Genomic DNA, 52,636 nt, shown 5'->3' with positions numbered 1-52,636 from the left:
ACAGCCTCAGAACCCGGGCCTGGATCTCCCGGTCAATGGCATCCACCACCACCTGCTTAGCGTCAAACTCTTCCATGACGGTCACCCCAGAAGCCTGACAATATGGTCCTTGCCCTGCTCACTCTCAGCCCAGCCCATCAGCAGGTCGAGAACGCTGACCGAGCTTGCATTGGCCGCAACGCCGACCTGCAGCAGACCGTGCATTAGCTGAGGGTCCTGCATTACCGCCAGGGCCCGCGCCCGATATTGCGCCCACTCGCCGGCTGCCCTCTCAGCACCAGTGATCCCCTCAAAGGCCTCATCCTCGTAAACCATCGGGCCCATACAGCCACAACTTTGGCAGGCCACCCAGGTACCCCCCTCATTGTTGACCTGCAGATCAACCCGGTCGCTTTCGCAGCCCGGCACAAAACACGGTGCAATCGTTGGCTTGGCGCTCACTGTAATTCTCCTTCTTGTTCGCCCAAGATCTGGTTCTTTAATTCCGGCGTTACGCCCAGGGCATCGGCAACATCATCCAACGTCATCCCCTGGACACCGGCTGCCACTGTCAGCAACAGCAGTTTGCGCATCTCTTCGGATGCATCCCGCAGTTCCGGGCCCATCAGCAATTGACGCGCTTGCTGAACCCAGCCCTGCTCTATGTCGATGCGATTGTTGGCTGCGATCAGATCCCCCACTGCGGCCCAGCGTTCGACCGCCAGCTGGCGGACACGCGCATTGCACAACACCTGGCTGTACTCAACCACCGGGCCTGTTGAGCCACAGCCATCGCAGACCACCCATGCATCCCCGCACAGGCTCCGCCTGATCACCACATCCACGCTTCCGCACTGCGGGATCGGACACGGCCGAATTCCCTGTTCCATCACTCACTCCCTGCGCAGCCGCAACCAGGCGGCCAACAATCAACACACCGAGACTATCCGCAAGGGACTAGTGAGGCAACAAAAGATCCCGCTTCCGGCCACCGAGAAAGGGCACCTGGTTGAGCGACGTGACGCTTTTATGTCACAATCCCACTATGTGATGTAAAAGCATCACCTGCCATCATAGGGAGATACCATGGCCATCTCAGCCGTCATCACCGGCGATGTTGTACGGTCTCAGTCCCTGAGCCCCGAAGACAGCGGCACGGTACTGAGCACACTCAAACGCGTCATTGCTCACTGCCAGGAGCGCTACAACACCTTTGGTGAGCTCAGCCGGGGCGATTCCTTCCAGCTCCACTGTCCTAACCCGAGAGACGGGCTGGTCATCAGTGTACTGTTCCGACTCGCGCTGCGTTCGCTCAAAACGCAGAACGGCCAAAGCGACGCCCGCTTGGCACTCGCTGTTGGGGAAGGCGCTGCCTTAGATGAGACCGTGGGCAGCAGCCAGGGTGCTGTGTTCGTTCTGTCCGGCAGAGCCCTGGATGCAATGGACGCCGAACGACTGGCATTTGCCTGCAGCTCACCGGATCTGGAAGAGATTTTTTCAGTGACACTGAGTCACCTGGACCTGCTGATCAGCAATTTGAAAACCAAAGCCGCCAAGGTGATGCTGGAGCGATTGATGCACCCCAACCTGACCCACGAAGAACTGGGAAAAAACCTGGACCTCAGCCGCAGCGGCGTCTCTCAAGCACTACGCAGAGCAGATGCCCACCTCATTGATGCCACCCTGGCCCTGTACCAACGGCAACTTATGAACCCCATTTTCTGGGCCGGCACGCCGGCCGGGGAGGCCACCGATGAGTGAACCGATGCTGCTGCTCTGGCTGGTGATAGGCCACATCGTTGGTGACTATTACCTGCAGCCCAAACGGTGGGTTGATGACCGCAATGAGCACAACGCACAGTCCAAATGGCTTTTGGCCCACGTGGCGGTCCACGGGGCGCTAACCGGCACCATCGTTGCCCTGTACATCGGAACGGTTCCGGCCACCGCATTTGCTGTCCTGGCAGTGGTCGTGACGCACTTTGTCATGGATGTCATCAAGTCCCATCAAATTGGCAAACCGCTGCTTTGGCTCCTGATAGACCAGGCGGTTCATCTGCTCGTGTTGTTCGTCCTTTGGGCCCTACTCACAGAGCAATCGTCGCTACAGGTCGTAAAGGCACTATTGGCCAAAGTGGACGCCAAATTCATCACCATCTTTATCGGCTACCTGCTGGTGCTCAAACCCGCCTCTGTACTGATCGCCACCATGCTCGACCGATGGTCAGCCGCCCTGGAGTCAAATAAGGCACCAGGCGAAACAGAAACCAACACGCCGCAGGTGGCGGCCGGCGCCGAACCAGCGGCGGAGCCAAACGCGGAGGCCAGCCACTCCCTGGAATCTGCCGGTGAATACATCGGCTACATGGAGCGTGGACTCATCGTCACCTTCATACTGGCCAATCAACTGGCCGGTGTCGGCTTTGTGTTGGCAGCTAAGTCGGTCTTCCGCTTTGGTGACTTAAGAGACAAGCACGATCGCCGATTTACGGAGTACGTAATGGCCGGCACCTTTGCCTCCATCAGCATCGCTTTTGTGGTGGGCCTGATAGTCGCCCTGTACCTGGGCATCAACATTCAAGGTTAGGACCCAACCCAGCAAACGAAGCCCGACAGCAGACTGAACGCGCGACAGTAACCGGGGCACGCCCCCCCCACTCTCCGCGTTCCCCCCCCACTCTCCACGTCCCCCCCCGCTATCCGTGATCACCACCCCCGTTATCCGTTATCACACCGGCGCTATCCGTGATCATCATGACCACTATCCGTTATGCAACTCCGCCACCAGTTATGATGGGTACATCACACACATCCCAACTAGGGACCCCAGGGGCCTCACGATGCGCTTGTGACCTTGTGCAACACACTTTAACTCTACAGAAAGACATTGCTATGGTGTCTTTGTGTACAGATAGGGATACACGATGACCACAACTGACAGCTGGACCCGCCTGGCCCAGTTCGATAAGCACGGCCGCCATGTCTACACCAAACGTGACCTTGGCATGGTCCTTGGCGAACACCGGCCCCGGCACCTGCAGACTAAAATTAATGCACTGGTAAAAACCGGTGTATTAACGCGTGCCGTTAAAGGTGTGTACGTGTTCACCAAATCCAAGTCCTTTGGCCTGCACACGCTGGAGTATGTTGCGCGCTCGATGCGCCGCGGGGAGTATAATTATATTAGCTTGGAGTCAGCTTTATCGGAGTACGGGGTTATCTCTCAAATCCCGATGGGCCGCATTACAGTGATGACTACCGGGCGCAGCGGAGAATACAAGACTCCCTTTGGGACCATTGAGTTTGTGCACACCAACCGCCCCTTGGCACAGCTGCTTCAAGGAGCTGTTGATACCGGGCGGCCATTGAAGATCGCAACCAAGCAAGTGGCGTGGCGGGACTTAAAGCGCGTTGGCAGGAACCTGCACATGGTAGACGAAGAAATGCTAACCACTACTGTTTTCGTCTCCCCCAGTGCATGACCGGCGCCGCGGCTTGTATTTTTTCGCCCTGGTAAACCGGATAGTTTCGTCCTTGAGCATCTCATACAGAGACTTGCGGATCTCTATCCTATCCACATCCCTCAGTGGATGACCCCGTTCCAACTCCTTAATTATCTGGTCCTCGGTCAAATCACCAGAAGCGCCAGACAGCACATAGAAAATACGCAGCTTAGTCTCAACCCTCTTCTCTTTTCTGTCCCCCTCCAACACCAATCTCCGCTGCTGCCATACAAGAGAAATAAGGGCTAGTAGCACCGCAACGAACTGCAGCATGTCACGCATTTCCATACCCAGATCCTTAAAACTCGAAACTAACCAAAGCTTAGCCATCAGCCCAATCCGAGCCGAATCCTCAGGAGTGAAATGTTGCCCCTGACTTCACCTACTTTATCCACCACCCTCACAGATCGCTTGACCCAGACAACCAGGATCCCTTTACTGAGAACCACACACCCTGACGAAAAACTAGCCGATTGCGCCCATGAAGATTTCAGAACTCCCCAACCCCCCAAGGTGGCTGCTAGAAGCAAAGACACTAAACGCTGATGTGGCCATGACCAGGCACAATGGCGCTGACACTATTCTCTGGAAATCTGGCACCTGGATAGAGGGAACCTGGGAGGGTGGCGTTTGGGTGACTGGCGAGTGGCGCTCTGGCACATGGCTCAGCGGTACCTGGCATGGCGGCACCTGGGAGACCGGTGAGTGGCACAACGGGCAATGGCTCAACGGCACATGGCGAGGGGGCACTTGGCTCTATGGGGAGTGGGTCAGCGGCGAGTGGCTCAATGGCAACTGGGAGCACGGGGTTTGGCGCTCTGGTACCTGGCACAGCGGACAGTTTGCCTCTGGCACTTGGCACCATGGCACCTGGCATAACGGATGGTTCTTTGCTGACTGGCACGATGGCCAGTGGCTCTCCGGCAACTTCTGTGGAGAGACCTGGCGAAGCGGCGACTGGGTATCCGGCGTTTGGTATGGCGGCAATTGGCTCTCCGGCACATGGTTTTCGGGCGCGATTGCCCAGGCAAACGGGTACACCAGGTCCACCACACCACCTATCAATGGCGCCGGCCAAGCCCACACGGTCTATGCCGTCGCCGTTGGCGGCCTGCTTAAAATCGGCATCACGCGCAAGGACATCGAACAGCAGCGGTTTGGCGCTATACAGCGAGATAGCGGCCATCCCGTTCGGATCATCCACACATGGACAGTGAGCAGTCGCCAAGAGGCACTGGCACTAGAGAGGCGCTTACATGCCCATCTAGGCAGGGGCACCAGCAACTCTCAGTATTGGATCCGCAGCATCGCAGAACCCTGGGGCGGGCACACCGAGTGCTTCAAACCCGAGGCCCTGTTTGCACTTAGTGAGCTTGGCCCGCTGGAAGAACTGCCACAGGTCCTGCAGCGATAAAGCCCCGCCAACAAGCAGGGCAACGTGGTCCCTCGCTTGCAAAGACTAGACTGGGAACACATAAGCACTGGTAGGGAGCGCACCGTGAGCAACGACGACACCATCGGTAACTATGCCGCCAGCAGCAACCTACGCCGCACTCAGGAACGGCGCCAGCGCTTATTCGTCTCGAGACTTCATACCATTAACGCTGTCAGGGCCCTGATCAAGCTGAGCACCACCTACCCTGCTGCTGGCCGACTACTGCTAGCCCTGGACCAACCTGGCGCCCCCCTGCCCTGCATTGAGCAGCTGGCCAACCTCGATGACGAGGGATTCCTCGCCGCGTTGGTTCTGCTCCGTGGCATGCGGATCCATAAAGAACGGCCGGGCCAGCTGCACGCCGACTTTCCCGACGCGCTGGCGGCCCTCAACCACGCCTCAAACAACCACAACCCATAAGTGGCGCCCTGGGCAAAAGCTGCACTGAGCCAAGGCCCCTGAAACGACGGCCCAATCACTGGCATCGCAATGTTTTCCTGCCCGTGTAACACGACACGACCGAAACGTCCGAGCCCACCTTTCCTCCCCCGTCAAAGAATTCCCGCCGGTGTAAACCGACTTGGTACCGACGTCCTAGCCCGCACAGCCTGACCCGGCCAATTCCCAGGTAACCGTGTAACAGCAAATGCCGCTGGCGCCCGAGGCCACAACACGCCACAGGAAGGCCGAAGCACACACGCGATCACAGCCCTCTAGCCGCCCCGCCACCGGCACCAACAGGCACCAAGACTGGGCTACAGGCCGGACGTACACGTTTAACACCTAGGGTGCCTCTGGGTAGGACGTACACGATGGATCCCATCCCCAAGGCTCGGACGTACACGTTCTCAGCTTAAGACTTCCAGGGTAGGACGTACACGCGTTTTCACCCAGGTCCAGGCACGGACGTACACGCCAGCCTTACACGACTGCTAGGGTCGGACGTACACGCCAGCCTTACACGATGACTATGGCCGGACGTACACGAGCCACGTCCAGGCATCCCAGACGCAGACCCAGGGAACCCGGTTGATTGTGATTTGCGGCAAGCGCCACACAGCCTGGCATAAAGATGCCGCGGCAAGGCGCGGCGGGATGCTGAGCGAATAGCCCGAGCAGGGAATGTCAGTCGTTACTCCTGTTTGCCCGACTCACCCTCTTCCGAGGCGCTATCTGTTTTTTGCAGGGCCTTTAGAGCCGGACCGAGCTTGTTCTCAACCCAGTCTTCGTGCTCTTTATCCAACCTGAAGTAGCGCCAGACTGCATAAAGGCCGATCAGGCCAGCCAAACCCGCCAGCAGCCAAATTGTCTCCAGTGTCATTTGCACCTCCGCCCATCAAGCGTATTAGGCCCAGCCTTACCCAGCTGCCCCCTGAACACCTTTGCAAGCCAGTACACCACCAAAGCCAGGGCGACGAACGGGGCCTTGTACACGAAGACTTTAGGGTAGACCTCAGGAAGCAACCAACCAATGAGCAACGCAAACACCGAGCCGGCCACCACCAATGCAAGCAGCAAACCGGCGACAACCGCCAATGCCCTGATGGCGCCATCCTGCGTAGCGATGATTTTCCGCCTTTCTACGAAGCTAACGAATGCGACAAAAAAGACCAGAACAACCACATTGGCGAGAAACAGTTCCATATACCCTCTTCCGCCCCATCACTTTCAGCGCTCTAAGCTCGACTCTATCAACCGTCCCTGCCCGCTGCCAGATGCTGGCCGGCCGCCCCCTTGAACCACGGCAGCAACGCCGTCGAGATCACCAGTAAGACCAGCACTACGGGCATCATAGGCAGCGTTAATTTCGTCCATTCGGACCTTGATCCGCGCGAGCATAGAGCCAGTACGACCAATCAACTCACGCTCCCCCTGTACCTCAAGGGCAGATCCAGAGTCCCCCCCTTCACACAGTTGCCTATGGCGCACTTGCATCTCCAGCTCATCCTGCGCAGTACAGGCCCGAAGAAGCGCCCTGGGGATCTGGGCATAGAACTTCATTTCCTCCAGCAGCGCCGGTAAGCGCAGCGGTTCCCACACGAAATCCTCTGCTGAGCTTTGGATGGATAAGCGCTCCGCGCCCGGCAATTGGCTTAGCCGGATCAGCGCACCCAACACGGCCTTGGGCTCTGCCCCATCCACCATCTCTACACCAACAGCAGCGGGCACTAAACCTGTGGTAAACGCAGTCACCACCATCTGATTTTCAGAGATACTCACGGCACTGTCTCAACGAACATCGGTATCTCTATTTTACCCTGTACATGGACCACCCAAGCGTAATCGAACAGCCCGCGTTACAGCGTAAAGGGGTCGGCCCAGGGCACGAATGGTATTAGCAGAATTCCACTGCCCAACCTCACACATCCACTTCGGCACTGATTGGACGGAGTGCCAATTGAAACCTGCACCAGACCTTCTCGCTGTAGTTCGCGTAGCTCGACGGATCGCAAAGCACGTCGTAATGCTCCAATGGCGACAAATCAAGACTATCAGGGTCGAACTCCTGGCGGTAAAAGAAAAACTCAGAGTCGAATCGCCTCTTGCACAGAGGTTTACCCTCGACCGCATCACTCTCAATACCGCAATAGTAGCCATTTCCAGGCCTGCCACCGTAGCTCCTTAAAAGCTCGGCACAATCCCCCATGCAACGATTCCAATCCACCAGGAACTCATTTAACTCGGGCACACTGCCCAGATACTCAAACGTATCCACCAGCGTCTGCCCCTGCTGACCGCGATAATCTGAGTAATCAAGTTGATTAGGGCTACCGCCTCGGTCCAGCATTTGTCTCAAGCAGCCATAAATGAGATCTAAGCGATGCTCCTTGCGAAAGCTGGAGTCTGATATCGCTCTGTCACCCGCAAACATCAACTCGCTCTCAGGCACCACAGAACCTGACTGGCTAGCGTAATACATAAGGTATTTAGTAAGCCCCAGCGCAAAGTGATACAAATCGCAGCGGATGCTCACATCAGGCTGATATTTCAGCAACGTCAGCACAGCGTCATATTTATGCAGCCAAACATAGTAGGTCAGCGGAGTGCCTACAACTCGACCATCCAGCAAATACCAAGGTCGCACCAAATTAACGTTCGCCCCCCGCCTCAAGCACTCTTCGACCAAATCCATCCGCCGTTCAAGCACACACTCCTCGTAGATCGTATTCCTCTCTGGGACGGAATACCCGTAAAAGGCGCGATCCACTTTCAGTTTTTTGCTGATGCCTACCGCATCAATAAGCTCCAGGCAACTTTCAGTGTTGGCTCGCGATAGCATTTCCCGAATGGCCGAATCCGTATAAAAGGCGTAAACGATCTTATTGAGCATGACTCCTTCCCTCGATAAATCACTCTCCTCCATGAGAAGTCCCAACATGCCCTAGCTGAACTACCAGGTCAAAAATCGAACAGCCGAAGCACTCAACACCACACCAAATACCGGCACAAAATTAGACTTCACCCACATCGAGCACTAGGTTAGAAACTGAACAGACGCCTGAGCGAAATCTGCACCATGGGAGCCGGCATGACCAACCGATCGAACAACGACCGGAGCAACCACTTCAACCCAACCTGGGAGCACTACCGGTCAGCGGATTACAACAATCCAGACCATGAGCTCTACTCTGACGAAGAAGAAGAGGCGACTACCGCTGCTCCGCAACCAGCATCCATAGCCGCCAGCCGGGCCGCCTACCGCCAGGCCGAACAGCAGAAAGAGCAACACCGCCGGCTCAACTTCGATCTTGAACCGGTACCGCAGTACGCGATCACCAGAGTGACGGTGTTCCAGGATGGGGAGCCTCGATTCTGCTTTGTGCTTAACGGCACGGCCGAACAAGCGGAGCGTAGCTTACTGTCTGGCTACCCTGGCGCCGGCATCACCCTGGTCTTCCCAGCCGTGCAAATCATCGGCCCCAGGAACACCGCCCTAGGCGACATGATGCGTGAACTTACCCGACAAGAAGACAGCTAAGCCATCCTCCCGAGGGGTCTTCCCTATTCAGATATAACCCTGCACAGCCTGCCCTCAAGCAAGCGCATACACATACACCCACAACCCGACAGCCGGGCCGGCAAACTGGTTATGATTTACTCACGTCACTCTCATTTGCCAAACTGTACAGCAGAGCAATAACCAAGGCATGAGACACGGCCATGAAAGAAGACAAGGCAACCGCCAAGCAGTTCATTCAAAACCACACCAGCGATGAGGTCTCCTTTAGCACTGGAGATGTCCTAGCCAAGCTGCCACAAATCGCTCATAACAACCCGCAGCTCGTCAAAGTCACGCACCATGACCTTGGTAACCTTTTTGTGGCCTCAGAGGTCGCGATGGACGCCATGATCGAAGAAGCGCTCGAACAACGACTGCGCCCGCCTTCTCTGTTTGAAGGCATGGAGTCGTTCCCTGCTGGCGATCCCATCGGATTGGACTGGCTGAAGGATCTGGAACCTGAGGCTTGCGAACACTCCGACGATGACTTAAGCGCGCTGGATAAGCTGACCAGGCACTAACACGCAACAGAAATGGACCTTGACGGCTAAACCACCCTTATTCACGACAAGAACACCGGCCCCAAACACCAGGCACAGGACAACGCGAAGTCGCAACCCAGCGTCGTGAACTACATCACCAAAGAAACCGCGATCATTGCCGCCCAAAGCTTCGCCGCCAGCAACCCTAGACGGATTGAAATCACTGCGGCCATTAACGCCATTCTGGTCAACTTCTTAGACCTTGGCATACCTGCTTTTGCCATCATGCGTAAGCCAGGCGACAACGAAAGACCAGCCCTTAAGACAAATTGCTTTGTCAGCTTTTCGCTCAATCAAGCGCATAGCCCCCTTGCACGCCACAACAACAAGACCAACTACACTTTGTCCCACCACTTAGTGCGTACTTCACACACTTTCTCCCACCACTTTGTGTACTGCAGATACACTTTGTCCCACCACTTTTTGTAGTGCAGGCACACTTTGTCCGGCCAGTTGACCCCACAAGACCCGCCCTATGCGGGCCCATGCAGTTGACACCGGCCTAACAAACCCGCTCTTATGGATGCACTCACCAACGTATCCAAGGACGGAAACCAATGGCCACACCCTCACTCTATCCCCAATACAACCGGTCCAAGAACACCCGCAAGGCCCTCATGGCGCTGCAAGGTGCCCTCCAGGGGATCCATGCCGATGGCAAACTCACCGAACAGGAAGCGACTTACCTTCAGGCCTGGCTGGCGGAGCAACCCCACCTGCCCCGTGAAGGCGATGTGCTGGACATCGAAGATCTGCTTATCGATATCCTCAGCGACGGCACTGTAACGGCGGAAGAGCTGGCGGATCTGCAGCAGATGACCGCTGACGTGCTCCAGTACGGTGACGACCGGGCCCAGACGGAGACCTGCTTTGTGAATTCGTTCCTGGGGTTTCTCCAGGGGATTGCCTGCGATGACCAACTCAACGACAAAGAGATCCAGTCACTTCAGGACCTGGTGCGCCAGAGCCGGGATCTTCGCCATCACTGGCCGGTTGAGCAGGTAGAGACACGGTTAAACCAGATCATCGCCGACGAGGTGATCACCGACGAGGAACGCCAAGGACTGCTGGATCTGGTCAAACAGGTGGGAGGCAACCAGTTCTTCGCCACCGGCTACGCGGAGGCAGCTACCACCCAACTGACCCCTTTTTTCGGTGAGCTGCCCAGTGATGGGCTGGAAGGAAAGCAGATCTGCTTCACCGGCACTTTCATGGCCGGCAACCGCAAGCACGTAGAGCACCAGGCCCGGCAGCTGGGCGCCATACCCTCCAAACGGATGAACAGAACCACGGATATTCTGGTGGTGGGCGGCACCATCACCGCAGATTGGAAGTACGCAACCTACGGACTCAAGATCAAGTCAGCCATTGAGAACCGCAAACGCGGCCTGGCCACGGTGGTGATCGACGAGCAGACCTGGGGCCAACTCCAACAGGCATAAACCAACCGAAACGGCCGCCAGCGAATGCCTGCGGCCGTACCTTACTAGCCCAACCAGAACCATACCCGAAAACCCATAACTTGGACCAATGCACGGCGCGCCCGGCGTTTTTCTAGGGCGCCTCTGCTTAAACGTCACGATGGGGTTATGATCTGCAACATCCCAGTTCAAACCCGAGGGCGCCACGTTCCAGACGATGGACCCATCCGCTTTTTCAACGTTCACACGGTGATAATCCGGCATCACCCCTACATTGACATGCCAGGCCAGCGCTTTTGCAGCGGCAGCGTTTGCCTTTCGCTGCTGGTACGCGTTCCATCGGTCCGAAAACCAAACACACGCGATCAATAGCGCGCCTAAAGGCAGCGCCAAACCTGCAAACGGCTTACCCCAGCCTATAACCATCATGGCCAGGCCACTCACATAGAACTGCATCCTCAGCACCAACGGCGCAAATGAATAGCCGATCACCTCACCCACCCCCTTATTGCTAGCTGACCTACCACTGTACCGGATACAGCGAGCGCCAGGGCTACACAACCCATCACCCTACATCCGGACGGCGGCGCTCTGCTCCAGGTGGTTCTCAACGACGACCGCAAAGCACTCAGCGCACCACTGCGGGGTTTCAGAGACTGCTGCAAAGGCCACAGCAAGCCCTTCCAACTCCACAAATCCATCGCCATCACGGGCCTGGGTGTAGATCTTACCGCCGGTGACGAAGAAAAACTGGCCATACAACTCAGAGGACTTGGGCCCGTTGTTGTACACCATCAGCTTGATCAGACCTTCACTGTTATCGATATTCGCCACGGCATACATGGTGTCCGGATTGGTGGTAAACGCGATGTCCATATTTTTTCGTCCCTTAATTTGCAAGAAGCGGGGCCCCACTAGGGCGCCCCGCAATACCGGTCTTAGCCTTCCAAGCCGCGCTGATGCAGTTCCAAGATCTCGTTGTTGAAGTGCTCGCGGAGAATGTCGTAGGCATCACCCACCATCAACATGGCTTCGTTGCCGATTTCACGCAGGTGAACGTCCAACAACTGATCAAACACCTGATTCGTCAGCTTGCTGTAGTCGGCACCACAGTCTGGCTCCGGGAAGGCCAATTCTTCGAACCTCTCCTCAAAGAGCCGCAGGATGTCGTCATTCAGCTCTTCGCGCAACTCGCCGTTAAGATCCGGCAGAGTCATCGGGTCAAACTCCTTTTCTTCCATCACCGCCAGCAGGTACTCACGCTCCTGCTCGGTTGAAAAAGTAGTGAGGGCATTGAGCTTGGCCTGCTCCGCCAGCAACTCATTGCAGATCTCTGCAAAGCGCTCCGGGCTAATCGAGGCGATCACGATCTCATTGTCCCGCGTTGACTCGAACAGATAGCGGTCTGAGACGCCTTTCGCAGCGCTAAGATCGGCCTCCATGTCGCTCAGCCAACCGTGGTTATGACTACCGGGCTTTGCAGCCTTACCAATTTCAACCTTCAGGTTTGTCAGATAGTCCTCGCGCTCTACCAGGCGGTACCCGACTTCACCGTCATCAAAGAGGTCCCGATCAATCTCAATGCCGTCAATCAGCACGGTGCCCATCAGATCATCGCGGACGTAAACTGTTGGGATTTCGTTAACCTGGGCCAAGTCATCATCCGGCTGCTCAGTAACCGCTGCCTGGGACCGCTCAACCACCGCGGCCAGGGTGGCCCAGTTGGGCTGGCCAAAAAGGTCAGCAAACCGGTTACGACACTTATTGTCGTGCTTGTACTCGGTGCTGTGCTGCTCAGCCAGGTGGCGCTTGTAGTTCTGGTAGAAGGTTTCCAGATCGGACAGGGTGTTGATAGCGAAATAAGCCATGATGCAAATCCTTATTCTTGGCTGCTCTACTCTGGTTTCTCCCGTTACCGTCTCAGAGCAACCCGATAAAGATTGCGAAGAAGGGTTAGATTGATATCCGTACTGCCTATTTCAGGGAGAGGCCGCCTCGCTCAGGCTGCGGGTTCGAATGCATCCAGTGCAACGCCCTACCGCAGTTACAAAGATACCAAACCCAGGCAATAAAGCAACCAGAAATATATAAAAGTATATCCACAACTTACCTAGTCTTAGAACAAAACGGCCTAATAACAGGCTTGCGGCCCGTACCTATTTTTAGGTACATTGGTGTTATCGGGAAGGCCAAGGGGCCACCCTAACGTCATCAAGGACGAACACCTCATGAATACCGTAAGCCTGCAAGTTTCCGACCTCACCGGCGCCGCCCTGGACTGGGCCGTAGCTACCTTGCATTGGACCCAAGAGAAGCTGGAACAGCGCCAATCGGAGATCCTCTTCGACCCGATTGGCTTTCAAAACGACGCCCCCAAGTCGAGCCAGGCAGGCTTCTGGATTTGGAGCAGCAAGCTAAACCAAACCTCGTTGTTGATCGGCTACGATTACGCCCCCTCCCGCCGCTGGGAACAAGCGGGCCCCATTCAAGAGCAGGAGCGCATCGCCCTGGCGCCCAACAGTGACGGCACCCTTTGGCAGGCCACCGCTCAAGACGGTACCGTCTCCCATGGTGACACCCCACAGATCGCCCTGATGCGAGCCTATGTAGCGAGCCAGCAGGGGGATTACATCGACGTACCGGAGTATTTCACTCGTGACCAATAAGACTGAACTTCTTCAACGGGTCGGCCTCGCCCTCTACGGTAAGCAGTGGCAGACCCGCCTTGCCGAGGGCCTGGGCTTGTCAGACGCGCGTCGAGTGCGCCAGTGGATGGCCGGTGAACGGCCCATCCCAGAGGGCGTCTGGGCTGATCTGGAGAACCTGCTGGCCGACCGCCAGCAGGAGATTGCAGAAACAACGAAGGCGCTGCGCCAGCGCTAAACCCACGAGCCCCGGCCCGCACGCAGAGCCCGACTCAGCACCCACGCCGCGCACGGCGGCTGGGACTGCTGCCGCTCTCCTTGCGCTTATGGCCCTGGTGCGCCATGTACTCAATGATCTCTTTCTTGGTCGGCTTGCCCACCGCCAGCCACAGGGTCAAGTTGACCTCCCAGCGCCCCGTTCTGACCACACGTCGGCCCACCAGGCCGATCATCAACACCAGCGCCGCCAACGTGCCTCCAGCCATCAACAGGTAACCCAACAACATCGCCAACGTATCCAGATGGCGCATCCATTCAGTCATCATCCCTCCCACCGCAAAATTCGGCCCCTGCAGCGTTACTGCCCACCATGCTCCGCTTTGCGCTGCGCTTCCATCTCTTCACGCCTGGAAGGCTTCCCCTTGGATTCACGCCAGGCGATATCCAGGTGCACATTATCAGCGGAGATTTTGAGGGCTTTAGCAGCAGCACTTTTGGTTTTGTGCTTAGCAATGGCCAGCCTGCAGATCTCCGCCTCAATGATCCGCTGCAACTCGCGCAGCGGCATCTCCAGCTCAATGGCCTTCCCCAAATCAACCTTCATCCCGCTCCCCCCATAACCTTAACCGCGGTACTGCCGCTGCCGCATCGCCTCGGTAAATCCTGGCGGCTCCTTAATCTCCAGCCACATGGTGGGCTGGTGATGGCAGGCGAACCGGCCAGTTCTGCCGCAGTAGTACGACTCCCGCACCGGCAAATCGGTACGGTCTGCCTCCAGCACCTGGGGACGAAACACCATGACCATCTTGCCCGGTGCCGGCAGAGCCTCTTTTACGCTGATCCATTCCATAATCCACCACTCCAATACAACCAACCACTCAGGCCCGCTCTAACGACGAGCGACCACCAAACCAGGCCAGCAACCCCGTTAACGCCTGGCTAGACGCTACGCCACCCGGTAGGAATAGTCGAGACCCTCAGAGCGCAACCGGGCCCTGACGGAGTCAAACAACTCACGCTCCGCATCATTGCGAACGGTTACGGTGACGTAGGAGTCGTGACGCTGGCGGCTCACCGTCATGCGGGCTTTGAGGCCCGCATCCCGGTACGCTTTAGAAGCTTTTCGCGCATTGGCCGTGGCCCAATCTTCCTTTTTACTCAGATCCACCATCAGATCACCCCCGGGTGGTCGCACTCACCCCCGACATTTTCGACCCACTCCAAGCCCACACCAAAGTAACGCGTGGCGGCGGCTTTGGCATCCTGAGCACGCTTATAGGTGCGTGGAAAGTACCCATCATGGTTCTGAGTGCCATTAAACCGATAGGCCGGCTCCACGGTCATCCGCACTTCCTTGCGGTCGCCACGAATGAACAAAGTCTCTTTTGAGCGGATCCCGTGCACGTCACTGGAAACGTCCGCTTTCAAATCAACCAGAGGCATATTGCCCTCCCTTGCCACGGCCATCGCAGATCTGCTCGTACATAATTCTGGCCTCCCAGGGTGCCAAAAAATCGTACACCATCACATCCTCGGCATCGCCAGAATCCGGCCTGCCGAACACTTCCTGGTGATAGTGATACTCAGAACCCGCTTCCTCCACCTGCGCCTCACATTCCCCCGCTGGTACCGGATGACGTTGGCCATGCCATGCTCCGCCAACGAATAACAGATCACGGTTATCGCCAGGCTTAACAACAGCACTCACAGTTTCCAGGCCCTTGCCCATAAACACCACCCTCGCTCAACAAACAGGAAAAGCGGCCCGAAGGCCGCCATTAAGCGCGCTCAGCGCACCACGATTTTCTCCGCCCGGAACCCGGGCATCTTGGTCTGGGCCCACAAACGTACCCAACCCAGGTACTGCTTCGGCGTCAAACCGCTAAGGTCCTCCACCGGCTCACCTTGACGGCCGCTGCGCTCTTGCCGATCAGCCATGAAATCCCAGATATCGTACGGCTCCACCTCAAGGCGACAACGGATCTCTGTCACGCCGTTGGTCGAGTGGCCACCATGCACCTCAATGGAGGTGACGTCGCCAAGATCCTCTACCCCCTGGATCAACCAACACCCTTTATCAAAGAACGCGGCGGGTACCGAGATCGTCTCCACCCCCAGGTAGTCCTTGTCCACGTCAACAGGACGGAAATCATCGTCTAACGCATAGTTCCGCGAGGCACCGGCTACGCGATAGATACGCAGCCGGACTTTGACCGGCGGCAGATCCGATTCTTTGAGATTGGGACAGGCCACACGGTCATACCGACCCAGCTCAATGGCCCCTTCCAGCGCCGCTCTCAACGTGGGCGCCGTATTGAAGACGTCTGCATTGCTGACAAAGAAGTGGCTGGGCCCCTCTTGCGGCACCTGCAGTCGTGCTGGCGAATGCTCAAACACGGTGGTCAGTTGGTGTTCATTGTCCAGGTCCAGCTGGCGGGTGAGAAATTGCTTGATCAGCCGGTCCTTACCGACCGGGTTGCCGGCCAGGACTTCGGAGGCGGCGGCGGTGTTTTGCTTCAGTTGCTCCAGGCTCAGCCCGGAGAGAGTCACTTTCTTCATCGCTCAATCCTTTTGCAGCGGCGTTTCGATGTTGCCCCGTTCCATCAGGCCGCCATTCAAGGTTTGGCGTCAAAATGGGGTGTTGCTGGGTCTTACACTGCCTTGGCCATAACCGGCGGTGCCGGCGGGGCGTAACGCGGCGCAGAGACCGCACAACCAACGCCAGGGCCAATGCCAAGGAGCGGGCTGCCCATTCAATATATGAAAATATACAACCCATTGCAAGAAAAATAGCGCAAATGCAGTCCCACCCTTGATATACATAAGTATATTTGTTATTCTGTATTTGTTGAGTGACACCACCGTTGAAACGAATAGTAAGGATCCACTATGTCTGCAAAATCACAACTAGACAAAACCCTGGACAGCCCCAAGGTCGTCGCTGCCTATGAGGACTACCTCAAGGCCCTAAAGGCCAAGCTGGACGCGGAGGAGCGCTACCTCAACTCCCTGCTGAACGGCAAGTAAGTCGCCAGAGGCCAGGGCCTCAAGCCCCATCCGCTAAGCTGTACCCGTTGATTGACTAAGTGCAAGGACCGCAAAATGAATTGTTATAAAAACCTGAGTGATGCCCCGGTACTGGCGGCGCTGGCGAACGTCGAGAACGCCCGGCCTTTTCAGATCTTCTACCGCAGCTGTGAACGCCTGGCCCCGCAAGGCCGCATGACAGAGATCCAACAGGACCTGGCCGAAGGCGTGAAAGTCGCCCGCAAGCGCGGTCACCTGGACGACATTCCGACGCTGCTCAAGGCTCAGTACATCGAGCTGGGCACCCTGCATGGCCGAACGCCACTGCACCAGATCTGCCACCTGATGCAAGGCGAGATGTGGTCACCGCAGGGTGAAGCCCGGGAGCTTATCCGAGCCAAGGGCCTTCAGCACACCAGCATGAGCGTTGGCGATATCATCGTCCGCCCCGTCGACGGTGGCGAGCGAGAGGTATTCATGGTCGATCGTTTTGGCTTCGAGATGATTGGCACCCTGTAACCGACCCGGGGGCCTAGCCCCCACCTGAGTACCAACGTAAGGATCGCGCTATGACCGAGCAAAACACCATCCAGAAAGCCAACGGCGACACCGTCACCACTGGCACCCTGGGCCGCAACTACTGCGAGACCATCACCCGCGTTAACGGGCAACAGGCCCGAATCGTGGTGCTGGCGACACAGCCCCGGGTGGATTCCTTTGTTCAAGCCATGGACGAAGCCGGCAATTGGCAGAACATCTTTCAACCACCAGGGCAGCGCCACGCCGCCTAGACCATGTCGGTGGATGAATTCGTTCAACACGGCCGGCACCCGAAGTTTTACCACGTCTCCCACGCAGAGCTGCTTGGCGCCTACCAGCGCGCCGGCCAGCACAATGCGCAGGCCTAACTTCTGACCGGGAGAACCGTCATGAGCCATCAAACCCCTAACCCGAGCCGCGTGACACTGCTGAAATTCCAGCTGCTGGAGCTACTGATCAACCAGTTTCGTGCAGCCAACGACGAGGGCGGCGACGCCGCCCTGGCAAAGGCCGTCGCCAGAGCTAAGCAGGAACTGCAAAACGGCAAGCTCCAGTGTTCTGAGCAGCAAGCCGACAAGTGGGTTCAAGATGCACTGGACCGCATTTAATCCCCCTGGCCATCCACCAAACAACAAGGAAGGACGATCATGAGCAAAGCCCCCTGCCAAGACGCCGCCAACGAGCTGGCCACCGCACATGGCTTGACCGGCGGTGAAACCGTCAAGGTTTCCATTCAACTGGCCGCCCAGAGCCGCCACACCTACGAAGAGGTGATTGAGGTCCCCGCTGCCCTGGCCAACAACCCCAGCGCGATGGAGGATCTGGTACGCGACTGTTACGACCAAGTCGACGGTACGGACTTTGAGATGGACAACGAATACTGGCAGAAGTCCGAACTGTGCAACTACTCAGCCCTGGAATCCGGCCAAGCCGGCGGTTAGCGGACACAATCCCCTGGTGATGTGGGTTCACAGAGCCCACACCGACAACAACCCGGCGCGGATACCTGCGCCGCACCGCCAATAAAGAGGATCTTTATCATGGACATGGACCCCCTCACTCAAGCCATCGCCGATGTGCTGGAAGGCTACCCCGAAGCGGATTTGAACGACGCTGAGAAACGGGAAGTCATCGCTGATGACATCGCCAACACCCTCCGTGAGCGCGCGTTCACCGAAGAGTAAGCCGGCAACTCCAACGACGTATTAGAGCGGCCAGCCAGGCGGAGGAAAAGAGGCAGAAACCCACCGAGTTTCTGCCTCTTTTCCTTGATATACTTTCGTATACTTGGTAAATTAATAAACACAGTCGCAGTGAACGCTGCGCACCCGTTGAGGGCCAAGTGCCCAGCAGTGTTTTTGTCGGGACGCCCGCCGGCGCCCACCCCAAGGAGGGGACCCCATGACCGCAGCCGATAAGCTCAAGAACGCCCTGGTGGCGTATTTTCAGAGCCACCTTGACGCCGTTGCCACTACCCTGGCCGCCACGGAAAACGAAGTGCAGCAATCCCGCAGCGGCGAGGACGTTGAGGAACCGGTGATGCTCACGAGGGAAACCGCCCAGCTTGAAAACAAGATCCGCGCCTTCGAGGCGCAAATCCCGATTATCAAAAAATCGGGGGCCCTGACCTGGTGTCGCCGCTTCGTCGACGGCAACCTGCCCGGCAATCCGGCCGGCGAGCAAACCTCCATCCTGCTACCCAAGGGCATTGGCCAGCAGATCTGGCGCCAGTTTGGCACCGACATCATCCAGGTGATCAACAACGGCCGGGCTGCCGATGCCGTCACCAACATGATCCACCGCATCGACGCCTTACACGCAAAAAGCGCTGAGAAACTGGCTCGTGGCGACTGCCCTCTGAGCAAGATTGTGTACAAGCAGACTCAGGACTGCGTCCCCGAGCTGATTGAGGTGCGCCACCAGGTGCTCGCTGCCAGCCACGGCCTACCCCAACAGTTCCAGCGCCTCAACGTCATGCAGCACTTCCTGGGCCGTGCGGCCGCCAGCATTGACAAGGGTGTTGAGCAACTGGCCCTGTTGCCCAACAACCTCATTGAGACCGAGTTGCTCAAGGGATGCAGTGCCGAGATCCGCGGACTGCTCGACAACATCGCGGTTTAACCACATTCACCGAAGCGGAGATCCCCATGGACTTAATCAACCAGATTTGGCATCAGGTGATGCACACCCGCGCCCTACCCGAGGCGCTTTGGAACCAACTCGCCGGCTTGCCCCAGGGCCATCGTGCCGACACTAATGGCAGATACGCAAAGAACGCACGCCTGTTAGCTGCCGGCGTCGAGGTGCTGTTTGAGTTCACCCCCCACCAAACCAGTGAGGATGACGAGCACAGCCCACTCTTTACCTTCTCGCTGTTCCCAGAACGCAACGCCATCTGGTTTGCCTATGGAGACGCTTATTACGGCGGCTATGCGAACCCAACCGTAGACGGCTTCATTGAGGCGAGTGGCATCTCCATCAGTGGCACCGCCTACAAAGAGCTGCAGCCCAAAACCCTGCTCGAGACCCTCGACCTCGTTACCGAGCACGATCCTGAGATTGCCAACCTGTTCCGCCAGGACCCCAGCAAGGCTGACGCACTGCGCAAAAGGGTCGCTGACGTGTCGGCGGCCCTCCACCAAGCCGCTTAACCCGGACGCACCAGGGGGCAGCCGCCCCCTGGCCCTCAAGGCACCCAACCAGGGCAACTCAGCACAAGGAGACCCGAACATGGACGCAACCCAACACCCCGGAGCCAAACGGCCTGCCCCTAAAATCCGCCGATGGACCTACATCGGCAAGCAGTACCGACTGCAGATCGTCGCCAATGACCTGCGCCATCTGGATCCCCAGGTAATCAACGCCCCCGGGGCAGGCCAGCTCAACCTGACGGTAAACAAGCTGCCGGCCGATGCCGCGCCGCGCACCGCCTTTACCAAGGGAGAGCAGTTGTACCGCGGTACCGATCCGCAAGCAGCCTGTGCCCTGGTGTTTCGCCACGCACCCAAAGGATTCAACTTGGCGTGCGCACGGCTTCAGCAAGATCCCCAGGCCGTGGTGCCCCTGTTTATCCACTGAGGTTTAGCCCCAGCACTGCTGGCGGCCGCCCGGGTGCCAAGACCTGCTGCAACCACAGACCAGCAAGCCGGTTAGCAGCGGCTATCCCTATGCTCAATGCTGGCGCTGACTGAGATGTAGGTGGGCCTACCTGATGCCCCACAGCCTTTTAGCAATCGGCACCGGTGGTATTCGCAGTGCGTCCAGGTAACGCGGGGATCATGCCCGACAGCGATCAACCGCGGCTCTCCGTCTGGCCTAAGCCCCTTGTACAGCAACCGCAGGCCCGGAACCTCGATTCGCCCAGGCAATGCCGAGCCATGCGGCGTCAGACGCCGGTCTTCTGGATGGCAATAGAAGCCATAGGCCCCAATCTCGACATCAACCCCCGCAGAACACGGGCGCTCTTGCGTCTCCCACCCACTGAAATCGGCTTTCTCAACGACGCCGAGGCCGCTTAAGGTGCTTTGTGCTGTCCTGAAGCCAACCACGTCCGGGTCAAAGACACAATTCCGCGCAACGGCATGCCGAGCCAGCCGATCAAGCCAGCCTTCGCTGACGTCGATTCCGAGCAAATCTGCAAACCACTCCGGCCGCGCAAAGAGTGAAACCTCATCTTTGCCGGGGACCCACACCGCCCGCTGCGCAAACATCGACAGCGTATACACATCCGAATCCGGCAACCGGGCCCACCCTGGAACAGGGGATGCTTTGGGCAACGGTGGCGTTTTGGGCTTTTTCTCTGCTGGCCTGTCCAAGGGGTTGCCTGCATCGTCATACCGCTGCCAACCCAGGCCATCGCCCCCTTCCCGGTTGTGAGTCCCGTTATACACAGGCCGGTTATGGGCAATCAGCAACCGCTCAATCAACCTGGCGAGTTCTTCCGCGGTTTTGCCGCCTCCCGCCTCAATCCGTGCAACCAAGATCCTGTCGTGTTTGCCCCACCAGGGCGCATCGCGGCGGTGATGCGCAAAGCGGTTCCTGAGGTCCACAGTAATCCCCGTGTAAACCTCCTCGCTCCCCCGCAGGAACCGGTAAACCCAGTGCCCAGACCCAGAACTGGGGCGCGCATGATCCCCCATCTCAACCCATCCCGACCTTTAACGAAACGCTATAACGCGCCATCAGCGCACCGCCGACCAGGCACAAAAGCCAAGCCTGGAGAAACGACAACTCCGGCAACTCTTCTGGACGCAGCCAGGCAAACAGGCCATAGGCAACGTACAGCACGCCGGCGTTGATCACCATGTTCAGCAGAGCGACCAACAGGGCCGTGGCGCCAACGATCTGAAATTCACTCACCCGCATGCCGCCACCTCAACCACCACTGCCCCAACCCGTTCCAGCTCGTTCACCGCAAGCATGGGATCGACCTCATCGCCCCAGCCACAGTCAGCGGATGCCTCCAGCAGGCAGGCCTCCACGGTCAAGGCAGTCGAGGCACTCTGCCACATACAGGGCTGGCGGCGGTGCGTAGGGACGTCGCAAATGCGAGAGGCGGGGTCGAGCAACATGTCGTTGTGTCCGGCCTGAATCAGTGCACGATTCAGAGCGGCGGTGAGGGGGGCATAATCCAGCGGCATGACAAGTCTCCTAATCGAATCAACGACTAGGAGAGTACCGCCATGCATTGCGCATGACAAGAAAAAAGGCGCAAAAACACCAATCTTCTCACTATACCACAAATGTTTATCTTGTAAAGCAGAATCTGCCTCGCCACCCCGGTGGTACGCAGGAGCCACCGCAAAAGCCCCGCAACGACTACGCTTTGCGCATGGACAAGATCTCGATCATCCGGGCCAAACTGGCCAAGCTTTCCAATGAAGTAGCTCAGATCCAGGTTGAGCTGGCGGAGTGCATCCTGCTAGTGGAAGAGCTACAGCAGCTGAGCCAGGAGCCCGACCCCAAACCGGCAGCCACCCCAACCGAAAGCCCTACCCCCCTGGAACTCCTCACGCCGAAAGAAGCCAGCGCCATGCTGGGCGTGACGCCAGGGACGCTGTCTGTGTGGCGCTCCAACGACCGATATAGCTTGCGCTACATCAAGATGGGCCGCCGGGTGATGTATGAATATAGAGAGCTAAGGCGATTCATCAATGAGCGACGGCACCAGCACACCAGTAAGCGGGACAACGATTGATAACCCGTTACCAGGCACAACACAGCACCAACCCATACATCCGTGCGGTTACGAGGCCCCAGAACGCCAAACAACCTACCACCAGATCTGACCTATCTCAGCCGACCTACTGAATCGGGCGGCCACTCTCAAGCAAACCCGGCACCGATGTCCGAATGGGCACCAGGCCAACCTCAAGATCAAAGATTTTAAACACCTGATTGAGGGTCGACACTGACATGCCGTCAACCCCACCCCCCTCCAAACTGCTCAACGTTCGCTTGGAGATCCCGACTTTACTGGCAAACTCAGCCTGGTTCATCTTGAGCACGTCCCGACGTAGATACCGTAGTGCATCCGCAACACTTAACTCACCAAGCAACAGTTGCCTTTGCACGCCTTGAATGGCCTCTTGCAGTGCCTGCCCCCGGATCATAGCAACCCCCATCGTTGCAAACGGCTGTCCAAGTGCTCAAAGCCCAATACTGGCAGCGTGAGCATTTCTGACGGAACACCAAATTCACGCAAATACCTTGGAGCCCCGCGCAAAGAGACCGCTAATTCTCTCAACACCCCAAGCAGATACTCAGGTTCCAACTCAAACCTATCGCCGACTAGGTTACAGATCCCCGCGAAGTCGAACTCGCCTCCGCGCTCCAACTGCCCCCACCGGGTTGTTCGCCGCGGCGCATCATCATCGGCCCGCATCGGCGCCAAGTCATAGACAGGCGCCAAAGCGGCCGCCTCGCCAGTCTTAATCACAGCAATGTTCCGACAATGATTGTCAGAGTTACCCAACACAATATTGAGCAGATCCCGCCTCAGGTACTCAGCAACTGCCGCACGCCGGTCATAACCTTCAAACCCGCTCAAGTAGTTGTCTATCGCTCCCAAGGCATCAACATGCAGCTGATCGGAACCAGGCTGAGCGTTGAGCAGCGAATATACGCTTTCAAGACCAGACCGATGCATCACACCATCCACGGGCTTCATATCGAACCGCGGAAGCCACAGGCTCAACTTTTGGGCATCCCCATTACTGTACCGCTCCAGCGCCATGCCCTTCGTTGGTATGGTGTCAAAGCCCAGGTGCGTAGCCAGATGGTAATAAGCAAACTCCATCTCCAAAATTTGACGGTCACGGACCAGACCCCGGCCTCTGGCAAACTTAACCAAGTATCCCCGATCCAGACAGCCGCCTTCATCCTGGTAGCTGTCAATCCAGATCTGTCCTTCAGGTGTCTCTCGCACCAAATACTTCGGCGCCTCACCACCAGCGCCGCTGGCACCACCTGATGCAGCACCGCGCTCATACGCGTGATCTACGAAGTCAATGTGCCGCTCAAGCACACGATCCTTGTCAAACATCAATGCCGGAAGACGCGGCTCAAGCAGCGATTCTTTGACTCTCAGATTACCAACAGGAGCCATTGTATGATTGCGCAACAACCGGCAATCCTGCTCCTCAGGGCCCAGCCCCCCAAGCCCAGCCTGTCTTACAAGATGTCGACGGGCATATCCCGCCGGCATAATGTCGTCCAAAAAAGCAGGCCAAACGGATTCTTGATAGCCAACAATGTCGCTAAGTGGGTAATGAGCCCCCAGAGCTGCGCTCCCTTTAGCGCCATCGTTTGCAAAGAAATAATCGATCTCGTAGTTAAGGCGCAGCCCGCCCCGCCGACCTTGCTCAAGGTCCGGCAAGGTCAAGGTAGCCGCATCGTGCCACACCCCATCCAAGTTAGTTTGAATAGTGATCTCTTCCATTAGTCCGCCCCTCTAACTATCAAACCAATTGTGCAAATATTTGCTTAATCTTATCACCAAAGCTCAAATATGTGCATAATTTTGCGCTTTCCTGAGGGTCACCAGGGAGTATGATGCAAATTTTTGCGCAGCATGTGCCAACCCAGTCTACCGAGCCACACTGGTACCATAGAAGGAGGACCCCTGAGACCGGACTATGCCCGTGAAGATCTACGAACAATTCCCCGACATCGACAAACTGGCCAAGCGCCTCAAGCGCGACGGGCACGAAGGCAAACAGGTTTACCTAGCGCTTCAACTTGAGACTACCTTCAAAGATGGACAAAGCCAGGTCAAATACGCCGTGCGTGGCATCGCCGTTGAAGCACCCTACGCCGGCAAACCCGGGCAGGCCGACTACCACTTCTACACTGGCAACCACGATCGCAGCCGGGTCTGCTGCAACACCTACGCCACCAAGCAAACCATTAGGCTTGAGCAGCGTTGGCGGATCGAGGACGGGTACCCAGAGCCTGGCGCACTAGAGATGGAACGCTGATCAATGGCCAAGGACCTACACCAGGTGCCGGTGTAGGCGGAGGGCCCCCAGGCCCATGGCCAGCTTACCGTTGAGTACAAGCAACCCACCCCAGACGCCATCGCTCGGATTTGCCAGTTGCTTGGTACCAAGGTCACCAGTGCGACAACCCTTCCCAGAGCCGATGTAGCCACAAAGCGCTACAAAGGTGTCATGTAGCCGTTTATGCCTACATCAAAGCAATGTAGGCGTTTTCGCCTACCTACCGCTAGTACCAGCCCCCAGGTGACTGGCCAAGAATCACCCAAAGCTCCCAGCTGATCAGCGCTGACGGCCCAAAAACATGATCCACAGCTCTACCAAACTATACATCCGTCGCAATATCAGGTGACTATGTTAGGATGACCTATCACACTCACTCATGCAGGCTGTAGCGCAGAAAACGGACCCACCCCATGGCATCGACTCAAATCGTAGAGCTCTATTGGCCCTCCCAGGCCACCTCCATCCTGCTGCGTGTTTCGTACAACCCAATCAACAATGCTGTCCCCGTAAACAGCCGTTTTGAGTGCTTCAATACCGACGGCAGTCCGGTAGAACTGGAGGACAACACCAACGCCATTGACGTCGACTGGGGTAAAAGCCTGGTGCTCAGCGGCATGTCCGGCATCCGCAACCTGGGCGGGTTAACCGCAGACGGCTCCAACAACAACTACTTCATGGGGGTAATACACACCTACCTACCCGGTATCCTGCGGGCCTGCGCCGCCAGCGGGTGGGACAAGACAAACGTCGTCCAATGCGATCTCAACAGTATGCGGATCAAGCTGCTGCCGATCCTGCACAGCTATGTGACCCTCAAGTACGCCGGCAAGAAAGGCCAGGGCGACAAAGCGCAGTCGGTACTGTACGAGATCCCTTGCCGGGTCTATTACTCCCTGAGCAGTTCTGACACGGTACAGATCCAGGATTTCTCCTTCGTCCGACCCAACAAGCACTCCAACCGCTACAAGATCCGCCCCCAGGAGATGTCCTACCTAAACATGGGCTTCAAGCGCGCCCTGGAACAAGGCGTTGATCTGGAGCACTTCGAGTACCTGGTTGACCAGAACGAGATCCAATCCGGCCTGGTTAAGACCGGCATCGTTGAGCGTCAAAGCCGAACTGACCTGGAATCTGTGGCGCGCAACCTGCCCAGCATCGTCAAGGCGCAGATGTTCAGCACCTTCCCGAGCGAATCCTTGGACACCAACGAACTGATGAAGGTCCGCCTGCCTTCTTTCTTCATGGTTTCCAAAAAAACGCCTAAGAAATACCTGGACGCCCGCTCCTGCACCCGCCTGTCCGGTAACCTCAATATCACCATCTACATGTCTAAGGTGGAGATCCCGATGCGCGGCCCGGACCGCAAAGAGTTGCTCGACGAAGAGGGCAACAAGAAGATGCGCACCATCCATGACGGCTATCCCGGCACCACGGAGATGCGCGTGTTCGATGCCCTACTCTATATTGCAGCCCGCCGCGGACGTCGCATGTCCGTTGAGAATGAACACGTTAAGTTGCTGTTCACCATTGGCGAGATTGAGGATTACCTCAAGATGCGTGGGATCACCTATGACCCGTCCACCATCCGCGACGCGCTGCAAGTGCTTTACCGCTCCCCAGTGACCGTAGAGGACACCACCGGTAAGCACGCAGCCTATGACGGAACGTTCATCATGTCGTTCCGTCGTGCAGAAGGCGAAGACGACCAGAGCGCCTGGGCTTACGAGGCGATGCTGCACAAATATTTCAGCTGGGGCATCCTAGATCTTCAGTACCGGCCCGTGACCCTGCTCGATGGCGCCATGCCCAAGTCTATCTTCGTGGACCAGACCTACCGCTGGCTGTGGATCAACTTCAACAATGCCACCGTTGGCCAATTGCTCACCATCGACGTCAACGCTGAGTTTGACAAGCTGCACATCAACGCCGATATCCGCTCCAAGCGCAAGCAGGCCAAGGAGCTGGCGGATCGACTCAAGACCAGTGACTGCGCCAAGGATAACCAGGTGCAAATCCACGAGCTTAAAGAAGGTCGGGCCATTAACATCTTCCTCGAGTGGCAGGCCTCAGCGTCGTTTGTTGCCAACCTCAAGGCCATTCAGCAGCAATCCCGCGAAGCGATTGAGTCCCGGGTCTAACACCCCAGCAATCAGAAGCCGCCAGCAGGCGGCTTTTTGTTGGCGATGTTCGCCGGCTTTACACCTGCGCCTTCCCAACTCTGTTGTTTTCTCTGTCCCCACTCCTTCACAACATAGAAGCGCCCTCTACCCCACTGCCTGGCGACCCCTTAGCGACAGAGAGATAAACGCAGTTACGGCATCAAGGACAGAGCCAAAAACACAGTTACCCGCGCCCTCACCTAAACCTGCCGATTCTGCACGCACAAACACACAATATCTGCCGATTTAACAATCACCCCAGCATCTTGCCGTACCGACCCCCCTAAACGCCCACTGCGCTTCCCTGACGCCATGCAAGCACTCACCACGGATCGATGAACAGAGTTAGGCCCCCAAACAGGGATCGATAAACAGAGTTACGGCATCAACCCCCCTGACAAACCGCTTTAGAGGGATCGAACAACACAGTTGAGCAGAAAACCCCTCTGTTCTAGGCCAAGGGAAGACCTACAGATGCGCCATCATCAAGCATACCGGCCGTCAGCACGGATCAATAAACAGAGTTCGTAGCAAAAGCACGGATCGAACAACACAGTTAGCCCTCTAACACCCCATCCTTGCCACCGACCACGGATCGATAAACACAGTTAGCCCATCAACCAAGCCCACAAGCAGGGATCGATAAACAGAGTTCGCCGCCCAACGATGCCGCCACCAGGGATCGATAAACAGAGTTCGCCGCCCGACGATGCCGCCAGCAGGGATCTATAAACAGATTTAGGGCCCAAACCCACCGCTCTCAAACCTAATAGGCCCGATCACAGCCACCACTTCTCACCAGGGATCGAATAACACAGCAAGGCGCCCGGGCCACTCCCCCGCACGGATCGATAAACAGAGTTAGCCGGCCAGATTCGCCAGATCCTCCACTACGGACGGACAAAACAACAGAGTAACGGCCCTAACTAGCCAGACAAAGGCCACAGAACGGCCAATATCAGCGCAAATACCCATCATTACTGCTGCTATCTGGATCGGGTCCGGCAAATCAGCCCTCCAGGGATCGATAAACAGAGTTCGCGCTGCAACCACGGAGCATCCCCGCTACAGCCCCGCTTACCCTGGCAAAACGCTACGCAAACACGGATCGATAAACAGAGTTAGCCCCTCAGACCTGGTGCTCACCCCTGCAGATCGCCCCGGCCGCTCAGCAACACCTACCCCAACCAGACAGGGATCGATGAACAGAGTTGGGCGCACAAGCCCGATAATCGACCACAAACCAACCCACCCCAGCACAATCACCCACCATCGGGGCACCCAAACAGCAGAAACAGGCCCCTGTAGCCAAGCCATGGCACGGATCGATAAACAGAGTTAGCCCCACAACGCCCCGGGGACAGCCCCAAAACGGACCAACAGCCACGGATCGAACAACACAGTTCGCCGGTTACCCAAGCCCCCAGGACCCGTCAGCCAGCACCACCAGACGGATCGATAAACAGAGTTCACCGGTTAGGCGCCTCAACCCGGTCCTCATACGGGCCTGCATAGGGATCGATAAACAGAGTTAGCCGGTCAACAAGCCCCAAACCCCCGGGCATGAGCGCCTGAGCACGGATCGATAAACACAGTTCGCCGGTTAGGACCCTCAATCTCAGCCCCCAGACGCCTCTGAGCACGGATCGATAAACAGAGTTGGGCGATTGCCCCCCCAATCCATTGCCGCCCGAACCCCAGAACGGATTGATAAACAGAGTTCGCGGGGGAGCCGGTATTCCGGACGGGAGAGGCACAGAGAGAACAACACAGTTGGCCCGGCAGGTACCGGGAGATCAACAGAGTTGCGGCCCTAGGGACGGATCGAACAACACAGTTGAGTGCATAGATCCTGGCCGACGACAACAGCTGCACCAGGGACGCATGCTAACCACCCGCCACCATGCAAACCGTGCCGACCCCCACCAGAAATCCACTCAGCACCGATAGCACAACCAAATTATTATTTGCTATCATGGAGTTAGGCTCAATATCGCCCCACCCGAGCCCAAGCAAGCACCCAAACCCACAAACCACCCCTTGGGGATAAGCTGTTCTTAACCTGTGCACAAGCTGTGCTTAAGGTGTTAGTTGAGGGCTTTTGGACAGAGAGATAAACACAGTTGGACAGGGAGATAAACGCAGTTAAAGGGATACATGAGCTGACTTTGACAGGGTTATTAACCACTTACGACAGATACAGTAACCTCATTGCACGGAGCCACGAACACAAAAGGACAGTGCCAGTAACCTTAATCCAGGGATCGAACAAAGGGATCGCAGGGATCGTTCAACCGTGGCGCAGGGATCGCAAAACCGAACTTCACGGATCGAATAACAGAGTTAGACAGAGAGAAGAACAGAGTTGATGGGTGCTAAGGCCTATCACAAGTGGCTTTAGGCAAAACCCCAGATCCGTCCGATCCCTCAGATCCGCCGATCACCCAGATCCCACAATACACCCTGATCTGCCCATTCACCCATAAACCCCAAGAGATCCTCATTATCTCTATTAAGCCCAAGAGGTAGCAGGGTTGGTTGCCTTTTTGGTACTGGAAAACAAAGCGGTCTAGCAGCATCAAGCAATGGCGTTGATAGACCCAACGTCACTGATTATAGTCAATGCAGGCAGAGCTGGTGTCCGCCAGCCTTACACCACCAGGAACCACCATGAGTGCGATCAGCAACGAAACCATCATCGACCTGGCCACTGGCCTGTTAGACGGGCACATCATCACCAGCGATATGGTGATTGAGCACAGCGGTACCAGTCTGCTGCCCCTGGTGTTCATGCCCCTGATGTTCGATGACAACCCGCCCCAGCCCAAAGACGGCAAAAGCATCGTGTTCCTGGGTGATAAGCGCAAGCACCGGACCTCACCCGCAGGGGTCGATGGCTGGCCCATGTTTATGGAGTTCCAGGTGCTGGTGGATGACGACGTGCACCGACTGAACAAAGCGCTGGCAGCCATGCGATCGGTAAGGCAGCAGGAGCAGACCGCCGCTCAAGAGGCACTGCGGTAAGATATGCAGCGGGTATGCACTTCATGAATAAAATGCCGGATATATCCCCGAGGATTTTTCAATTTTGCGCAGTTTTATGCACAGTTAGCGCCTAGCTCCTAGTTAGCAGCCCGCTATCAAGGTTTTCAGCACGCCGCGGTACCCTAATGAAAAAGACCGTGGACCCCGCAATGCGCATCAACGTCATTTCCATCGCCGGCACCATCCACCAGGTGGCCGGCCAAGCAGGCCGCTCTATCAACGAAGACCACACCGCCTTTAAGCTGGCGGCAGAACACCTATCCCACGAGATCCAGGTTTCCGTGCTGGGCAAACAGCCCGCCTCAGACATGACACTGCTGCAGCTGGCGGACCTCAAAGCCACCATAGAGCGCTGGCAGCGGGACTTTGATGCCGTGATCCTGCTAATGGGTACCGATTCCATGGAGGAGGTCGCGTTCTTTCTGGACAGCACAATGGAACTGGGCAAGCCACTGATCATCACCGGCGCCATGCGCCCACAATCCGATCCGGGTTACGACGGCCTGCGAAACTTTCACGACGCCGTTCTGGTGGCCAGCCACCCGATAGCGAAACACACCGGCGCCCTGGTGGTGATGAACGAAGAGATCCACCTCGGCCGCCAGCTGCGCAAAGCCGACTCACAGCGCCTCAGCGCCTTCGTGTCGCCTGCAGGGCCGGTTGGATACATCAGAGCCGGCAGACCCCAGTTCCCGCACGGTAACCTGCCCTGCCACAGATCCTTGCCGATCCAGCTCACCCCAGAAGATCACCAGATCCCGATCCTGACCGGCAGCATCGGTGCCCGGTTCAACCCCGCACACTTCACCGACTGTGACGGCCTGGTTGTCGCTGGCATGGGTACCGGCACCCTTCCCGCCGACATGCTCAGGGCGCTGGCGGACTGGAGACAGGAAACCCGTAAGCCTGTGGTGATCACCACCCGCTGCCTCACCGGTGACAACTACGACACCCATTACTACCCGGGCAGTCAGCGCAAGTACGAACAGCACGGCCTGACACTCCAGGGATACGAAGGCCTCACCCCGCAGCAGGCCCGCATCCGGCTTTGGCTGGCACTCAACGCTAAGCCCACCAACGAACCGCCGATCACCGGCTACCACCTCCCAACTCCGCTACTTTGGGGCCTGTAGCCAATCCTCCCCCGATCGACCCCATCCTGACGACGCAGCGCCGTGGTGTATCCCAAATCAGATACACCCCGGCGCATTCTGTATCCCAATACCGATACAAGCGTCACCGCTACCGCCCCCACCCAAACTCAACACTATGACTAAGATCATGATTAGCCGTGACATATTTCGCATCCTATTGTCACGCATTGAGGCTTTGAGATGGATTGAGCAGATGAGCAGTAGTGAAGCACCAGTCGACCCGCACCAGAAGATGACCAACCTGGAACAAAAGCACGCGGCGCTTGAACTTCGCGTTGATAAGGTGGAGGCAGAACACGCCCAGCTGAAAAAGGAATACGCCAAACTCCAGCGTCAGTTTGCCCAGATGAATGCCTACCTCAGAAAGCTCAGCCAGTCAGCCCACATGATCAACCCCGAGCACTACCAGCGCATCAACGAGCTGACCCCACTGCAAACGGCCATCTGCCTGCTGACCGTAACCGGAATGTCCAGTGCCGATATCAGCCGAAGGCTTGGGTGTGCCGAAGGCACGACGCGACAGACCCTGCGCCGCAAGTCCAAGGCCTGGCAGTGCGAAAACAGGACCGAGTTTGAAGAAGCCTTGCGTGAGCTGTTTGCCCGCTTTGACGACAAGCACTTTTTTGAAGCCACCGGCTACCCCAAAGACTGGGCACAGAAGTACGGCAATGTGCCGGTCAGCGAGGACCCCTATAGCTTCCTGTACAACACACAGGAAGGCACACCCAGCCAGAAAACAGAAACGGCGGCCGAAGCCACCGTTTAGCAGGAACCTGGTCACTGCCGGCTGGCGGCCTACCAGACTGCCCCGGCAACACCCTACGGCTTGCTGGGCTTTACCTGTCGGCCGTCGCGCCAACGGGAGTTGAACACCTCTTGCCGGACCAAATCACCCCACTCAGCGTGGATACGATTTGCGCTCACCTCAACACTGAACAAGCCCGATTGCATAGTGACCTCCAGCGCGGAACCATCCCGCAGAGGGGCGTACATGCTCACACTGCCGCCAAGATCGACAAAATTGAAGTTACTGGCGAACTTTTTCCCACCAACGTAAAGTCGTGCCCCAAACAACCAGTGATTGGTCACCGTCACCACCTCGGAGGAACTACCCGTCACTGCGAATTCCCAAGTCTTCTTCATGGCCCTAGGCCTCCTGTTACGCTAACGCCGGCTCTGCGCGGCTACTCTCTCCCACATCAAACCGACGCAGCCAGGTCTTCGCCTGCTTTGCCTCCTCCGGCCCGACAAACTTATCGTGCTGCCCAAGCAGCTCGGCACTGGCCGCCGCCAGCATCCGCTTACCCTCTACGCTGGGGACCACCTTGGCCCGGCACCGTGGCCGGATGCCCTCCAGATCCACCACCAACTCTTGCTCACCGGCCTGCTCAATCAGCTGCAGTGCATCGCCAACCCGGACCAGCTCACGGCCTTTACCGACGATACGGTGATTGGTGACGTTCTTGAGCTTGTCCGCCAGCGCCGGCAACACCACCTGCTCTACGTCCAGCAATACCCGATCACCAGAAACGCGAAAAGCCAAAAAGTGCCGATCAAGACGAGCCATGGCCCCGCCGGCGAACACCACTGAAGGCATCTGGTCGGCAATGTCGATGCACGACGCCAGAGAACGGGAGCAGGACGACGCTTTATGGGGCTCGATGGCCTCAGTCACATCCCGCAGGCAGAGTACCCGGTACACCGTCTCTACTTCGCCCACCACCGCCTGGGTTTGCTCCACCAGGTCCGGGTAGAGCCGCCGTACCGTGCCGGCATCCCATTTCTCAGGGTTAAACAGAAGGCGCGACAACAGCACCTTCGCATCATCAACACGCATAAATATCTCCCTCTACACCCATAGTAACCACAGTCAGCGGAAAAACGACAATACCCCTTCGACCAAAGGATCAGCTGGCGGATCGAACCAGCCCCAAACCGATCCCTGGCGATCCCCTGCCCACCCGGCAAAGTGGCATTGAAAAAAGTGCATTTTTCTCTCAATATCAAGGCGTTAAAAGTGGCAATCTTAAATATACTTTGGTATATTGAGGGTGTTGATTTGATAAGGGGAAACACCATGGATTGGGTTCGCAACAAGATTGAAAAAGGTCTGGAAGTAGCCACCAAAACGCTCAAGGTCCAGCGCATCCGCAAGGATGATCCGACCAAGCGTAAGCTGGTGATCAGCACCAACCTCATCCTGATGACCGGCATGCTGCCCGGCACCCACGTCCAGGTTGGCTCTCTGGGTACCGGCAAAGGCATGCGCATTGTCAGCTGCAGCGCCGACCAGCCCGGTGCCAAGCTGGTGCACCAGCGCGACTACACCCGCGCCAAGGGCATCGTGCACGAAGCGCTGTTCGACATCCGCAAGCAGGCCCTGTTGCAAGAAGCGCTGCTCAACGCCACACACGTTCGCGTGACCTTCCGCCGCAATGAGGTACTGATTGAGCCGGTGGAGCGCGAAGCCGCCACCCCCGCCAACCTCAACACCTTCGTGGCCTGCACCGGTGGCGTGGACGTTGCCTGCCTGGAGCAACACGGCTTTGAGGTCAGTGCCGTGCTGGAGTACCGCCCCCAGGAAGCGCGCGACAGCGTTGACAAGACCGAGACCGGCGCCATGTCCGCCCTGGCCAACGCCTCCAACCTCAAGTACCTGTTCAACGAGGACATCTACCACGCCGACATGCAGCGCATTGCTGAGCTGGTCAGCGAGAACATCGCCCACCTGCACCTGTCCCTGCAGTGCGATGACTTCTCTCCGCTCAAGAGCAAGAAGGAGCGTGAGCGTGCCGTTAACGAGCTGGCCACCACCATGGACATGGTGTTCCCGGCCATCGACCTGATCCGCAACATCGATGCCCCCACCCTGATGGTGGAGAACGTCGAAGGCTTCGGCTCCAGCCCGCTGGGCATTGCCTTCGCTACCCAGCTGCGCCGCATGGGTTACACCGTCTACCAGAATGTTTGCCTTGGCAAGGAGCAAGCCGGCCTGACTACCCGCAAGCGCTGGTATCTGGTGGCCACCAAGCTGGCGGCCCCGTTCCACTGGCCCGAGCAAGCCACCTCCGCCCTGCACGCTTGGAATGACGTGGTGGCCCCCCGCCTGCACCAGTGCAAGGACGTGACCGAGAACAGCTCCGTACAGAAGGCCATCGGCACCCCGCGCCTGCGTGTCATCGCGGAAGGTGACGCCACCTCCCCCACCCTGACCAAGAGCCAGGATCGCGGCACCAAGGATTCGGTCTACATCCAGACCGCTGACAACCGCATCTACAAGCCGAGCATGGAGATCCTGCGCCTGCTCCAGGGCATCCCCGCCAGCTTCACCACCGAGATGCTCACCAACGAGACCGCTACTGAGGTCATTGGCCAAAGCATCGACGTTCCCATGCATGGCCGCATTGTGGCAGCGCTGAAACGCCACATTGAAGCCGCGCAGGCCGCCTTGACCACCCCCCGCGCCCTCACCGCAGCGGCAGCCTAAGCCCCCGCCCCGGGCCTCACAGGTCCGGGGCCTTTACACCAACCCACCGCCAGCTGCACCATTCAGCAAACGGATCACCGTATTCTCAAGATCCACCGATCGTGCTCCGCACCTACAAACCCCCGCCCCGAGGCATAAGGATCACCCACACTTTGTAAGTTGTGCTAATCTGATATAAGCAACTGAAAATACAACGTTTATACACGAATGCCCAAAGTTCTGTCCAAAATGTGTATAAACTCAAAAGAAACAGGAGCTTATTGTGTATTTGCCATTAAACGAAGAGCAGGCGAAAACCCGTGTAGATGCCCTGCAGCTTTTTGAGCAGTACCAGGCCCACCTATTGAGAAAGCCATCCGTGGCTGGGTCGATGCACTGGCGTAAGTCCGGCGGTCATGAGTACCTGTACCGGGCGGTTTCTGGCAGGGTCGCAAAATCCCTTGGCCGAAGGAGCGCGAAGACCGAGGCACTTAAAGAGCAGTTTGAGGAAGGTAAGGCCAATTGGGACAGCCGCAAAGAATCACTTGAGGACACCCTGAAAACACATGCCGCCTATGTTCGCGCCAACGGGCTCAACCGCCTCCCTGTTACTGCAGCGAGGGTTTTAAGGGCGCTACAGAAGCACGACATCCCATATCGCGTGATTGGCACCAACGCACTTTACGCCTACGAGTCCCGCGCTGGCGCCCTAATGGATGGACCCCTGCTAGCCACAGGCGATCTGGACGTGCTCTTTGATGCCAGGCAATCACTGCAGGTGATCTCCAAGGCCCCTCAAAATCGACTCCTGAACATCTTGCAGCAAGCCGATAAGACTTTTGTAAAACGAACGAGCGGACGATATGAGTTCTCCGCCTCAGCGGACAGCGGCTATCAAGTGGACTTTGTCACTCAGGGACAGGTCAATGAGATGCTACCCACCGAGTTTGAGCGCCAACTCGACTCTGATGACCTGATCCCTGTACGAAGCGCAACACTAAAATGGGTGATCGCCTCGCCACGGTTTACAGCCACTGCATTTGACGGGCGCGGCATGCCCGTGACCATGCACACGATCGACCCCCGCGCGTTCGTCCTACACAAGCTCTATGTGAGCAAGCAACCAGACAGAAGCCCAGAGAAGAAGATCCGTGACAAAGCACAAGCGAGCGCAATGGCCAACCTGCTGGCGGAACAGATGCCAGACCTACCCGGTGGCCGGGCCATACGCAAAGCCTTCCCAGCAGCACAGTCACAACAGCTTGATGAGCTGGACCTCTAACCACCCCCGTAACACCTCGAGCTATGCCGTCCCCGCCAGCCCAGCACTTTGCCAAAGCCAGAACATAGGCTCCCTGGAGACTGAACAGGATTGACGCACGCCATGGCGGCCCTATACTCCCAAACTGCGAGCTACCGGAAACGCGGGCATTAGCCCCCACCGGTAGACACACGAAAGACAGAGAAGCCCGGCTAACCCCGGGCTTTTTTGTGCCTGGCCTCCGCCACGTGAACAGCAGAGCTGCATCAAGGCCCTTCCACACCGCCAGCAGCGATAACCCCAAATACCCCCCGGAAACACCGCCAGCGGCTCCCTATTGCCAAGTTTTACCCGTGGGTTAGGATGACCCCGTTGATCCCCTTCAAAGGACTGATGTAGCGATGAAAACCCATAACGCCGTGATCCACACACTGAACCAAGAACCGGACGGCCAGATCACTTGCAGGCTCAAAACCCAAACCCTGCCCAAGGACGATACCACCGAGGCGTTGTGCCTCCAGGTGGCCCAAATCCTTCACAGCAAGCCCCGTAAGGCCTACGGCATGCTGACCGCCGAGGAAGACGTAAATCCCTTCCTGCAGACGTTTCAGGCGTGGCTGGCGGACGATGTGCAGTTCCTAGAGATGAGCTTTGATGTTGGCAAACGTGCGAGCTTAGAGCTGGCCAAGTATGACCTGGTGCGGGGCGGCTACCTGCTGGTCAGCCACTTCACCATGATGACCACCGAGTACCTGCTGATCGCCATTCTCAGCCCCAAGGCCACCTTGAGCGTCAACCAGGAATTGGACGTGATGGACACAGAGTCGCTGGACCTGAGCAACATCCAGATCGCCTGCACTATCAACCTAAACGAATACCGGGCCAATCCCGGCTCAAATAAATACACCCTGTTCCTGAAAGGCCGTACCGGGCTCAAGGCCACCCACTTCTTCCAGGACTTCATTGGTGCGGTACCGGCCATCGACGCCAAAGCCAGCTCCAAGCAGCTGGTGAGCAGCGTCAACGAGTACCTAAGCACACAGGGTCTGGACCGGGACGAGAAACAGGAAAGCCGCAGGGCGGTGCTGGATTACTGCAGTCAGCAGATCAAGATTGGTGACGACATCACCCTAGAAGGGATTGGCGATGAGCTGGCGGATCGGGGCCTCGATGGCTTCATCAGCTTCGCTAAAGGGCATGATGATACCCTCGACGGTGGCTTCCCGGGCGACAAGGCCACCTTGAATGAATTGCGCACCTTCAAGGGCAGTGGCGGCGGCGTTACCTTGAGCTTTGATGCCAAGCACCTGGGAGAGCGTGTGCGCTGGGACCCGCTACGGGACACCCTGACCATCCAGGGCGTGCCGCCGAACTTGCTCGATCAGCTGCAGCGCTTGGCCAGCAACGGTACCAACGCCTAACCCTCGTGCTTTGGCCCAGGCACCGCAGTCTGGGCCACCTGGCACGACTTCGGCCAGACCACCTCGGCTTCACCCCAGGACTCACGCACGCTAGCCACCTGCTCCCGCAGGTACTCCTTCGCCCCGGCCTCGCAGGGTACCGAGTCACGACAGTACACGGCATTGATCTGCCCACTGGCCCGGCCCATCTGCACTGACTGCGACATCACGTTGGTTTCCTCGTATTTGCCCATCCGGCCACAGGCCACGCAGCGAAAATACAAAGGATGATCAGGAAAAGACTTTGAGGTGAACTTCATTGTGCGTCCCAACAGGCTGGCTACCGTAATTGCGGCCCATGTTGGCCCAATCCGGCTTTGAATGCCACCCTCAGGCGTGCGCCAGGCCACAAACTGTCCAGCCACCTCCCCAGGTTTACCGGGACCGGTCAACACCGGCCCAGTTTACCGCCAGGGGTCAACTTTCCTGATCCAATCTCTATGCCTTCATAAGCGTCACTCCACTTTCTCAACCAGTATCCCTATATTACCAATCAATGCCTGCCGCATCAATATATTTATGTATATTAAAGTATGCTTGAAAGTGCCGTATTATCGCCTTTTGGTCTAAGCGCTATGGTATATATTTATTGTGCTCAAGGTATATTTTGATATACTGGGGTTGTTGAGTTGAGACAAGGAGTGAGAGACATGGATACCCCCGTTATTGCAGTGCTGTTTTTTGACAAGGACAAAGCACTCATTGGCTGCGTGAGTTACCGGCCCATGCTGGACAAGATGCTGAACATCAAAGCCTGCGGCGAATGCCTTGAGGCACAGATGGGCAATGCCCCTGAGGGTACCGCCATCATCCAGTTCAAGTTCGGCACCTGCTCTACCATGATGTACCTGACGGAAGGTTTTGAGGTTGTCGCAAAGCACGTTTCCCGCTTTTACCAAAACCGAGTCCGTGATTACCTGGAAGATGAGCTGTTTGCCCTCTGGAATCAGGCAGAAGCGGCAGGCAATTCCGAACAGGCTAAGGAAGCGCTGGCCGGGATCATGGATAAAGCCACCTACGATGCCAACGGGATGGGCAACCACCACCACCAGATCCGCTACCTGGTGGCCCAGGGCTGGGACGGGATCTTGCGCAGCCACCTGGAAACCCTCACCCAGTAAACCCAAAGGGCCGGGACACCGGCCCTACCCCCCACCAAACCAAGGACGGATTATGCGAATCACACTGCGTATCTCAGACGAGCAACTGGCCGCCATGGGCTACACCGCCCAACAGGGCGAACAATCCCCGACTGGCCTCTGCCAAAGCATCAAGGCCGCTGTAGAGAAGACGAAAAAATTCCCCCAGGTGACAGTCGGGCTTTGGCGCGACCCTGGCAAGGCCATCCTGCTCTGCGAAACTGAACAAGCCGGTGACATGCAGTTCTTCGATGATGCTGACGAGGTTGCGGAAACGGTTTTGTATGCGCTTGACGAAGCGAAGATCGATTTTAAGGTAAGGGTAGTTGGCGTCCGGTGTCATTAGCGAAAACCCCTACCAAACCCAGGGCCGGTCCACCGGCCCTACTCTAGCGAACACGGAGCCATTCGCCATGGAAGCACGCACCGCCAAGATTGCAGTCAACATTAAGGCCACCTACCAAGGACTGCTTACCCCGGAAAACCCGACCCGGTACCTGGTGGACCCGTCAGAGGCCAAGGCCATTCATGTCGCCCTGCTTGCCCTTGCCAAGAGCCGCTTTAAGGTTTCGTTTTCGTTCTGGGACACCAGCAAAACCCGGATCTGCATTCACCAGGACCCGTTGCCTGCCCCCTGCCCCATCGATGATGTTGTGCGATTCCTGCCAGAACACGCCGAGGAACTGCAGCAATTGCTGGCGGATACCCCGGTGAAACCGGAGCACAAGCAAGTTCTGGCAGAGATGTTCGACCACAGCTGCACCTCCCAGCCAGCGCCCCAGCCTGGCGCATGGCAGAGCGTGATGCTGCAGGGCAAACAGGTTCGGAGTGACGGCGATTATTACGCCATCGGCGATCCGGAAACTGGTCAGGCAACGATCCGGTTTGGTGATGAGCGCATTGATATCGACTGGCTCGCCCCACCAACGGATGAAGATAAAGCAGCGGTGGTAGCTTCTACGGACTACTCCCACTATGCGGGAATGGAACCAGAATAACCCCTTACCCTCACGTTGCCGGGCCACAGGCAGGCGCGGCGCTTACAGACAAGGAAGACAGGCTATGAACAAGCAAACACCCGCACCGGCCCAAGAGACTCCAGCCAAGTACAACCACGCTTTCGATTTCGGTTTTGAAGTCGAATCTGAGAACCAGCAGGCGACAGATGTCACTGGCGACATGCTCAGAGCAGCACTGATCAAGAGAATCGAAGGACTCACCGATAAGCAACTGCTCGCTTGCTGCGAATGCTTTGACACGCACGAAGTCAAATAACCCACCAAGCCCGGCATAGCCCGACCCGGCACAGACTGACAAGGAAGCCCAGCTATGAGCAAACGCAAACTGCAATGCACCAACCGTGACTGCGAAGGCACGGAAAGCCCGTCATTCTCGGTAAATCTAACCGTAGACGAGAACGGTCAAGTGGCCGAGAACCCGGACAAGATTGCAGCAGACCAATTCACCTGTAATTACTGCGAGAGCGCCGCCACAACCGCCCAGGACTAACCACGCTCAAGGCACCGGAACGCAAAAGCCTGGGACACCCCAGGCTTTTTCTGTTTGGCTCGACGCACCCTAGCGGCTTAACTCAAGCTCCCGGCGCTGCACCGGGCGGCGCATAGGAATGCCGTCCTCATAACTGCTATCATTCGGCTCCCAGTCCAAATCCACCACAAAGCCATGGCGCTGGTACCAACCGACCAGGCGCTTACATTCCTCCGCACCCCAGCCCTTACCCAGCTTAGGAGAAGCGGTTAAACTCATCTCGATCCGGTGCTTATCACACAGACCACAAAGAGTCTCAAGCAATTCGGTACCGACCCCACGCCCCTTGCGGTCCTCACCCTCCCGCTCATTAAGGCGAATGGATTTTAGCCACAATTGGCCTTGGCTAAAGCCCAGCTCAACTACATCAGCCTCTACACCCACGGCAAACCTTTGCACCCCCTCGCAGGACTCGAACCTTGGGAACCTGTCCCGCGTGATTGCCTCATTCCTGTAATGCAGGTCAAGCAAGCGGTTAAAGTCCCAAAAGCCATGATCAGCCAGGTCATTGAGTACCCTGAGATACCTTTCCTGGGCTATCTTGTTCGCATCCACTAGCCACACTCCAAATTCATCACCGACCCTTTAATTTTACCACCTGGCGCTGGCGGCACGGGCAAGCCGCAAAAGGCCCAAAAAACCACCCGCAAAGCCATGTTTTTGCTTGCTCCGATTAATATACTTTAGTATATTTAAAGGGTTGAGAAATGGAGGCGAAAACCATGCTTACCAAGCACTGCAAAACCACGCTGCGCTATCGCTTTAACCCCATCGAGGGCCAGCGTATCCCGAAAGCCGATGAGTTCCTGCCGCGTAACGGCGATCCCCAGCAACGCAACTGCATTGATCGCATGTTTGGCACCTACATCACGTTCAGCCAGAAAGTGTTGACCCCCTGGAAGAAGGACGAGCGCACCCGTCGCACCTACCTGTCGCTCAAAGGCACCCGCCGTAGCGCCGCCGTTATCGACAAGGTGATCAAAGAGTTTGTGAAGCTGAACAACGTCGATGAATATTGGGCGCATATCCAGATGTCGAACGATTCCTTTGAATTCCTCTATCGCGTTAAGACCCCAGAGCAGGCCCAGGGTTAAGCAATGGAGCGAATGAAGCTGGCGCTGCTGCATTGGCTGTATACGGTGGCGCTGGCCCGAGCCAGGGAGCTTGAGGCCCACACACGCTTCAAACTGGCCCAGGCGCGGAAGGAGAACGCCCAAGCGGTGCTGGCGGAGCAGGAGCTTGAACACCTAAGGGTGCAGCACCAGCAATTGCTCAGCCAGATCCAGAAAACCAAGGCGGAAACCCGCCAAGCGGATGCCCAGACCATCTGGACCATCTTTAAAATGTTCGTGTCAGCCCTCGCCCTGGTCAAAGGGTTGAAAGAGCTGCAGCAACTTCTGTAAGGAAACACGCTATGTCACTTTTGCCCCGTTACCGCTGCCCCATGTGCGGCTCAACCAAGATCGCAGTGGAAACCACCAAGCTGATGCTGATTGAGCAGAATGGCGACCATGCTACCCTGACACCAGCCGTTAACGCGGTGGACAGCGAAAACCCCCAGTACAGCGGAAACAGCCCCGCCGCTTGCCAGGACTGCGCAAGAAATGGAACCAGAACACGCGGCACCCTAGAGGGCTTCGACACCCACCTCAACGGCCCCCTGACAGACGAAGAGTGCGAATTTCTGGCGAAGGAAGGGATTGTCGTGGCCTGGGAAGACGGTGAACTGGTAAAGCTGAACGTCACTGCCAGCCAGGCGCGAGAAGCCATGGCCAAGGCCAAGGCCGGACGCCCCATCTACGTCAAGATGATTGAGCACCTGCGTCAGCACAACAGTGAACAGTTTGATCAGTTCGTTAGCCAACCGCTGGTGTTTGAAGTGACGTTGCGAGTATCGAGCGACGGCGGCGTGATTTGCCCCGACTCCCTTTGCGAGAACCTACAGGCCGAGATCTCCAAATTGCAGGAGGCTAACGCCCTCACTGTCAGCGGGATCACCATCAATGAAGCCGAAGTGACTTCACGCGGCTAAGCCCCTACCCAGGAGAAAGACCATGGATACCGAATCCTACGGCTCACAATGCCCCTGCTGCAGCAACCCGGTGCTGGTGAAGCAAAACACCGGCTCAACAACCCTGCTTCGTTACGACGCCTGTCCCTGGTGTGGCTTTATCCACTACGAGCACAGCGACAGCCCGGACGTTCCCAGCCAAGGCCAGCGCCTGCATATGTGGAACCAGATTATGGAGCACCACAGCGCCCCGAACATGGACCAGCTTCGCCTGCAGTACGTTGTGATGAGACTGGACCAGGAGATCGCCCTGACCTTCGACTATCGCGCCCTGGACCCGACCGAACTGGCCGCGATGTGCGTATTACCTCAAGAGCCTGGCGGTGCCGTTGTCCAGCCAAGCTCGCCCATGACCGTGCTGGCCGATGCCAATCACCGAGAGATTGTTAAAGTGCTGGCGGAACTGCTCCAAACAGCCAACGACCTGGCCACAAAAGCCACCATGACCGGCTCACCTAACCGAGCCACAGGTGCAGCGACTAACTTGCTGTCAGCCTTGGGTGAAGCGGCACAGGCCGTAACAGCGCTTACGCCACTGGACACCAAAAGCCCGATCACCATTGAAACCGACAAGGAGTGTCCTGAGTGTGGTAGCCCCGACACTGACCATGACGGCGATGAACGCACCACCCTGGAAATGGAGTGTCTGGATTGCGGCCACCGCTGGGAACTGAACCGGATCATCATTCCCAATATCAAGTAACCCACCAGGGCGGCTCATTGAGTTGCCCTACCCTTCCAACTAGCAAGGAACCCAAAGCTATGATCACCATCAAAGCAGCACCAGAGATGACCGCTTTCGCAGAAACCATCACGCAATTATTCTGCACCCAAAAGCCAGACTCTGGTCCCTCAAACGACCCAACCCCCGCCGCTGTCCAGAAGGACTTGCAAGCCACGACCCACATGCTTCAGGCGCTCAGTAAAATCGAAGACTCACCCAATGAACCTGTAGCCCAGACTATTTGCGATGCTATGTGCAACCTGTTCCACTATTACCACCACCAGAGTGGGTTAGGCACTGAATACGATCTAAGCAAGTCGAACCAAAATCGCGCCCGTTGGTTCAAAGAGTCCATGGAGGCACTGGTTTCAGAGATCAAACCAGAAGATGAACCCATCCACCACTATGCACGCCAATGTGGCCAACTGGCCCGATACCTTGGGCAGAACAACAAAGCACTCATCCGAGCCGCTTTCGCGGACTTCGTTCAAGAAGTAACGCAACCTGACGGTTAACCGCATAGGCCAAGAAAGCCATGATGCCCCAGGGGCATCATGGCTTTCGCCTCAAGACACACTCCACACCAACAAAAACTTGAACCTTTTAATATACTTTTATATACTGATGGTGTTGAGTTGATTGATGGAGTGAGGCAATGGAAATGCTTTCCAAGCTGGCGGCCCGAGCCAGCAAGACCTTGGCACTGGCCCTGATCGCCACGGCGACAGTAGCACCCGCCCAGGCTCAAGACCTGTCCGACCGCATCCTAGCCCAGAGCCGCTACGAGCGCTCCACCGGCACCCCGTCGCTGAGCAAAGCCATCTTCTTTGGCGACACCCACCACGTCATCTTCGGCATCGTTGAGGGCGGCACCACCTGTCATATCAGCCTGCGTGACAGTGTGAACGGCCATAGCCGATTCATTTCTACTAGCCACCCCAAGACCAACCGGGTCCGCGACTTCCGCGACTGCATCCCCGAAGCGGAGTTGGTGGCCTTTGTCACCAACCACGTAGAGCGCTACCTGACCCCCCATATCAACCACCTGTAAGGACACAGACCATGAGCGATCACGATTGCAACGTAACCCTGACCCTGCTCAAGACCTGCCTCACCGCACTGAATGCAGCGCTACAGAGTGCAGGCAACGATATCGACCTCGACCAGGAATACCGGACCTACCCCTTCGGCGGTAACGTGACCAGCAACGACGGCGCAGCTGTAGAGATCGAGTTTGAAGGCATCAAGTACGGCGCGTTAGGCATCGAGAGCACGCTGGCGGCGCTGAACCTGCCTTTTGAGAAGCATTGCGGCCCCAGTGGCGACGGTGAAGCCTATAACGACACCCAGTGGCTGCAGGTAGTGGGTGGCAGCATCCAGGTCAAAAACCAGCACCACCCGGTTTTGGATTCGTCTGAAACGGCAGTACCCCTGGCCACCATCCAGGAGGCACTGAAAAGCAAGAACCCGCTGGCGGCGGTACAAGACCTGGTGAAAGCCCACGAACTGATGGACTGGGAAGAACAAGACGCCCTGTACCACCAGATGCTTTACCCGGCCCAAGCTTAGCCCCAACGTACCGGCGAGGGACACCATGAAGGTTTATCACGGCACACAGGAACACTTCGGGGGCTGGCGGCCCGATGGCGGCCACTCCGACCACCCGGCCATGATGTTCTTTACGGCTAGCCCCAACGTCGCTCGCCGGTACGGCAACGTCATCATCGAGGCGGAGATCGACACAAGCGGGTTCCGCACCGACCGGCCAATGACCCCGATCATGTGGCTAAGCAGCACATTCGACCCCGACGAGTTAACGTCCAAAGGAACCGGCTTTGTCATTAGCACGGACCCCAAGGGCTTTGACTGGCCAGCGGATACCCTCGCCATTTGGTCCGACTGCATTGACAGCTACCGCGCAGTCCCACCCGAGGAACTGGCGGAGTTGGACGACGGCCTGCCCTACCGCTACCCGGCCAGCAAAGACGACCGGGGATGGCTGCTTTACGTCAACGACCTGTACGACGGCGATGAACAGGCCTGGCTCAAGGAGTGCGCTGAGGTTCAGGCACTTAACTCTCAACCATAAAGACCAAGGAACGATCATGGCGAAGACACTAACACCCACCCGGCTGGCGGCAGCTGTAGCCCTGTCACCCATGCCAGAGGACCGCAAAAGCGCCCTGCTGGCCATGCTGAACAACACGACCCAATTCGTTGGCCAGCAACTGGCAGAGTTCGAGGCAAGTAACGGCGTGCTGCTGCGCAATGACCCGCAAACGGATGTCGGCATTCCCTGCGCCAAGTTCATCTGCACCACCCCCAGTGCAGCCCCCGAGTACATCGGCAACTTTGACCCGGCCAACCCCTGGAACGACGCCGCCGACGACCAATGGTTGCGCAAGCTGCAAGACAAGGCCCAAACCCCTGCCCCCACGGCAGCAGACAAGCCAAGCTACGTGACCTCATCCCGGACCCCCTTCGTGCAGATTTACGCGCCAAAGTGGTACAAGAACGAAGGCTTCTTAGCGGCCCTCAATAACCCCGGCAACGGCCTTGCACGCTGCCATACGCCCGGCCCCAAGCCAAACGAGGGCAGCGATGTGTACGTCAAGGTAGACGGCTCCCTTAACGGAGATGGCGATGCCAGTGACATCCTCCCCACCCCCATCTGGCAGGCCATCATCGAAGCGTGCCGCGCCCAATACCCGGCTGGCGCACCAGGGCAGGAGATTCTGGTGCAGATCTTCAATACGGAATAAACGCGCTGGCGGGTGGAAAAGACTTGACCCCTCGATATATGAAAGTATATATTGAGGGTGTTGAGTTTGAAGTGAAAGGACACACTATGTACACCGTCATCACTGGGTCTGCCCACGGGAAGAACCACATCACCTTCGCCCAAGGCGACCACAAGTTCGCCCTGGCCGTGCTGGCCAATGAGCTTAAGTGCCAGGTGGAGGAAGTTACCGTCCACGACAGCTTTGTCACCCACCTGGAGCTCTGGATTTGCCCTGAGCACACCCAGATCAGCTACAGTCGTCGGTTTGACCGCTCGCTCAGCCACACAGCTCGACAGACCGCCATCACCCTGGGGTTCACCCACTCCGAGAAGCGCTATGTCGAGTACACCGGTGGTCAGCCCATCACCCACTGCGTTGGCGAGAACGTGAGCGCCAATAACGCCGCTAGCGACAGCGCGAAAGAGTACACCCCCGAGACCGGCAGCTACCAAGTGCTGGCGGTCATCTTCCTTGACGGCCCCATTCTCCCGGAACTGAGCGCCGACGCAGAAAACGCCACCCTCAAAAAACTGGTGCAGATCGTCAAACAGCACTGCGTTGCTGCGACAGAGTTCAGTTACGAAGTAAAGCCACTCTGCCCCACTGAGGCACTGACCTCATTCCTGACCGACGTGACCAAAGCGTATCTCGCCGAGTACCACAGCGGTAAAAACGATGCTGGCGCCAAGCGAGGCAAGACCGTCACTGAGGCATGGACCAAGTACCGCCAGGAACAGGGCTTAGACTTTGGAAACGTCGGCGATAGCCAGCACGACCTGTTCATTCAGGCCAAAGTGCTGGCCCAGACCTGCAGCATGGACTTTGACCAAATGGAATACGAAGCCTATGAATCCGCCACTGGCGGCAAAGCAGAGCCCACAGCCGCCAACATCCATTAAGCCACTGGCCAGCATCGGCACCGGGCCGGTGCTGGCGGACACGGAGAGCGACATGAACAAGAACGTAAATTGCCTTGAAGGCATGGAATGCCCTAAGTGTGGACACGCAGGCCCATTCAAGCTCGTAGTGACCGCCCAATACGAGGTGCTGATGAGCGACGATGGTAGCGACGGCCACCCCACTGACACCTATTGGGACAACGACAGCTCCTGCCGCTGCATGGAGTGTGATTTTGACGGCAAAGCTGGCCAGTTTCAGATGGACACCCAGGAGTTCAAAGTGGCCAAGACCCAGAGCAAGCTGATCACAGCGATGGGGATTGCTGAGAATGGGCTTTCGGTCCTGCTGGAAACCTCGCTGAAAGACGACATTGATAGCCTGGTTCGCGCCCACAAGAACCAACCCGAAACCGCCCACCTGGTGGCAGACTACGACAATTGGGGCAGCCCCGATGACGTACCGGAAGAACTGGCTGATGAGCTGAGCAAAGAGACCACCGGCAGTTACCAGTCATTCAGCTCGATTGACACGCTGCGCACTGGCCTGGAAGCTGCCACCCTCGACAAGGAAACCGGCGAACTGGTTGTGCGCCTGCCCCTGGAATAACCCTCAGCGCCGGGTGGCCACCACAGCGGCCCGGCCCAACCAAAGGAACAGCGATCATGGAAGAACTGATCATCAAAGGACTGGCTCTCGGTGCTCTGGCGCAACTTCTGGTCATGGCTACCTACCAGAACAGCCGCTTTACCGCTGCTGGCACCGTACTGAGCCTGCTGGTGCTTGCCCTGGCCACCGGCCAGTGCACCACGATTGAAGCCCTGGTGACTGCTGGCGGCATGGTATGCGGCACCATCACTTGCGAACAGGTTTCAAGAATCGCACGGCAGCTATGGGCCAGCGAAAACCACCAAGACGCCAGCCCAGGCTAGGCTGCTGGCGGATTGTGACAGATTTAAGTGTACGAATTCACTAGAGATTTGTGCAAATTAGCGGCAATTGACTATGGACTTTGCAATATACATTGGTATATTATTGTTCATACAGTAATCAGCAAGGATGCCCGAAATGAAAAAGACCCTGATTCTCGCAGCCACCCTCTTTGCCGCACAGGCCTTTGCCGTTACCGACGGTGGCCCGGTCGCCGAGGGCGAAGGCTCTAACTTCGTGATGTGGACTGCCGAAGGGCAATACTGCACCGCGACCCTGCTCAATCCCTACGTGAGCATCACTGCCAACCACTGCGGTGAGCCTACAGTGCTGTATGGGGACAAGGAGGTGCACTACTTCAACCTCGACACACCCTACACCGAAGTCGTTAACGGGTCAGAAGGCCGATCCAGCTACACATCTGTAGCCAAACACGATCCCCTGCGAGCAAAAGACTTTAACCCAATCAAGTTCGACGACACCCCTCCCGAAGCGGGTCACGAGTTCAAGTACCTCGGTTACGGCGGAACTCCAGGCCATCTTTCAAAGCTTGAAGGAACCGTGAGCAATTACCAAAACATGCTTGCTGCTGGTTGTGACCCGGATTTTTCCGCCCCCGACTGCTTTGACGGCTTACTAGAAAACGAGCTGGGCACACAGAGTCCCGTTTGGCTCACCTTCATCACACCCACCCTAGGATGGACAACAGGCGGCGATAGTGGATCGACACTCATCAGTAACGATGGACGCATTTTCGGATTGATGGTAGGTGGCGGCAACGAGCCTGTAGGCGTTAGCTTCTACGGCGATGTGACTAAAGAATACTTCCTCATTGAGGTAGACGGCCTCGCTTACCCCGGTCTGGCCCTCCCGGGCGCGGCTATCGAGATTCAGAACCTGAGTCTTGAGACCATCCCCCTCAACCTCACTGGTGCTGGCACGTGCCCAGATACACTAGAACCCGCTGACGTTTGCACAATGATCATGCCTGCAGATTTTTCCGAGTGGAAGATCTCGAATCAGTCGCATGAGCTTTACGACTACACCGTATACAACGCGCAACCCAAAGCTCGTGGCGTATTCAACTTCGGTGAGGCACAGGTTCAGATTGAGCATGATATGACCGGTTTTGAGGTTGTTGTTCTGCGCACCGAGGGCAGTGAGACCGAAGAAACCCTAAACATCAACGTGAGCGGTGCTGGAGTCACTACAGCTACGAATTCAGTTGCATTTAAGGTGGGGCAAACCGAGGCAGTATTCACATTAAGCGTCACAGCAGCAGAAACCGCTCAGACGGCCTTTGTTGAAATCAGCTCTGACAATGGCACAGTTGGTGAAGTCGGGATGCTCACCATCAACATCGAAGCAATTCCCACTGAGGAGGGCACTGATGGCGAAGATACCAACGAAGGTAACGAGGGCAACGAAGAGGAAGAAACCGAAGAGAACAAGCCCACAGAACCCACCGCCCCTGAAAAGAAAGGTTCTAGCGGCGGCTCCATGGGACTCCTCAGCCTCCTTGCTCTATTGCTACTGCGCAGAACCCGCCAATAAACAAAAGCAGGCCGAAAGGCCTGCTTTTTTATCGACACTTCATTACATATACCACCGACTGAGGCAATGAGGTCGTGTCCCGAACCCAATCGCTCCCGTTGTGCCTGTAAAGCCTAATTTGTAGCACATTGGATGAATTGTTCTGCAAATATGGGAATACAGAATAGGTCTCTGGTAGCGCCACCACCGGAATAGCGAAGGCATCCCTTGTGCCAGGGCCGTTGGGACACACATTTGTCGGAAACTCAAGATCACGGTCTGTTACTGTCAACCCCATGTTCCAGATCAGACCATCATGCAAATTCAGCCGATCTGCTAATGACGCTGACGTGGCAGACCCACCCCCAACATACATGTTCTCCAACACCTCAATACCACTGCCACTGGCAGAACTGAGCCTATCCACATTCACCGCGCCAGCTTCTAACGTCCAAGCATGCAATCGGTTAATCGCCGAAATACCATCCCAGTCAATCTTTCGCTGGTACTGAGTACCACCAGTCCACACCGTGCCACCAGATGCATCAATGACCTCATCAGCGTAAACACGGAACGCATCCACGTCCCCCGAAACCAGCACATCACGGCCCACATCAAGATCCCGCCCCACGGTCGCATCACGGCCCACATCCAGGTCATTGGCCAGGGTCATGCTGTCGTTAATCGTAACGTCATCAAACTCAGCATCCGGTGAGTAGATCCTGTCTGCATCGACAAAGCTAGCCTCAACCGAACCCAGGTAAGCATCAGCCACCCTGCCAGTCGTACCATTACTGGAGATCAGGTTAAACTGACCACTACCAGCAACAACATTGTCTACCGCCAGGGTGGCGTTGGGCGTGGTAAACACCATGTTCCCCCGGGCCTCTACGTTACCCGCCAGGGTAGTTTGGCCAGTGAGGGTAATATCCGGGGCTGAAATGCCTACGCTGGTAGCAGCCATTGCCTGAACCTGATCAGCCATCATCACCAGATTTGAATCTGCCGCACTACCAATCGTGAGCAACCCACTCTCGAAATCATTGATCGCACTCAGCCCCTTAATCGCCGGATTAAACCCAGCAGCCGTTTGGAACACGATGTCTGAATTCATGGTGTTGGAGCCATCCGTGCGCAACCAGATATCGAAGGAGGCGCTGGCAATCTCCATAATCACCGCGCCAGAGGCTGAGACACCGTTAACGGAGCCTGAGCACATATGGGTAGGGTCATAGGCAATGCCAGGGATACAGTAAACGATGGCGGCATCGGTCAGAGCACCGTGAGATGAGTCCATACCCCCCATGAAATCGACACCGCTGGCGGCCAGGGCAGCCAAACCGGCGAGATCACCACGACTACGGCCATTGACTACGAAGCCGGTGCCAGGCGCCCCGTCTTTGTCCATCAAGACAGTATGAAGCAGCACCCTGGTGGTGAATGAAGTACCTGCCTTAACAATCTCCGTCTCCCAGCGCAGGCCACCAAAGCGCACCTCATTAGGGACGTACTGGCTCAGATACTGGACCGTAGCACCACCACCATCCATGTAGCTCTCTGCCTTGAGCCAGTCGATACCTGAGTAGGTATGCGTACCCACGGCAATGCCCGTACCCTCATTGGACAGGTACTTCCTGAGCGATTGGCTGTACTGGTAGAGATGAGAACCGACACGCCGCGCCTGAGCCTGATCTTCTTCAAGCCGCTTTGCGTTGAGCGTTCCCACAGCCCAAATGGACGCCAGGGCAAACACCAACATCATCTCCAGCAGCGTAAAACCACGCTGCCACCTTATCCTTCGCATAATAACCCCGGCCTAAACGGTAGTTTCCACACCCCATTTTAAACGGTCCCACTCGCTGTGTTGCGAAATAACACCGATCACCACAACACCACCCTCGCCACCACCAGGTTGACGAGACCCAGGGCAGGCGTTAAGGTGACGAAGTTAACAGAATGGAAAAAGCGATGAAAAATAGTACACATAGACGGTTTAGTAACCGCAAAAGAAAAGTGAACCAGCGTCGAAGAAGCCTGGACAACCTAGCGCACAGCACAAAAAAAGTGAATGAATTCGATGCTTTAACGCAAGAAAAGCTTGCATCCTGACTGCTGATATATTATTGTATATTTAAGGGTGAGGAGTTGGAGAGGGAACATGATACTGACCAAGGCAACGGACCGACGGCAAGCCTGACGAGGCACGATGCCTGACCCCCCAGAGGCGCAACGGGGGAGGCGTAAAGCCGGCCAAGGGGGCCGCCCTGGGCCCGGCACAGGGACCCGAAGCCAAGGCCGCCTGGGCCAGAGACCAGGGAAACCTATCGTCGCAGCGCGGGGGCAACCAGGCGGGTAAGCCGCCCCGGCCTCAGGCCAGCAACTTAACGGCACAAAAGTGTTGACCGACGCAGTGGTATACGATAGTATATTACTGTAGTGAAGCGAGCGCAGCAAGGGAACCCAGGGCCCCGGCCGCATCATCTGGGCAGTCACCGCCCCCAGGCTGTGGAGCATCGCTGTCTGCAACAATAGAGGCAACGGACTCGCCCCGGTAAGCGGCCTCAGAGCGCAGGCGGTAAGATGCCCAAGGGAGCGTGTAGGCAAGCTCAGCGCCCAAGCTCTTGCCATCAGCGTCTAGGGCAACAAAGACAGCCGGGCCTGACGATACGCCATCAGATCCAGCCTCAACCTCGACGGTCCTCTGAGCTTCCAACTCCACCTGCTGCAAGCGATCTACCAGCCTGGCCTCGATGGAGCGCAAACAGGCTATGGTCTCCAGCACATCCATAGGATCGGCGCCTGCCACATCTCCCAGCAGGTCTAACACCTGGCTTTCGAAACCGCTAACGTCCTTCATGCCGTCACATGCTCCATACTCTGGCCACCACAGCAAACCTCAAGGCGACCCAAATAATTAATAACTAAGCCAGTTTGCCCGACGAGTGTTACAACCACAACCGTAAACTGACTAATGAAGCATCAGTACGACCCCATCAGCACCAGCATCCTCAAACAGCAGGCCGGAGACCCTGGAATGCACTGCAGGAAAGCCCCTACCGTAATCGACCAATACCGCCTCGCCCAACTGCACCTGCACACGGCGCCATGGGCCAAAGGACTCAGCCAGAAACCGAGCATCCGGATCCTTCAGTGCCGGCATTCGCTGCCCCGGTGCCAGCACAAAGCTTACCCGCTCAACCGGGCTCTGTTCGCCACCTGGCCCCGTGACCGGCAGAGCCAGGCCAATATCGCACCCAGTGGCCTGAAGACGCTCCGATAGCGCATGAATAACCGACAAGGTGGCAGCAGAGAACCCCACCACCTCACCCAGTCGAACCAACTCAATTAAAGCCGGCAGCATCAGAGACTCATCCTGAGCCCGAATGCCGAGAAACCAGCGCCTCAGATTGAAGACGATATCTGCAAACATAACCCCACCATCACTAACCAAATACATGCCCGAAGCCGCGCAAGGCACACCCATAGCCTTACCTGAGTTGCCAGTAACATCAAGCACCCATCCCAGGTCACCGTCACCGCACCCGCTCGCCCAGGACAGCACCAGCCCAGCATCCTAGGCCTCCGTCACCGCACCCGCTTGCCCAGATGGGCACCAGCCCCAACACCCCAGGCCACCGTCACCGCACCCGCTC

General features: G+C 57.1%; 76 protein-coding genes (1 of these 76 running past the window's edge). 47 read left to right on the top strand and 29 right to left on the bottom strand.

What is annotated here, in order from left to right; genetic code table 11:
• The 3 genes in view from BUC04_RS08150 to BUC04_RS08140 are tightly spaced (at most 5 nt apart) and all read right to left on the bottom strand, a layout consistent with a single transcriptional unit that may run on beyond the window.
• Positions 1-76, bottom strand: the 5' end (the start) of a protein-coding gene (locus tag BUC04_RS08150; RefSeq protein ID WP_067656051.1) for a hypothetical protein. Its footprint begins 281 nt before the window's first position; 76 of the gene's 357 nt are visible here — the first part of the coding sequence; its start codon is at positions 74-76; its stop codon lies beyond the left edge, outside the window.
• 5 nt (positions 77-81) lie between these two features.
• Positions 82-441, bottom strand: a complete 360-nt coding sequence (locus tag BUC04_RS08145; RefSeq protein WP_067656054.1) for a hypothetical protein — start codon at positions 439-441, stop codon at positions 82-84.
• Positions 438-869, bottom strand: a complete 432-nt coding sequence (locus BUC04_RS08140; protein ID WP_143165605.1) for a hypothetical protein — start codon at positions 867-869, stop codon at positions 438-440. The genes BUC04_RS08145 and BUC04_RS08140 overlap by 4 nt, the downstream gene beginning before the upstream one ends.
• 196 nt (positions 870-1,065) lie before the next feature.
• Here BUC04_RS08140 and BUC04_RS08135 point away from each other — a divergent pair, with 196 nt between their 5' ends.
• The 3 genes from BUC04_RS08135 to abiEi all read left to right on the top strand — a co-directional run bounded on the left by BUC04_RS08135 (position 1,066) and on the right by abiEi (position 3,461).
• Entirely contained in the window at positions 1,066-1,740 is a 675-nt protein-coding gene (locus BUC04_RS08135; protein WP_067656058.1) for a hypothetical protein, read from the top strand.
• Entirely contained in the window at positions 1,733-2,566 is an 834-nt protein-coding gene (locus tag BUC04_RS08130) for a DUF3307 domain-containing protein (RefSeq protein WP_082766557.1), read from the top strand. The genes BUC04_RS08135 and BUC04_RS08130 overlap by 8 nt, the downstream gene beginning before the upstream one ends.
• 337 nt (positions 2,567-2,903) lie before the next feature.
• Positions 2,904-3,461, top strand: a complete 558-nt coding sequence (gene abiEi, locus BUC04_RS08125; protein ID WP_067656064.1) for a type IV toxin-antitoxin system AbiEi family antitoxin — start codon at positions 2,904-2,906, stop codon at positions 3,459-3,461.
• On the opposite strand, the gene BUC04_RS08120 is transcribed toward abiEi, so the two are convergent.
• Positions 3,426-3,770, bottom strand: a complete 345-nt coding sequence (locus BUC04_RS08120; RefSeq protein ID WP_067656067.1) for a hypothetical protein — start codon at positions 3,768-3,770, stop codon at positions 3,426-3,428. The genes abiEi and BUC04_RS08120 overlap by 36 nt on opposite strands.
• A gap of 193 nt (positions 3,771-3,963) precedes the next feature.
• Between BUC04_RS08120 and BUC04_RS08115 the strand changes: the two genes are divergently transcribed.
• The gene (locus tag BUC04_RS08115) at positions 3,964-4,896 is read left to right on the top strand and encodes a GIY-YIG nuclease family protein (protein ID WP_067656070.1); all 933 of its coding nucleotides are present in this window, start codon (positions 3,964-3,966) and stop codon (positions 4,894-4,896) included.
• 84 nt (positions 4,897-4,980) lie between these two features.
• Positions 4,981-5,337 carry a hypothetical protein gene (locus BUC04_RS08110; protein ID WP_067656073.1) on the top strand — a complete coding sequence of 119 codons (357 nt, stop codon included), beginning with the start codon at positions 4,981-4,983 and terminating at the stop codon, positions 5,335-5,337.
• Between the two features lie 712 nt (positions 5,338-6,049).
• On the opposite strand, the gene BUC04_RS08105 is transcribed toward BUC04_RS08110, so the two are convergent.
• The 4 genes from BUC04_RS08105 to BUC04_RS08090 form a co-directional block, all read right to left on the bottom strand.
• The gene (locus tag BUC04_RS08105) at positions 6,050-6,238 is read right to left on the bottom strand and encodes a hypothetical protein (RefSeq protein WP_067656076.1); all 189 of its coding nucleotides are present in this window, start codon (positions 6,236-6,238) and stop codon (positions 6,050-6,052) included.
• Positions 6,235-6,561 (bottom strand): hypothetical protein, encoded by a 327-nt coding sequence (locus BUC04_RS08100; protein WP_067656079.1) that lies wholly within the window; start codon positions 6,559-6,561, stop codon positions 6,235-6,237. Before BUC04_RS08100 ends, BUC04_RS08105 begins: the two co-directional genes overlap by 4 nt.
• 24 nt (positions 6,562-6,585) lie before the next feature.
• On the bottom strand, positions 6,586-7,137 hold the full coding sequence (locus BUC04_RS08095; protein ID WP_143165604.1) for a hypothetical protein: 552 nt from the start codon (positions 7,135-7,137) through the stop codon (positions 6,586-6,588).
• Between the two features lie 139 nt (positions 7,138-7,276).
• Complete coding sequence (locus BUC04_RS08090) at positions 7,277-8,248, bottom strand: hypothetical protein (protein WP_067656085.1); 972 nt, start codon at positions 8,246-8,248, stop codon at positions 7,277-7,279.
• Positions 8,249-8,446: 198 nt separating this feature from the next.
• Here BUC04_RS08090 and BUC04_RS08085 point away from each other — a divergent pair, with 198 nt between their 5' ends.
• From BUC04_RS08085 to BUC04_RS08075, 4 genes are all read left to right on the top strand, one after another.
• Positions 8,447-8,896 (top strand): hypothetical protein, encoded by a 450-nt coding sequence (locus BUC04_RS08085; RefSeq protein ID WP_067656088.1) that lies wholly within the window; start codon positions 8,447-8,449, stop codon positions 8,894-8,896.
• 182 nt (positions 8,897-9,078) lie between these two features.
• Positions 9,079-9,438, top strand: coding sequence for a hypothetical protein (locus tag BUC04_RS08080; RefSeq protein ID WP_067656092.1), 360 nt, complete (start codon positions 9,079-9,081; stop codon positions 9,436-9,438).
• A gap of 105 nt (positions 9,439-9,543) precedes the next feature.
• On the top strand, positions 9,544-9,888 hold the full coding sequence (locus BUC04_RS23615) for a hypothetical protein (RefSeq protein ID WP_143165603.1): 345 nt from the start codon (positions 9,544-9,546) through the stop codon (positions 9,886-9,888).
• A gap of 128 nt (positions 9,889-10,016) precedes the next feature.
• The gene (locus BUC04_RS08075) at positions 10,017-10,901 is read left to right on the top strand and encodes a BRCT domain-containing protein (protein WP_067656094.1); all 885 of its coding nucleotides are present in this window, start codon (positions 10,017-10,019) and stop codon (positions 10,899-10,901) included.
• Here the strand turns inward: BUC04_RS08075 and BUC04_RS23610 are convergent.
• The 3 genes from BUC04_RS23610 to BUC04_RS08065 all read right to left on the bottom strand — a co-directional run bounded on the left by BUC04_RS23610 (position 10,821) and on the right by BUC04_RS08065 (position 12,748).
• On the bottom strand, positions 10,821-11,381 hold the full coding sequence (locus tag BUC04_RS23610) for a hypothetical protein (protein WP_143165602.1): 561 nt from the start codon (positions 11,379-11,381) through the stop codon (positions 10,821-10,823). The two genes, BUC04_RS08075 and BUC04_RS23610, sit on opposite strands and share 81 nt — an antisense overlap.
• Before the next feature lie 69 nt (positions 11,382-11,450).
• Positions 11,451-11,756, bottom strand: coding sequence for a hypothetical protein (locus BUC04_RS08070; protein WP_067656096.1), 306 nt, complete (start codon positions 11,754-11,756; stop codon positions 11,451-11,453).
• Positions 11,757-11,818: 62 nt separating this feature from the next.
• On the bottom strand, positions 11,819-12,748 hold the full coding sequence (locus tag BUC04_RS08065) for a hypothetical protein (protein ID WP_067656099.1): 930 nt from the start codon (positions 12,746-12,748) through the stop codon (positions 11,819-11,821).
• 360 nt (positions 12,749-13,108) lie between these two features.
• Here BUC04_RS08065 and BUC04_RS08060 point away from each other — a divergent pair, with 360 nt between their 5' ends.
• Together BUC04_RS08060 and BUC04_RS08055 are read left to right on the top strand one after the other, a co-directional pair.
• On the top strand, positions 13,109-13,546 hold the full coding sequence (locus tag BUC04_RS08060) for a phage protein NinX family protein (RefSeq protein WP_067656102.1): 438 nt from the start codon (positions 13,109-13,111) through the stop codon (positions 13,544-13,546).
• The gene (locus BUC04_RS08055) at positions 13,536-13,763 is read left to right on the top strand and encodes a hypothetical protein (protein WP_200804674.1); all 228 of its coding nucleotides are present in this window, start codon (positions 13,536-13,538) and stop codon (positions 13,761-13,763) included. The genes BUC04_RS08060 and BUC04_RS08055 overlap by 11 nt, the downstream gene beginning before the upstream one ends.
• 34 nt (positions 13,764-13,797) lie before the next feature.
• Here BUC04_RS08055 and BUC04_RS08050 read toward each other — a convergent pair whose 3' ends face one another.
• From BUC04_RS08050 to BUC04_RS08025, 7 genes are all read right to left on the bottom strand, one after another.
• Positions 13,798-14,067 (bottom strand): hypothetical protein, encoded by a 270-nt coding sequence (locus BUC04_RS08050; protein WP_067656108.1) that lies wholly within the window; start codon positions 14,065-14,067, stop codon positions 13,798-13,800.
• Positions 14,068-14,102: 35 nt separating this feature from the next.
• Positions 14,103-14,348, bottom strand: coding sequence for a hypothetical protein (locus BUC04_RS08045; protein WP_067656111.1), 246 nt, complete (start codon positions 14,346-14,348; stop codon positions 14,103-14,105).
• Positions 14,349-14,366: 18 nt separating this feature from the next.
• Positions 14,367-14,594: a DUF551 domain-containing protein gene (locus tag BUC04_RS08040; protein ID WP_067656114.1), complete on the bottom strand. Its 228-nt coding sequence runs from the start codon at positions 14,592-14,594 to the stop codon at positions 14,367-14,369.
• A 96-nt stretch (positions 14,595-14,690) separates the two neighbouring features.
• Positions 14,691-14,915, bottom strand: coding sequence for a hypothetical protein (locus BUC04_RS08035; protein WP_067656117.1), 225 nt, complete (start codon positions 14,913-14,915; stop codon positions 14,691-14,693).
• Complete coding sequence (locus tag BUC04_RS23605; RefSeq protein WP_143165600.1) at positions 14,915-15,187, bottom strand: hypothetical protein; 273 nt, start codon at positions 15,185-15,187, stop codon at positions 14,915-14,917. The genes BUC04_RS08035 and BUC04_RS23605 overlap by 1 nt, the downstream gene beginning before the upstream one ends.
• Entirely contained in the window at positions 15,174-15,473 is a 300-nt protein-coding gene (locus BUC04_RS08030; protein WP_067656120.1) for a hypothetical protein, read from the bottom strand. The genes BUC04_RS23605 and BUC04_RS08030 overlap by 14 nt, the downstream gene beginning before the upstream one ends.
• Before the next feature lie 59 nt (positions 15,474-15,532).
• A complete protein-coding gene (locus tag BUC04_RS08025; RefSeq protein WP_067656123.1) occupies positions 15,533-16,303 on the bottom strand; it encodes a hypothetical protein in 771 nt (256 codons plus the stop codon).
• A gap of 330 nt (positions 16,304-16,633) precedes the next feature.
• Here BUC04_RS08025 and BUC04_RS23600 point away from each other — a divergent pair, with 330 nt between their 5' ends.
• The 9 genes from BUC04_RS23600 (at position 16,634) to BUC04_RS07990 (ending at position 20,389) form a co-directional block, all read left to right on the top strand.
• Positions 16,634-16,771 carry an efflux RND transporter periplasmic adaptor subunit gene (locus BUC04_RS23600; protein ID WP_143165599.1) on the top strand — a complete coding sequence of 46 codons (138 nt, stop codon included), beginning with the start codon at positions 16,634-16,636 and terminating at the stop codon, positions 16,769-16,771.
• Between the two features lie 75 nt (positions 16,772-16,846).
• Positions 16,847-17,290 carry a hypothetical protein gene (locus tag BUC04_RS08020; protein ID WP_067656126.1) on the top strand — a complete coding sequence of 148 codons (444 nt, stop codon included), beginning with the start codon at positions 16,847-16,849 and terminating at the stop codon, positions 17,288-17,290.
• 50 nt (positions 17,291-17,340) lie between these two features.
• A complete protein-coding gene (locus tag BUC04_RS08015) occupies positions 17,341-17,562 on the top strand; it encodes a hypothetical protein (RefSeq protein ID WP_067656129.1) in 222 nt (73 codons plus the stop codon).
• A gap of 138 nt (positions 17,563-17,700) precedes the next feature.
• Complete coding sequence (locus BUC04_RS08010) at positions 17,701-17,919, top strand: hypothetical protein (RefSeq protein ID WP_067656132.1); 219 nt, start codon at positions 17,701-17,703, stop codon at positions 17,917-17,919.
• A gap of 39 nt (positions 17,920-17,958) precedes the next feature.
• On the top strand, positions 17,959-18,252 hold the full coding sequence (locus tag BUC04_RS08005; protein WP_067656136.1) for a hypothetical protein: 294 nt from the start codon (positions 17,959-17,961) through the stop codon (positions 18,250-18,252).
• A 99-nt stretch (positions 18,253-18,351) separates the two neighbouring features.
• Positions 18,352-18,495: a hypothetical protein gene (locus BUC04_RS23900; RefSeq protein WP_156479973.1), complete on the top strand. Its 144-nt coding sequence runs from the start codon at positions 18,352-18,354 to the stop codon at positions 18,493-18,495.
• 217 nt (positions 18,496-18,712) lie between these two features.
• Positions 18,713-19,432 carry a hypothetical protein gene (locus BUC04_RS08000; protein ID WP_067656139.1) on the top strand — a complete coding sequence of 240 codons (720 nt, stop codon included), beginning with the start codon at positions 18,713-18,715 and terminating at the stop codon, positions 19,430-19,432.
• Between the two features lie 26 nt (positions 19,433-19,458).
• Positions 19,459-19,962, top strand: coding sequence for a hypothetical protein (locus BUC04_RS07995; protein ID WP_067656142.1), 504 nt, complete (start codon positions 19,459-19,461; stop codon positions 19,960-19,962).
• A 79-nt stretch (positions 19,963-20,041) separates the two neighbouring features.
• The gene (locus tag BUC04_RS07990) at positions 20,042-20,389 is read left to right on the top strand and encodes a hypothetical protein (protein ID WP_067656144.1); all 348 of its coding nucleotides are present in this window, start codon (positions 20,042-20,044) and stop codon (positions 20,387-20,389) included.
• A 71-nt stretch (positions 20,390-20,460) separates the two neighbouring features.
• Here BUC04_RS07990 and BUC04_RS07985 read toward each other — a convergent pair whose 3' ends face one another.
• The 3 genes from BUC04_RS07985 to BUC04_RS07975 form a co-directional block, all read right to left on the bottom strand.
• Positions 20,461-21,360 carry a hypothetical protein gene (locus BUC04_RS07985; protein ID WP_143165598.1) on the bottom strand — a complete coding sequence of 300 codons (900 nt, stop codon included), beginning with the start codon at positions 21,358-21,360 and terminating at the stop codon, positions 20,461-20,463.
• 91 nt (positions 21,361-21,451) lie between these two features.
• A complete protein-coding gene (locus BUC04_RS07980; protein WP_067656149.1) occupies positions 21,452-21,676 on the bottom strand; it encodes a hypothetical protein in 225 nt (74 codons plus the stop codon).
• Positions 21,667-21,951, bottom strand: a complete 285-nt coding sequence (locus BUC04_RS07975; RefSeq protein ID WP_067656152.1) for a hypothetical protein — start codon at positions 21,949-21,951, stop codon at positions 21,667-21,669. Before BUC04_RS07975 ends, BUC04_RS07980 begins: the two co-directional genes overlap by 10 nt.
• Before the next feature lie 191 nt (positions 21,952-22,142).
• Between BUC04_RS07975 and BUC04_RS23435 the strand changes: the two genes are divergently transcribed.
• Complete coding sequence (locus BUC04_RS23435) at positions 22,143-22,508, top strand: helix-turn-helix domain-containing protein (protein WP_082766560.1); 366 nt, start codon at positions 22,143-22,145, stop codon at positions 22,506-22,508.
• Positions 22,509-22,614: 106 nt separating this feature from the next.
• Here BUC04_RS23435 and BUC04_RS07965 read toward each other — a convergent pair whose 3' ends face one another.
• A complete protein-coding gene (locus BUC04_RS07965) occupies positions 22,615-22,923 on the bottom strand; it encodes a helix-turn-helix domain-containing protein (protein WP_067656157.1) in 309 nt (102 codons plus the stop codon).
• On the bottom strand, positions 22,920-24,251 hold the full coding sequence (locus BUC04_RS07960) for a type II toxin-antitoxin system HipA family toxin (RefSeq protein WP_067656160.1): 1,332 nt from the start codon (positions 24,249-24,251) through the stop codon (positions 22,920-22,922). The genes BUC04_RS07965 and BUC04_RS07960 overlap by 4 nt, the downstream gene beginning before the upstream one ends.
• Before the next feature lie 202 nt (positions 24,252-24,453).
• Between BUC04_RS07960 and BUC04_RS07955 the strand changes: the two genes are divergently transcribed.
• The 5 genes from BUC04_RS07955 to BUC04_RS07935 all read left to right on the top strand — a co-directional run bounded on the left by BUC04_RS07955 (position 24,454) and on the right by BUC04_RS07935 (position 31,937).
• Complete coding sequence (locus BUC04_RS07955) at positions 24,454-24,789, top strand: hypothetical protein (protein ID WP_143165597.1); 336 nt, start codon at positions 24,454-24,456, stop codon at positions 24,787-24,789.
• Between the two features lie 434 nt (positions 24,790-25,223).
• Positions 25,224-26,951, top strand: a complete 1,728-nt coding sequence (locus BUC04_RS07950; RefSeq protein WP_067656166.1) for a hypothetical protein — start codon at positions 25,224-25,226, stop codon at positions 26,949-26,951.
• Positions 26,952-29,642: 2,691 nt separating this feature from the next.
• Complete coding sequence (locus tag BUC04_RS07945) at positions 29,643-29,996, top strand: hypothetical protein (protein WP_067656169.1); 354 nt, start codon at positions 29,643-29,645, stop codon at positions 29,994-29,996.
• Between the two features lie 146 nt (positions 29,997-30,142).
• On the top strand, positions 30,143-31,150 hold the full coding sequence (locus tag BUC04_RS07940; RefSeq protein ID WP_082766558.1) for an asparaginase domain-containing protein: 1,008 nt from the start codon (positions 30,143-30,145) through the stop codon (positions 31,148-31,150).
• 214 nt (positions 31,151-31,364) lie between these two features.
• Positions 31,365-31,937 (top strand): helix-turn-helix transcriptional regulator, encoded by a 573-nt coding sequence (locus tag BUC04_RS07935; RefSeq protein ID WP_067656175.1) that lies wholly within the window; start codon positions 31,365-31,367, stop codon positions 31,935-31,937.
• Positions 31,938-31,990: 53 nt separating this feature from the next.
• On the opposite strand, the gene BUC04_RS07930 is transcribed toward BUC04_RS07935, so the two are convergent.
• Together BUC04_RS07930 and BUC04_RS07925 are read right to left on the bottom strand one after the other, a co-directional pair.
• Positions 31,991-32,314 (bottom strand): hypothetical protein, encoded by a 324-nt coding sequence (locus tag BUC04_RS07930; RefSeq protein WP_067656177.1) that lies wholly within the window; start codon positions 32,312-32,314, stop codon positions 31,991-31,993.
• 16 nt (positions 32,315-32,330) lie between these two features.
• Positions 32,331-33,008: a hypothetical protein gene (locus BUC04_RS07925; protein ID WP_067656179.1), complete on the bottom strand. Its 678-nt coding sequence runs from the start codon at positions 33,006-33,008 to the stop codon at positions 32,331-32,333.
• A 240-nt stretch (positions 33,009-33,248) separates the two neighbouring features.
• Between BUC04_RS07925 and BUC04_RS07920 the strand changes: the two genes are divergently transcribed.
• The 3 genes from BUC04_RS07920 to BUC04_RS07910 all read left to right on the top strand — a co-directional run bounded on the left by BUC04_RS07920 (position 33,249) and on the right by BUC04_RS07910 (position 37,319).
• On the top strand, positions 33,249-34,658 hold the full coding sequence (locus BUC04_RS07920; protein WP_067656182.1) for a DNA cytosine methyltransferase: 1,410 nt from the start codon (positions 33,249-33,251) through the stop codon (positions 34,656-34,658).
• 262 nt (positions 34,659-34,920) lie between these two features.
• On the top strand, positions 34,921-35,919 hold the full coding sequence (locus tag BUC04_RS07915; protein ID WP_067656185.1) for a GSU2403 family nucleotidyltransferase fold protein: 999 nt from the start codon (positions 34,921-34,923) through the stop codon (positions 35,917-35,919).
• Between the two features lie 380 nt (positions 35,920-36,299).
• A complete protein-coding gene (locus tag BUC04_RS07910) occupies positions 36,300-37,319 on the top strand; it encodes a nucleoid-associated protein (RefSeq protein WP_067656188.1) in 1,020 nt (339 codons plus the stop codon).
• Here BUC04_RS07910 and BUC04_RS07905 read toward each other — a convergent pair.
• Positions 37,316-37,525: a hypothetical protein gene (locus tag BUC04_RS07905; RefSeq protein WP_159437674.1), complete on the bottom strand. Its 210-nt coding sequence runs from the start codon at positions 37,523-37,525 to the stop codon at positions 37,316-37,318. The two genes, BUC04_RS07910 and BUC04_RS07905, sit on opposite strands and share 4 nt — an antisense overlap.
• 483 nt (positions 37,526-38,008) lie before the next feature.
• On the opposite strand from BUC04_RS07905, the gene BUC04_RS07900 reads away from it, so the two are divergent.
• The 5 genes from BUC04_RS07900 to BUC04_RS07880 all read left to right on the top strand — a co-directional run bounded on the left by BUC04_RS07900 (position 38,009) and on the right by BUC04_RS07880 (position 40,006).
• Entirely contained in the window at positions 38,009-38,479 is a 471-nt protein-coding gene (locus BUC04_RS07900) for a hypothetical protein (RefSeq protein ID WP_067656194.1), read from the top strand.
• Positions 38,480-38,531: 52 nt separating this feature from the next.
• On the top strand, positions 38,532-38,843 hold the full coding sequence (locus tag BUC04_RS07895) for a hypothetical protein (protein WP_067656197.1): 312 nt from the start codon (positions 38,532-38,534) through the stop codon (positions 38,841-38,843).
• Between the two features lie 67 nt (positions 38,844-38,910).
• Positions 38,911-39,495, top strand: a complete 585-nt coding sequence (locus tag BUC04_RS07890; RefSeq protein ID WP_067656200.1) for a hypothetical protein — start codon at positions 38,911-38,913, stop codon at positions 39,493-39,495.
• A 64-nt stretch (positions 39,496-39,559) separates the two neighbouring features.
• Positions 39,560-39,772, top strand: coding sequence for a hypothetical protein (locus tag BUC04_RS07885; RefSeq protein ID WP_067656203.1), 213 nt, complete (start codon positions 39,560-39,562; stop codon positions 39,770-39,772).
• Between the two features lie 54 nt (positions 39,773-39,826).
• The gene (locus tag BUC04_RS07880) at positions 39,827-40,006 is read left to right on the top strand and encodes a hypothetical protein (RefSeq protein ID WP_067656207.1); all 180 of its coding nucleotides are present in this window, start codon (positions 39,827-39,829) and stop codon (positions 40,004-40,006) included.
• 69 nt (positions 40,007-40,075) lie between these two features.
• Here BUC04_RS07880 and BUC04_RS07875 read toward each other — a convergent pair whose 3' ends face one another.
• Positions 40,076-40,600 carry a GNAT family protein gene (locus tag BUC04_RS07875; protein ID WP_067656210.1) on the bottom strand — a complete coding sequence of 175 codons (525 nt, stop codon included), beginning with the start codon at positions 40,598-40,600 and terminating at the stop codon, positions 40,076-40,078.
• A 167-nt stretch (positions 40,601-40,767) separates the two neighbouring features.
• Between BUC04_RS07875 and BUC04_RS07870 the strand changes: the two genes are divergently transcribed.
• From BUC04_RS07870 to BUC04_RS07810, 13 genes are all read left to right on the top strand, one after another.
• Positions 40,768-41,139 (top strand): hypothetical protein, encoded by a 372-nt coding sequence (locus BUC04_RS07870; RefSeq protein ID WP_073325752.1) that lies wholly within the window; start codon positions 40,768-40,770, stop codon positions 41,137-41,139.
• A 3-nt stretch (positions 41,140-41,142) separates the two neighbouring features.
• Positions 41,143-41,448, top strand: a complete 306-nt coding sequence (locus BUC04_RS07865; protein WP_143165595.1) for a hypothetical protein — start codon at positions 41,143-41,145, stop codon at positions 41,446-41,448.
• A gap of 11 nt (positions 41,449-41,459) precedes the next feature.
• The gene (locus tag BUC04_RS07860) at positions 41,460-42,077 is read left to right on the top strand and encodes a hypothetical protein (protein ID WP_067656219.1); all 618 of its coding nucleotides are present in this window, start codon (positions 41,460-41,462) and stop codon (positions 42,075-42,077) included.
• Positions 42,078-42,099: 22 nt separating this feature from the next.
• Positions 42,100-42,819 carry a zinc ribbon domain-containing protein gene (locus tag BUC04_RS07855; RefSeq protein WP_067656222.1) on the top strand — a complete coding sequence of 240 codons (720 nt, stop codon included), beginning with the start codon at positions 42,100-42,102 and terminating at the stop codon, positions 42,817-42,819.
• A 59-nt stretch (positions 42,820-42,878) separates the two neighbouring features.
• A complete protein-coding gene (locus BUC04_RS07850) occupies positions 42,879-43,355 on the top strand; it encodes a hypothetical protein (protein ID WP_067656225.1) in 477 nt (158 codons plus the stop codon).
• A gap of 140 nt (positions 43,356-43,495) precedes the next feature.
• A complete protein-coding gene (locus BUC04_RS07845) occupies positions 43,496-43,891 on the top strand; it encodes a hypothetical protein (protein WP_067656228.1) in 396 nt (131 codons plus the stop codon).
• An 11-nt stretch (positions 43,892-43,902) separates the two neighbouring features.
• Positions 43,903-44,409, top strand: coding sequence for a hypothetical protein (locus tag BUC04_RS07840; RefSeq protein WP_067656231.1), 507 nt, complete (start codon positions 43,903-43,905; stop codon positions 44,407-44,409).
• Between the two features lie 100 nt (positions 44,410-44,509).
• Positions 44,510-44,929, top strand: coding sequence for a hypothetical protein (locus BUC04_RS07835; RefSeq protein ID WP_156479975.1), 420 nt, complete (start codon positions 44,510-44,512; stop codon positions 44,927-44,929).
• Positions 44,930-44,945: 16 nt separating this feature from the next.
• Positions 44,946-45,602 (top strand): hypothetical protein, encoded by a 657-nt coding sequence (locus BUC04_RS07830; protein ID WP_067656237.1) that lies wholly within the window; start codon positions 44,946-44,948, stop codon positions 45,600-45,602.
• A gap of 86 nt (positions 45,603-45,688) precedes the next feature.
• Complete coding sequence (locus BUC04_RS07825; protein WP_067656240.1) at positions 45,689-46,522, top strand: hypothetical protein; 834 nt, start codon at positions 45,689-45,691, stop codon at positions 46,520-46,522.
• Positions 46,470-47,129 carry a hypothetical protein gene (locus BUC04_RS07820; RefSeq protein ID WP_067656243.1) on the top strand — a complete coding sequence of 220 codons (660 nt, stop codon included), beginning with the start codon at positions 46,470-46,472 and terminating at the stop codon, positions 47,127-47,129. Before BUC04_RS07825 ends, BUC04_RS07820 begins: the two co-directional genes overlap by 53 nt.
• 56 nt (positions 47,130-47,185) lie before the next feature.
• On the top strand, positions 47,186-47,452 hold the full coding sequence (locus BUC04_RS07815) for a hypothetical protein (RefSeq protein WP_067656246.1): 267 nt from the start codon (positions 47,186-47,188) through the stop codon (positions 47,450-47,452).
• Positions 47,453-47,588: 136 nt separating this feature from the next.
• A complete protein-coding gene (locus BUC04_RS07810) occupies positions 47,589-49,004 on the top strand; it encodes a GlyGly-CTERM sorting domain-containing protein (RefSeq protein ID WP_067656249.1) in 1,416 nt (471 codons plus the stop codon).
• A 28-nt stretch (positions 49,005-49,032) separates the two neighbouring features.
• Here BUC04_RS07810 and BUC04_RS07805 read toward each other — a convergent pair whose 3' ends face one another.
• Positions 49,033-50,787 carry a type II secretion system protein gene (locus BUC04_RS07805; protein WP_073325750.1) on the bottom strand — a complete coding sequence of 585 codons (1,755 nt, stop codon included), beginning with the start codon at positions 50,785-50,787 and terminating at the stop codon, positions 49,033-49,035.
• 1,164 nt (positions 50,788-51,951) lie between these two features.
• On the bottom strand, positions 51,952-52,413 hold the full coding sequence (locus BUC04_RS07795; protein WP_067656258.1) for a hypothetical protein: 462 nt from the start codon (positions 52,411-52,413) through the stop codon (positions 51,952-51,954).
• Between the last annotated feature and the right edge of the window lie 223 nt (positions 52,414-52,636).

It is taken from the genome of Ferrimonas marina (assembly GCF_900129905.1).
Lineage (GTDB): Bacteria > Pseudomonadota > Gammaproteobacteria > Enterobacterales > Shewanellaceae > Ferrimonas > Ferrimonas marina.
The sequence above is the reverse complement of the archived record's forward strand: the minus strand, read 5'-3'. Positions and strand labels throughout refer to the sequence as shown.

Coding starts and splice junctions, on each gene's coding strand:
- BUC04_RS08140 (WP_143165605.1), bottom strand. CDS start 869: ATGGAACAGGGAATTCGGCCGTGTCCGATCCCGCAGTGCGGAAGCGTG.
- BUC04_RS08135 (WP_067656058.1), top strand. CDS start 1,066: ATGGCCATCTCAGCCGTCATCACCGGCGATGTTGTACGGTCTCAGTCC.
- BUC04_RS08130 (WP_082766557.1), top strand. CDS start 1,733: ATGAGTGAACCGATGCTGCTGCTCTGGCTGGTGATAGGCCACATCGTT.
- abiEi (WP_067656064.1), top strand. CDS start 2,904: ATGACCACAACTGACAGCTGGACCCGCCTGGCCCAGTTCGATAAGCAC.
- BUC04_RS08120 (WP_067656067.1), bottom strand. CDS start 3,770: ATGGAAATGCGTGACATGCTGCAGTTCGTTGCGGTGCTACTAGCCCTT.
- BUC04_RS08115 (WP_067656070.1), top strand. CDS start 3,964: ATGAAGATTTCAGAACTCCCCAACCCCCCAAGGTGGCTGCTAGAAGCA.
- BUC04_RS08105 (WP_067656076.1), bottom strand. CDS start 6,238: ATGACACTGGAGACAATTTGGCTGCTGGCGGGTTTGGCTGGCCTGATC.
- BUC04_RS08100 (WP_067656079.1), bottom strand. CDS start 6,561: ATGGAACTGTTTCTCGCCAATGTGGTTGTTCTGGTCTTTTTTGTCGCA.
- BUC04_RS08090 (WP_067656085.1), bottom strand. CDS start 8,248: ATGCTCAATAAGATCGTTTACGCCTTTTATACGGATTCGGCCATTCGG.
- BUC04_RS08085 (WP_067656088.1), top strand. CDS start 8,447: ATGACCAACCGATCGAACAACGACCGGAGCAACCACTTCAACCCAACC.
- BUC04_RS08080 (WP_067656092.1), top strand. CDS start 9,079: ATGAAAGAAGACAAGGCAACCGCCAAGCAGTTCATTCAAAACCACACC.
- BUC04_RS08075 (WP_067656094.1), top strand. CDS start 10,017: ATGGCCACACCCTCACTCTATCCCCAATACAACCGGTCCAAGAACACC.
- BUC04_RS08070 (WP_067656096.1), bottom strand. CDS start 11,756: ATGGACATCGCGTTTACCACCAATCCGGACACCATGTATGCCGTGGCG.
- BUC04_RS08065 (WP_067656099.1), bottom strand. CDS start 12,748: ATGGCTTATTTCGCTATCAACACCCTGTCCGATCTGGAAACCTTCTAC.
- BUC04_RS08060 (WP_067656102.1), top strand. CDS start 13,109: ATGAATACCGTAAGCCTGCAAGTTTCCGACCTCACCGGCGCCGCCCTG.
- BUC04_RS08050 (WP_067656108.1), bottom strand. CDS start 14,067: ATGACTGAATGGATGCGCCATCTGGATACGTTGGCGATGTTGTTGGGT.
- BUC04_RS08045 (WP_067656111.1), bottom strand. CDS start 14,348: ATGAAGGTTGATTTGGGGAAGGCCATTGAGCTGGAGATGCCGCTGCGC.
- BUC04_RS08040 (WP_067656114.1), bottom strand. CDS start 14,594: ATGGAATGGATCAGCGTAAAAGAGGCTCTGCCGGCACCGGGCAAGATG.
- BUC04_RS08035 (WP_067656117.1), bottom strand. CDS start 14,915: ATGGTGGATCTGAGTAAAAAGGAAGATTGGGCCACGGCCAATGCGCGA.
- BUC04_RS23605 (WP_143165600.1), bottom strand. CDS start 15,187: ATGCCTCTGGTTGATTTGAAAGCGGACGTTTCCAGTGACGTGCACGGG.
- BUC04_RS08030 (WP_067656120.1), bottom strand. CDS start 15,473: ATGGGCAAGGGCCTGGAAACTGTGAGTGCTGTTGTTAAGCCTGGCGAT.
- BUC04_RS08025 (WP_067656123.1), bottom strand. CDS start 16,303: ATGAAGAAAGTGACTCTCTCCGGGCTGAGCCTGGAGCAACTGAAGCAA.
- BUC04_RS23600 (WP_143165599.1), top strand. CDS start 16,634: ATGTCTGCAAAATCACAACTAGACAAAACCCTGGACAGCCCCAAGGTC.
- BUC04_RS08020 (WP_067656126.1), top strand. CDS start 16,847: ATGAATTGTTATAAAAACCTGAGTGATGCCCCGGTACTGGCGGCGCTG.
- BUC04_RS08015 (WP_067656129.1), top strand. CDS start 17,341: ATGACCGAGCAAAACACCATCCAGAAAGCCAACGGCGACACCGTCACC.
- BUC04_RS08010 (WP_067656132.1), top strand. CDS start 17,701: ATGAGCCATCAAACCCCTAACCCGAGCCGCGTGACACTGCTGAAATTC.
- BUC04_RS08005 (WP_067656136.1), top strand. CDS start 17,959: ATGAGCAAAGCCCCCTGCCAAGACGCCGCCAACGAGCTGGCCACCGCA.
- BUC04_RS23900 (WP_156479973.1), top strand. CDS start 18,352: ATGGACATGGACCCCCTCACTCAAGCCATCGCCGATGTGCTGGAAGGC.
- BUC04_RS08000 (WP_067656139.1), top strand. CDS start 18,713: ATGACCGCAGCCGATAAGCTCAAGAACGCCCTGGTGGCGTATTTTCAG.
- BUC04_RS07995 (WP_067656142.1), top strand. CDS start 19,459: ATGGACTTAATCAACCAGATTTGGCATCAGGTGATGCACACCCGCGCC.
- BUC04_RS07990 (WP_067656144.1), top strand. CDS start 20,042: ATGGACGCAACCCAACACCCCGGAGCCAAACGGCCTGCCCCTAAAATC.
- BUC04_RS07980 (WP_067656149.1), bottom strand. CDS start 21,676: ATGCGGGTGAGTGAATTTCAGATCGTTGGCGCCACGGCCCTGTTGGTC.
- BUC04_RS07975 (WP_067656152.1), bottom strand. CDS start 21,951: ATGCCGCTGGATTATGCCCCCCTCACCGCCGCTCTGAATCGTGCACTG.
- BUC04_RS23435 (WP_082766560.1), top strand. CDS start 22,143: ATGGACAAGATCTCGATCATCCGGGCCAAACTGGCCAAGCTTTCCAAT.
- BUC04_RS07965 (WP_067656157.1), bottom strand. CDS start 22,923: ATGATCCGGGGGCAGGCACTGCAAGAGGCCATTCAAGGCGTGCAAAGG.
- BUC04_RS07960 (WP_067656160.1), bottom strand. CDS start 24,251: ATGGAAGAGATCACTATTCAAACTAACTTGGATGGGGTGTGGCACGAT.
- BUC04_RS07950 (WP_067656166.1), top strand. CDS start 25,224: ATGGCATCGACTCAAATCGTAGAGCTCTATTGGCCCTCCCAGGCCACC.
- BUC04_RS07945 (WP_067656169.1), top strand. CDS start 29,643: ATGAGTGCGATCAGCAACGAAACCATCATCGACCTGGCCACTGGCCTG.
- BUC04_RS07940 (WP_082766558.1), top strand. CDS start 30,143: ATGAAAAAGACCGTGGACCCCGCAATGCGCATCAACGTCATTTCCATC.
- BUC04_RS07935 (WP_067656175.1), top strand. CDS start 31,365: ATGAGCAGTAGTGAAGCACCAGTCGACCCGCACCAGAAGATGACCAAC.
- BUC04_RS07930 (WP_067656177.1), bottom strand. CDS start 32,314: ATGAAGAAGACTTGGGAATTCGCAGTGACGGGTAGTTCCTCCGAGGTG.
- BUC04_RS07925 (WP_067656179.1), bottom strand. CDS start 33,008: ATGCGTGTTGATGATGCGAAGGTGCTGTTGTCGCGCCTTCTGTTTAAC.
- BUC04_RS07920 (WP_067656182.1), top strand. CDS start 33,249: ATGGATTGGGTTCGCAACAAGATTGAAAAAGGTCTGGAAGTAGCCACC.
- BUC04_RS07910 (WP_067656188.1), top strand. CDS start 36,300: ATGAAAACCCATAACGCCGTGATCCACACACTGAACCAAGAACCGGAC.
- BUC04_RS07905 (WP_159437674.1), bottom strand. CDS start 37,525: ATGTCGCAGTCAGTGCAGATGGGCCGGGCCAGTGGGCAGATCAATGCC.
- BUC04_RS07900 (WP_067656194.1), top strand. CDS start 38,009: ATGGATACCCCCGTTATTGCAGTGCTGTTTTTTGACAAGGACAAAGCA.
- BUC04_RS07895 (WP_067656197.1), top strand. CDS start 38,532: ATGCGAATCACACTGCGTATCTCAGACGAGCAACTGGCCGCCATGGGC.
- BUC04_RS07890 (WP_067656200.1), top strand. CDS start 38,911: ATGGAAGCACGCACCGCCAAGATTGCAGTCAACATTAAGGCCACCTAC.
- BUC04_RS07885 (WP_067656203.1), top strand. CDS start 39,560: ATGAACAAGCAAACACCCGCACCGGCCCAAGAGACTCCAGCCAAGTAC.
- BUC04_RS07880 (WP_067656207.1), top strand. CDS start 39,827: ATGAGCAAACGCAAACTGCAATGCACCAACCGTGACTGCGAAGGCACG.
- BUC04_RS07870 (WP_073325752.1), top strand. CDS start 40,768: ATGCTTACCAAGCACTGCAAAACCACGCTGCGCTATCGCTTTAACCCC.
- BUC04_RS07865 (WP_143165595.1), top strand. CDS start 41,143: ATGGAGCGAATGAAGCTGGCGCTGCTGCATTGGCTGTATACGGTGGCG.
- BUC04_RS07860 (WP_067656219.1), top strand. CDS start 41,460: ATGTCACTTTTGCCCCGTTACCGCTGCCCCATGTGCGGCTCAACCAAG.
- BUC04_RS07855 (WP_067656222.1), top strand. CDS start 42,100: ATGGATACCGAATCCTACGGCTCACAATGCCCCTGCTGCAGCAACCCG.
- BUC04_RS07850 (WP_067656225.1), top strand. CDS start 42,879: ATGATCACCATCAAAGCAGCACCAGAGATGACCGCTTTCGCAGAAACC.
- BUC04_RS07845 (WP_067656228.1), top strand. CDS start 43,496: ATGGAAATGCTTTCCAAGCTGGCGGCCCGAGCCAGCAAGACCTTGGCA.
- BUC04_RS07840 (WP_067656231.1), top strand. CDS start 43,903: ATGAGCGATCACGATTGCAACGTAACCCTGACCCTGCTCAAGACCTGC.
- BUC04_RS07835 (WP_156479975.1), top strand. CDS start 44,510: ATGATGTTCTTTACGGCTAGCCCCAACGTCGCTCGCCGGTACGGCAAC.
- BUC04_RS07830 (WP_067656237.1), top strand. CDS start 44,946: ATGGCGAAGACACTAACACCCACCCGGCTGGCGGCAGCTGTAGCCCTG.
- BUC04_RS07825 (WP_067656240.1), top strand. CDS start 45,689: ATGTACACCGTCATCACTGGGTCTGCCCACGGGAAGAACCACATCACC.
- BUC04_RS07820 (WP_067656243.1), top strand. CDS start 46,470: ATGAATCCGCCACTGGCGGCAAAGCAGAGCCCACAGCCGCCAACATCC.
- BUC04_RS07815 (WP_067656246.1), top strand. CDS start 47,186: ATGGAAGAACTGATCATCAAAGGACTGGCTCTCGGTGCTCTGGCGCAA.
- BUC04_RS07810 (WP_067656249.1), top strand. CDS start 47,589: ATGAAAAAGACCCTGATTCTCGCAGCCACCCTCTTTGCCGCACAGGCC.
- BUC04_RS07805 (WP_073325750.1), bottom strand. CDS start 50,787: ATGCGAAGGATAAGGTGGCAGCGTGGTTTTACGCTGCTGGAGATGATG.
- BUC04_RS07795 (WP_067656258.1), bottom strand. CDS start 52,413: ATGTTTGCAGATATCGTCTTCAATCTGAGGCGCTGGTTTCTCGGCATT.